This is a genomic window from Gammaproteobacteria bacterium (genome assembly GCA_029880545.1).
GTDB lineage: Bacteria > Pseudomonadota > Gammaproteobacteria > Acidiferrobacterales > SZUA-150 > JAOUOD01.
Genome location: JAOUOD010000012.1, coordinates 57,672 through 101,330 on the forward strand (window position 1 = coordinate 57,672; position 43,659 = coordinate 101,330).

Here is a 43,659-nt window from a genome sequence, read left to right on the forward strand (position 1 = left end):
ATGTGATTTCGCCAGTCATGGCGACATCCGCCTTCACCGGGATCATGGTCAACATGGACACCATGGCTGTGCACATGGCGATACCGGCGCTGGGGCCATCCTTGGGAGTCGCACCCTCCGGAACGTGGATATGGAAATCCTGTTTCTGGTAAAAATCGGATTCCAGGCCGAGCTTCGCGGCACGACTGCGAACCACGCTCATCGCCGCCTGGATGGATTCCTGCATGACATCTCCCAGCTTGCCGGTGATAGTCAGCCTGCCCTTGCCAGGCACAATAACGCCTTCGATAGTCAGCAATTCGCCGCCGACCTCGGTCCAGGCCAGACCGGTAACCTGGCCGACCTGGTTGCTTTCTTCAGCTTCGCCGTAGCGGAACCGGCGCACACCCAGGTAATCGGAGAGATTGCCGGAATTGACCTCGATATGTTTCTGGTCAGTTTCCTTGAGCACCAGTTTCTTGACCACCTTGCGACAAACTTTCGCAATCTCGCGCTCGAGATTACGAACACCGGCTTCACGCGTATAGAAGCGCACGATATCGCGAATCGCTTCTTCAGAAACAGTCAACTCACCCTCGTTGAGGCCATTGTTTTTCATCTGCTTGGGCAACAGGTAACGGATAGCGATATTGGTTTTTTCGTCCTCGGTATAACCGGACAGGCGGATCACCTCCATTCGATCAAGCAACGGGCCCGGAATATTCAACGAGTTTGATGTGGCGACAAACATTACATCCGACAAATCGTAGTCCACCTCGAGATAGTGATCACCGAATGTATGGTTCTGCTCCGGATCCAGTACTTCAAGCAAGGCTGAGGATGGATCACCACGAAAATCCATGGACATCTTGTCGACTTCGTCCAGCATCATCAACGGATTCCTGACCTTGGCCTTGCTCAGGTTCTGGATAATTTTTCCTGGCATGGAACCAATATAAGTACGACGATGCCCGCGAATCTCGGCTTCATCACGCACTCCACCCAGCGCCATGCGAATAAACTTGCGACCGGTTGCCCGGGCAATAGACTGACCCAGCGAGGTCTTGCCGACGCCCGGGGGTCCAACCAGGCAAAGAATCGGCCCCTTGAGTTTCTTCACTCGCTGCTGAACCGCGAGGTACTCGACTATGCGTTCCTTGACCTTCTCAAGACCATAGTGATCCTCTTCAAGCACTTCCTCGGCAAACTTGAGATCCTTGGTAATCTTGCTCTTCTTGCGCCACGGCACGTTCACCATGGTATCGATATAGTTACGGACCACGGTTGCTTCCGCGGACATCGGTGACATCATCTTGAGCTTGTTAAGCTCGGCTTCCGCCTTGTCACGGGCTTCCTTGGGCATACCAGCCTTGGTAATCTTTTTGCTCAGCTCTTCAATCTCGTTGGGCGCCTCATCCATCTCACCCAGCTCTTTTTGAATCGCCTTCATTTGTTCGTTGAGATAGTACTCACGCTGGCTCTTTTCCATTTGCCGCTTGACCCGGCCGCGGATACGTTTTTCCACCTGCAGCAAATCAATTTCGGATTCCATGACTGACAGGATGTGCTCCAGGCGCTGGCGAACATCCCCCATTTCGAGAATTTCCTGCTTGTCCTCGATCTTGAGGCTTAAATGCGCAGCGATGGTATCGGCCAGTCGACCCGGCTCTTCGATACCGTTTACCGAGGTCAGGATTTCCGGTGGAATCTTCATGTTGAGTTTGACGTACTGGTCGAATTCGGACAGCACTGATCGGGTCAACACTTCGAGCTCGCGTTCATCGGCGGCTTCTTCAACCACGTTCTCTACTTCAGCAGCAAATCCCGTCTCACTTTCGACAAACCGTGTAACCAGTGCGCGCGCCTCGCCTTCCACAAGCACCTTAACGGTGCCATCGGGCAATTTCAGCAGCTGCAGAATACTGGCAATGGTGCCATATCGATGGATTTGCTCGGGCTCAGGATCGTCATCAGAGGCGCTTTTTTGGGCTACCAGCATGATTTTCTTGTCAGACTCCATGGCCTGCTCGAGTGCGTCAATGGATTTGCGTCGCCCCACGAACAGGGGGATTACCATGTGCGGGAACACCACCACATCACGCAATGGCAGGACGGGCAAAAGCCCTCCGTTATCAGGTGCCTGGCCAGGTTCGTTATTTGTTTCATCTGTCATGGGTGCTGTTCTCTATTCGTTTCTAATGGACTTCGCCAGGTGGCCATTTCTGCCGCAGCATGCTGCTACCTGTGGACACCGCCAGACAAAGTCATGATCGGTAGACAAACCGTACTCTCCGGTTTGTCTTTCTTGGGGTTGAAAAACAGTCATTTCAACCTGAAATCGATAATCGCTGGCAGATCCTGTGCCCTTCTGACCCGGGTCCCGGATACCCAATCTCCAGGAATAAAAAAGCCCTGCAGAACAGGGCTTTCACTCTGATCAGGGACCAGCGCATCCCTCGCCCTCAAGGGTTATTCGCGCGCTTCTCCTCGCTTTCATCGGCATATATCAGCAATGGCTGAGCGCCGTCGGTAATAACATTGGCTTCAATGACAACTTTCTCAACGTTATCCATCGAAGGCAGATCAAACATGATGTCCAGCAGTGCGCTTTCAATAATGGAACGCAGGCCCCGAGCACCGGTTTTGCGTTCCATGGCACGGGTGGCCACAGATCGCAGGGCATCATCCCGCACTTCCAGATCCACGCCTTCAAGCTTGAACAGCTTCTCATATTGCTTGACCAGTGCATTCTTCGGCTCGGTAAGGATCCGCACCAAAGCTTCAACATCCAGTTCCTCGAGAACGGCGAGTATAGGCAGTCGGCCAACAAATTCAGGGATTAGCCCGTACTTGATCAGGTCTTCAGGCTCGATAGCCTGGAGCAGTTCTCCGACTTTCTTTGACTCGGACTTGCTCTTGATCTCGGCGCCAAAACCTATACCACTCTTCTCAGAGCGCTGCTGGATAACCTTTTCCAGGCCGGCAAATGCGCCGCCACAAATAAACAGGATTCCGCTGGTATCAACTTGCAAAAATTCCTGCTGTGGATGCTTCCGGCCTCCCTGTGGCGGAACTGACGCTACTGTACCTTCGATCAGCTTGAGCAGGGCCTGTTGCACACCCTCACCCGAGACATCACGGGTAATGGAAGGATTGTCAGATTTCCGTGAAACCTTGTCGATTTCATCAATATACACAATGCCCTTTTGAGCTTTTTCGACATCGTAATCGCACTTTTGCAGCAGTTTCTGAATAATATTTTCCACGTCCTCGCCAACGTAGCCGGCTTCGGTCAACGTGGTGGCATCGGCAATGGTGAAAGGGACATTCAGCAGTCGCGCCAGCGTCTCAGCCAGAAGCGTTTTGCCGGAGCCTGTCGGGCCAATCAGGAGAATATTGCTCTTCGCAAGCTCAACATCACCGCCCACCGCTTCCTGGTGGTCAATACGCTTGTAGTGATTGTAAACGGCAACAGCCAACACCTTCTTGGCAGCAGACTGGCCAATGACGTATTCGTCCAGAATCTTGTAAATTTCGTGTGGTTTTGGGTACTTTTTGCCGGTACCAGTTGCGCCTTGCTCTTCCTGCACTTCCTCACGAATAATGTCATTGCACAGCTCAACACATTCGTCGCAGACAAAGACGGACGGTCCTGCAATCAGCTTTCGGACTTCATGCTGGCTCTTTCCGCAGAATGAACAGTAAAGAAGCTTCTCGCCCTTGCCGTCACCCGAACCGCTGTGATGATCATTACTCATTCATCCACCTCAGATCTACCGACGCCGGCACAACCGGCGCCCTCTACAAACCAAATCGCGCTTTTTACAATGTATAGCACGGAGCCAGTCTTGTACACCCTCCAGGTTATGCGCGATTTGCAATAACATTATCAATCAGACCGAATTCCACAGCCTCGTCGCCACCCATAAAATTGTCACGATCGGTATCGCGCTCGATTCGATCCAGCGGTTGCCCCGTGTGGTATTGCATGATCTCGTTCAGGCGTTGACGTACACGCAGAATTTCCTTGGCATGGATGTCGATATCCGTGGCCTGGCCCTGGTATCCGCCGAGCGGCTGATGAATCATCATGCGCGCGTTAGGCAATGCAAATCGTTTACCCTTGGCGCCGCCGGTCAACAGCAATGCTCCCATACTCGCCGCCTGGCCAATACAGACGGTACTGACATCCGGTTTTATGAACTGCATAGTATCGTAAATTGCCAGACCGGCAGTGACTGCGCCGCCGGGAGAATTTATATAAAGATGAATATCCTTGTCCGGGTTTTCCGATTCCAGGAACAACAGTTGCGCCACAACCAGGTTAGCCATGTGGTCTTCAACGGGGCCGACAAGAAAAATCACACGCTCCTTGAGCATGCGTGAATAAATATCAAATGCACGCTCACCGCGACCGGTGGTTTCGATCACCATTGGTACGAGGCCGAGCGCTTCAGGTTGCTGCATGCCCAGACCATGTCCTGCACCAGCAAACGGTGGTTGTGTTTTAAATGTCATGCGATATCACCTTTCCCCTTGTCTGATTTCAGGATTTCCTGACCCTTGCCAAAGACTCAACTCCAGCCAGCCTAAGCGCGGCTCGTGGATTTCACAAGCTCCTGGAAACCGATTTTCGACTCCTTGACCTTGGCCGTCATCAGCACCGCATCGACCACCAGGTCTTCCAGCACAGCCTGCTCGAGACTGGCCAGGCGGCCTGGCTTTTCATAGTGCCACGCAACTACGGCTTGCGGAGACTCGTAATTGGCCGCCAGATCCTCTACACGCTGTCTTACCTGGTCAGCATCGGCTTTCAGATCCTTTTCCTTTACAATTTCGGCCATAATCAGGCCCAGCGCAACCCTGCGCTCTGCAAGCTTTTCATAGATATCATCAGTAATCATGCTGTTATCGCCAGCCAGCCCCTGGGCCATGCGCTGCTGCCGATCTGATTCCCTCATATGGCGAATTTCCTGTGAAATCAGCCCCTTGGGAACGTCAAATTCATTCACCTTTAGCAGCGTTTCCAGGACCTTGTTGCGCAGCAGGTTGCGCTCACGCTGTTTACGCTCGCGCTCAAGATTGTCGCGCACGTCAGATTTCATCTGCTCGACACCACCATCAATACCCAGCTCTTTGGCAAATTCGTCATCCAGGGGCGGTAATTCGGGCTCGGAAACGGTCTTTACAGTGATCTCAAACTGGGCTTTTTTGCCGGCAAGATTTTCGGCACGATAGTCCGCCGGGAAAGTTACATCAACGTTGACGGTTTCATCAGGCTTGGCACCCTTGATACCTGCTTCGAAGCCTTCGATCATGGAACCGGAACCCAGAACCAGTGGCACCGCTTCAGCGCTGCCTCCGGCAAATGCCTCTCCATCAATGCGGCCAACAAAATCAATGACCACTTGATCGCCATCAGCAGCTGCCCGATCTACCGGGTTCCAGCTCTTGCGCTGTTCGAGCATGGTGTTGATGGTATGATCAACATCGGCGTCGGTAACTTCAGCGACAATTTTTTCCACTTCTTCTCCGGACAGGTCCGGTTTTGGAATGGCCGGGTAAACATCAAATTCGGCGACGTATTCAAATTCCTTGCCGCGCTCAATGGTCTTCAGTTCAATGCCCGGCAAACCTGCCGGAACAAGGGATTCCTGGCTCAATGCTTCCTGGATACTGTTCTGAACCAGTTGATTACTGGCCTCGGCCAAGGCATCGCGACCGTACTGGGCTTCCACCACTTTCATCGGCACCTTGCCTTTACGAAAGCCTGGCATGCGTACGTTTCTGGACAATCGTTTAAGTTGTTCAGCAACTGCGGTCTCCAACTCCTCAGCCGGGATGGATACCGTTATGCGTCGACCAATGGATCCTGTTGTTTCAACCGAAACCTGCATTTCACTAACCTCTGATAAGTTACTGTTTCTAAATATCTTTTACTACTATCAGGTCACACCGGCTCAAATCCGGCCTGGTTTGTTCGATGTGATACCTAATATATATCGACAATATCTGGTGCGAATGGGGAGAGTCGAACTCCCACGGGATACCCCACTGGAACCTAAATCCAGCGCGTCTACCAGTTCCGCCACATTCGCAGGGCGCAATTTGGGGCGCAATTCTGCCACAAGCGCTGGCCCGATGGCATAAAAAAGTCATTCTGACTTGTAGTGAGATCACATTGGAAGGGGGTACCGGGGACAGTACCGCCCCCAGGGCCACCTGGAACTACCGCGGAGAGATTCGATTGATGACTACTGCCACGCCCGTTCGGAGGGCAGACCCAATCCACCCCGGTGATGTCTGCATCAGCACCCGGGTATTTCAGGTCTCGGGATCAGGCAATAGCCTGCAGAACCTGAATTGAGTGTGGAGTCGTTCAGGCGCTCTTGGCTACCGCATCCCGCGCCAGAAATCTTACCGCAACACCATCATCAGAGCAGCGCACCACCTGGATCTGGACGGTTTCAGATTCCTGACCGAATTCGGTATGCACGCTGATTGTCAGGTAACCCGTGTCACCAACGGCCAGCGAATGAATGGCGCCATTATCTGAAGCAAGGAATGCGCCGCCCGCACTGAAGTTCCGTGATCTCACCTCGTGGGACTCATTCTTGTCCATATCCAGCTGCGCATTAATCGCCAACGGAATACGCTCGTATTCGCGCCTATCTTCGTGCCCCATAACCCCTCTCCCGAGAATCCGCTTTAGACAGTCGTCTGATTAAGTATTGATAAAGTAATATTTATAATTGATATATTGCGTGCACACCTAAATAGTATAGACATATTTTTTCTACTGCCAACCCGGGATGCAGTGTACGCTATTGCCAGCCATGGTTGTTTCGGGCAGTCATCTGACTCGGTAATGTGAACCAGTTAGCGCCATGACGCCCTAAACCGAGTCAGCCAGAAACCGGAAAAACCAGGACTCAATCAACAAACAGGTAGCGCTCCTGCCAATGACTTGTTACAGCAGCCAGCGCCTTGGCGGCACTGGATTCGGGAAACCGCTGAAGAAAATTTTGCCCCATGCGTCGGCAACGGGTCACCGCATCGTCTTCAGGAATAGTCCCAAGCACCGTGGCGGCATTGCTCAAATGCCGCATCAGGTTCTTGTTGACACGCTCTACCTGGGCCAGGTCGCCTTCGGCGACACGATTGAGAATAACGGCTGGCTGGAATTGCCTTAGCCCTGCCCCGATCAATTGGCGCGCAACGTCTTCGCCCAGGCGATGCTTGACGACATTGAATATATCTGCGACCCGCACCGGTTCCTCGCCACAAGTCTTTATCAAACCCGGGTGTGCGTTCTCGATCAGATCTATAACATGGTGAATTAACGCTTTCTTGAGGAACGAGATTAATGCCGTCATTGCCGACAAATCTGCCGTCGCGATCGCCAGCCTGTGGTCGGCACCCAGGAAAAAATCAATGTTGTCCTGCGAACTGCCGGCACCAATATCCAGAAAAACCAGGTCCGCATCCAGCCCCGGTAATGCACCGAGCAGCCTGTGCTTTGCCTGTTCCGAGAAACCGGTAATCGAAGATTGCCTGCCTGCAGCCGGAACAATCGCCAGCTTTTGATTGTCTTCCATGGGAACAACAAGATCGTTCAAGGTGGTGACACTGCCGGACAGGAAGCTGTCCAGCGACCGGTCAACACGCCCGATGCCGGCGGAGAGATGCAAGTTGCCTACACCAAAATCGAGATCTACAACAACAACGCGATATCCTGACCGCGCCAGGTACCAGCCCAGACCGAAACTGCTAAGCGTCTTGCCAACTCCCCCCTTGCCGGAAGCAACCGCCACAATCTTTGGCGGAATTCGTTCCTTATCAACAGAAGCCGTTGTTGCAAGATGCTCCTGGTCAACAGTCATGCTCGCGGTCATACTTTCCATTCCTGATACCTGTCCCCGTTTAGCCCTTGACGCTCCTGGTTACCCAGGCTTATACCTTGCCTTCATTGAATCGTTGCCGCCAATCGTGGTCCTGGTTGCCAGGATCAGACGGTTGCATGGTCGCGCCAGTTTCCCGGGGTAAATCAGGATCAATCTCAACGTGATCCGTCGACTGGTCGCGCATCTGCGCCTCAACTTCCTCGTCAGATAACAAAAATAATGGCTCTTCGTCCGATAGCAGGAAATCCTGTTCTGTATCCTGGAATATCGCCGGGTCACTATCCACGACTTCTGTGCCAGGCAGAACCGCTGCGTCCGTCAAGCCCGATTCAATCGGTTCACCGAGATTGACTTCGTCGGCAAGCAGGCCGCCGCTTCCAACAATGCTTTCACGGTATGCTTCAAGCGAGGCCAGTGGATCGTCAATTCCAGCCATCGTCTCGGCCAGGCTTATCGGCGTCGGGAAATCATCGTCATCCATGGCTGGCACGGCATCATCAGGCAAGGCAATATCGTCAAAGGAATTGAAATTTCCACCGCGTTCCTTGTTCTGGATGGTTGTCCATGCGTCCGGCTCAACGATTTCATGTTTCGGAAAATCGTCCGTTTTCTCATTGAATCCAGGCTGTTGTTCGCGATCCCTGGCTTGACGCGCCAGCGCCTGCTCCAGGAAGCTGGTACCGCGACCGGCTGATTCGTCGGTGCCCGTTACCGGGATATTTTCGGCAGCTTCTACACTGACGGTTGCCGCCAATTCAACATCTGTAGGTGACTGTTCAACCAGCAATGCTTCCTGGTCCGGCTCGGTATGATGATCCGCGGATTCAACATTGCCTGCTTCCACCGGTTCGAAATCCGCAGGCGACTGTGCGGCCAACGATACTTCCTGGACCGGCTCGTTATTGTAATGAGCTGCAGTTTCAACACTGCCTGTTTCCGCAATTTCTACATCCGCAGGCGACTGTGCAGCAAACGATACCTCCTGGTCCGGCCTGGCATGATGATCTTTTGAGCTCACTGACAGCGCTGATGCATACAACTGCTTTAACATCGATGAAAACACATGCCTCACGTTCAATATCGGTACGACCCGTTCACCATCTTTAACACAGGCCATTGCGAGTGATTTCCATGCAACCGGTGTATTCGGTACCGGGCAGGCCATATCGCTGGATACCATGATATTTGCCGGTGCTGCGCGCAGCACTACCGCTCCATTCTGAATTGGCTCACCGGGCGCGGCCTGGTATGCCAATACCATCACGCCTGCCATGTCCACCAGGGATGTTGCCGCCGGGTTCAGCACCGACGCCAGATCGATAACCGGGATAATTCTGTCTCGCCACAAGATGACTCCCGGTGAGTACACCGGCGCCATAGGTACTGGCATGATATTGATATCGGCAGAAACCAGGAACTCCACCATGCTGTTACCACCAACAGCAGCCTTGCAGGTTCCGTCGAGTGGCAATAACCAGGCTTTAGTCTGAGCCATAACGCGCCTCCAGTTCCGCCATGTATTTGACAATGCCACCACTCTTTGCTGCCGCAACCATGTTTCCTTCCAGTAATGAAAGCCATTGCAATGGTGATTCTTCGTTAGCCATGCACTCGGGCATCGCCTGTAGCGACAAGTCATCGTCCGACGGCAACATGCGTATCTGGTCGCACAATAGTCCGACCTGCTTGTCGCCGGCATCAAACATGATGCAAAAACGCCGTGTTCTCGGCGGCATTTCCTGGAGTTCAAGATGAGCACCCAGGCTGTACGCCGGCCACATCCGGCCATTGCGATCCAGCCAGCCGGCCTCAGCCTCTCCGTCCACTGATACTTCGAGGGCGGAGGCAAGCTCTATAGTGGACGCATCTTTTTGGGGAATCGCCAACTTGAGATTGTCGATAGACAATATCAGCCAGCCCGGCACTTCCCGAACCGGCTGGATATTGTCATTCAATGGTATGGCTACCTGGTTCATGCTGCCTCACTCAAACTGGATTTCAACAGGGCCAGCAAATCTGCTTCCCTGTATGGCTTGGTTACATAGTGGTCAACACCGGCGTTCTTTGCCTGCAAGCGATGCTTGTCCGCCGTTCTCGAAGTAATCATGATTACCGGAATATCCCGGTAATCGGTTTCACCGCGGATGTGCATTGTCAGCTCCAGGCCATTCATGCGTGGCATCTCCATATCCACCAGCACGGCGGCCGGCCGGTGCTTCTTGATCTCATCAATGGCATCCATTCCGTCCTTGGCCGTTCTCACCCTGAATCCATTGCCACCAAGCATTAGACTCAAGGCGGTACGAACACTCAGCGAATCGTCAACGACCAGAATATCGTCAAGAGCGTCCGCCCTGGATGGATTGCGTCGATTGACCACGCTTACTTCGGCACCGTTGGCGGAAGTCTGTTGCACCAGGTCTGATATTTCCAGTATCGGTATCACGCGACCATCGCCGAGAATCGAGGCCCCGATAACGCCCTTTATGGCATTGATTCGCCTGCCCATGCTCTTGATTACGAGATCGCGACCACTGGTTACCTTGTCAACAACAATGGCAAACTTCTGATCCATAACCCGCATCAGGATCACCGGGCGCTGATCATGTTCCTGGCCAAACCGTTGTGACTCACCAAGTCCGACCAGGGATCCCAATGAATAAATCGTACAGTTATCCTGCGCATCCTTGTAAAACCAGCGATTGCCGATCTTCCTGATATTTGATGCGCCACCGTAAACAATGCGGTCAAGGTTATCTGTCGGAATCGCAAAGACCTGGTGTTCGGCTTCAGCCAGCAAACAGTGGGTGATACCGATGGATATCGGCAGGCGCAAGGTAAACGTGACGCCCTGGTCAACCCTGGTCTTTATGCTGATGGAACCTTTAAGCCGGGTAATACTGGTGTTGACGATATCCATGCCGACACCGCGACCTGAAAGCTCGGTGACTTTGGCGCTGGTGGAAAATCCGGGTTTCAGAATCAGTCTTGCAATATCTTCGTCAACAATATCTTCCCTGTCCGTAATCAGTCCCTGCTCGACGGCCTTGTTGTGAATTCTGAACAAATCCAGACCGGCACCGTCATCACTGCATTGAATAACCAGGTAGTTGCCGTCACGTGAAAAGCGTATTTTGATATTTCCGGTTTCGTCCTTGCCCTTGTCCACGCGACTACCGGATTTTTCCAGTCCATGATCAACGGCATTTCTAAGCATGTGCTGGATCGGGTCTATCAGAACATTCACCATCTGGTCGTCGAGCATTACGTCGCCGCCCTCAATGACCAGTTTTGCTGACTTGCCGGACTTTTCCGCTGCCTGCCTGACTGTACGCTGCAGCCTGGGCTCGAGTGTTGATACCGGCAACATTCGCGAGTTCATCAGCAGGTTATGCAGCTCGTTATTCTGCAATGTCTGCTGGTTAAGCGCCGATCCGACTTCAGACAACATGTCCAGGATACGTGATCCCAGTAACTGAAGGTCAGCGATATTTTCTACAAATCCGTGGACTTGTGTATGCAGTTCACTGTACTGATCCATTTCAAGCGGATCGAACCCCGGCGACACGACGCTGGTCCCATGTATTGCGGCCTGGGCATGACGCTGTCCCGCTGCAACACCCTGCGTATCAACCAGGCCTTCCAGGGTATTGGCTCGATCCCACAATGCACCCTCTCGTTCACGCAATTCGGATACAAGCTTCAAAGAATTTTCCAGTCGCTCCTGGATATAGCCGCGGGAAATTGCCATTTCACCGGACACGCGAAGCATGTCATCGATAGAACGGGCAGTTACACGTATTTTGGGCTCAACAACAGGCCTGGTTGCCGCCGGCTGAGGATCCAGTCTCGGCTCTTCCGGGGCGGAGACCTGTCTTGATGTTTCGTGTTTTGTCGAAGCCGGCTGTTCTTCGAGCGCTGCCGGTTCGGCCGCAGGCTCTGCAACTGCTGAAAACAGCTGTTGATCACCATCTTGCTCGCTGCCTTCACCTTCCTTTTCATCTTCAGGCTTGATCTCGCCGCGATCAATGGCATTGGCAACATCCAGAACCCGTTGCAACACATCCATTGACTGCGGTGGCTCGGCACGCTGGTCAAGCAAGGCTTCAAACTGTTCTTCAAGGCAATCAGCTACGGCGAGCAACAACCTGCCAAGCTTGCCACGCGGAGTAATGGCGTTATCGGCCAGGTACTCAAGAATATCCTCTACGTGGTGACACAATACGGCAACACCACGCACACCTACCGTGTTCGCAGCGCCCTTGACTGCGTGGACAACGCGCCTGGCTTCATCCACATCATCAGCCCAGCCTTCTCCGCTGATAATCTTCTGGATTGTTTCCGAGTACAGCGCCGCCTGCAACGGGCCTTCGGTCAGGAAAGCGTCGAGCAACAACGGGTTGATATCTTCAGCTACCTTCAGCTGAACATCTTCGGCCTCGGCGACAAGCTGCCTGGGCTCGCCAACTTCATCGCTTCCGGCCTCGCTGGAAATAGAATGCAGGCTGACCTCAAGCTGACGCGCCTCGTCATCGGTCATCGGATTTGGCCAACGATGGTCACTCATATAACAGGCAAGTTCCCTGCTGTAGACACCATCCTTGGGTGCCCGCAGATAACCCAGAGCAAGACGTGGCCAACGATCAAATATCAATCGCTGGTCTTCGCTGCCGCCCGGGTCGAGCAATCCGAGATTTTTCTCTAGATGCTCACACACCTGTTGCAACCCGGCCAGCTCAAGCACCCGGCAGGCGCCGGCAAGACGCTGAATCTGCTCTGTGTAACTTTCCACTGCGTGACCGAACTGATCCTGATTACCTGCAGCGGTAGTCATATCAGCCAAGGCCGACATGACTACCCGGTCAAGCTCGGACACTTCGTCAGCCAGAACTGCCAATACTTCGGGTGACGGCATATCACTACCCTCTTGCGTAGTTGGTTAGACGGCTTTCTTCAGCGGTTCGGCTACGGCTGCCTGGCGCACTGATTCAGGCAAGACAAACGCGCCTACAGCAGAAGCCAGTTCCGCACCCAGGGCATCCAGCTGGGCAACTGTCTGTTCTACCAGCGCCATTTGCGATGCCGCCTGTTCTGCCAATTCTCCACCCTTTACTACCTCGGCGATGGTTTTATCCATCGTTGCGATAGTATCACCGGTTTCAACCTGGATACCGCTGACAAGTTTGGATATCTGTTCTGTAGCTTCCTTGGATGATTCGGCAAGACGTTGTACTTCGTCAGCAACCACCATGAACCCGCGACCTGCTTCACCGGCCTGGGCGGCCTGCATGTTGGCGTTAAGAGCCAGTACGTTTGTACGTTCAGCGATGTCATCGATAAGCTTGATAATGCCGCCGATTTCCTGCGAACGTTCGCCAAGTCGCTTGATACGTTTTGCCGTTTCCTGGATGGTACCCCGGATGTCATTCATACCCTTGGCGGTACCCAATACCGTTTCCTTACCCTTACCGGTAATGTCACGCGCGTGGGATGATGCCTGTCGTACCTGGCCGGACGCGCGATCCACTTGCGCCAGTGTCGTGCTGATACCGTCAGCCATCTGGTTGATGGAGTCTGCCAGGGCGCCGGTGATATCCTCGTTTACCGGTGCTTTCGTGGTCAGGTCACCCTTACCCAGCCTGGATACAGAACGCAGGATGCCGATAACCGAGTTGTTCAGCATTTCGTTCATTTCTTCCGTCTGCATGAATCGGCCTCGTTCTTCGATCATTTTGTCGAACGCTTCACTCAATTCCTGCAATTCATCACCGGTCATAATCCCGGACCGCACATCAAGCTTGCCAGACGCAAACTCATGGATCGTATCCTGCAGCGTTGATACCGGGCGCGTAATATTACGCACGATCAGGAACATCAGGAATGCCATCAATGCACCGGTGCCCACCAACATACCGTAAAACACGGTCTTGGTAACAATGCCGGAACGTTCAAGTTCGTTAGCCAACTGTGCCACCTGGTCTATTTCGGTCTGCTCCATCTGGTCCAACTGTGGATCCACAGTTGCGAAACCGGCCTGGAATTCGGCAATATGTTCGGACAACTTCAGGTAACCTTCGGCCATTGCCACGAACTTTTCCGAATAGTCCCGACCCAGTTTTTCTATATTAGCCTTGGCGCCACCGGAGATTTTCGTCCGATCAAGCAGGCGCCGGAAGTCAGACCACTCTTCCTGGTGTTGCTTGATATACTTGGCATCACGACGCAGAAGAAAGTCTTTTTCATGACGACGCATCGTCAGCAAGGACGCAGTCAGCTCAGCTGAATTGGCTTTCTTCAGCGCATCTTCAATTCCGTGCGCCGCAGTTCGCAGTTCGCCCTGCAAACCTTCTTCATGGGTGTAGCCCAGGAGCTCCTGTTCCTTGAATGCTTCCTCTACCTTGGCCTGGTTGAAACGCAACTGGTCGCGCGGCCCGGTTGTCAGCGCTTTTTCTTCCGCTGTATGCGCCTCTTCAATCAGCTCGTTAAGCAATCCGTCGATCTTTTTCATCTTCGCGATACGTTCATCCCTGTCCTTGGCATTTGGTGCTGCGAAGAACCGGCCTACGTTAACACGGGCTGATTCCAGCGTCTGTTTTACCAGCGATATCTGGTTTCGAATCGTCATGGCTTCCGAGGTACGTACGGAGGCATTATCTGAAACGAGCGTGGTATAGAAGAACACACTGGCCACGATCAAAAACGTCAGACCGAGCAGTGCGCCCATGAGCGTAAACTTCTGTCCGATTGTGCGGCCCTTAAGCCGAATATTTGGGACCAACTTCATGTTACATGCCTCCTTCCGGGAACATTCAAATCAAATGCCACGTGGCTAATTAGGAAATAAAAAATCATTCTTTCGTTTTACGGTGCTCAGTTCATGCTTTCCGTCAACGAATCCAGAAAACCGTCATGATCCAGGTCAAACCACAACTGGTCCGCCTTTTCGTACACACCGGTAATATGTTCCTTGACAACATCCGGAACCGGTGGAGAGTCATTCCTGCGACTGCCAGGCTCAAGCACCATGCTTCGGGGCAGGCCGTTTATCATCATGCCGATTGCTTCATCACCGTGACCGAATACCAGCAAGTAAGGCACCTCATCAATCTGGTTGTCGAGCCCGAGGGCCAGGGCCATATCTATAACGGGTACAAGGCCGCCACGAACATTGGCCAGTCCCTTGAACCAGTTCGGCGTATTGGGAATACGACTACATCCCGGAAGTCTCAACACTTCGCGTGTTGCGTCCTGCGGAACCAGTAAATGCAGATCACCAACACGAAAACTCTGTCGGGTAACTGCACGCGCCTCCCGCCTGTCTTTCGCAACCGATGACGCGGATTCTGATGGCAAAACAAATTGCTGCTCAAGAGCGGCAATGGGATCAACCACATCATTGGCTGTGTCATCGGTGTTCAATACGGCAGAGATATCTGACGCCATAACCATATTCCTTCGGGTTGCTAAATCTGCATATCAGGCAGAAAATGTATCCAGTCCGGAGCCGAATGGATTGGCACTGAAAATGCCAATCCGATTCCGATCACTCTTTACAACGCCTTGACCTGGCTGAGTATCTGTTCCGCCGTATAGGGCTTGGTGATATACCCCTTGGCTCCCTGCTCTTCGCCCCAGATCTTGTCGGTTTTTTCTCCCTTGCTGGAAACGAGCACTACCGGAATACCGGATGTCGCGGCATCCTTGGTAATTGCCCGGCAAGCCTGGAATCCGTTCATTGGTTCCATGATGACATCCATGAATACCGCATCCGGCATTTCACTCTTGGCCATACTGACCGCTTCTTCACCGGAACTTGCAGTAATCACGGTGTAACCTCCACCGGAAAGTATCTGTTCCAGGTTTTTTCGATCGGTATCAACATCATCAACTACCAGAACTTTATTTATTGCCATAACATTCTCCTGCACCATATCTAGGGCTGATCAAATCAATTGAGACTGCTCAATTGTTCAAGAATTTGTTCTTCGGTATAAGGCTTGGTGATATACCCGGAAGCACCCTGCTCCTCCGCCCAGACGCGATCAGTCTTTTCCTTTTTGCTGCTCACCAGGACTACAGGAATTCCCTTGGTCTCCTCGCCCGTCGTCAGCGCCCGGCATACCTGGAAGCCGTTCATGTCATTCATGATGATATCCAGCAGAATGGCATCAGGTTTTTTGACCTTGGCCATTTCGATAGCATCTGTTCCATTGGAAGCACTGAATGTCGTATATCCTGCTTTGGACACAATGCCTTCAAGCTTGTGCAGATCGGTAGATGAATCATCAACCACGAGAACCTTCTTAATTGCCATGCTTATTGCTCCTGTAAATATTTCAACGATTTCAAAACAAAATACTATCCGTACCTGCGTTATCAGCCCATACCAGCCTGAATCATGCGCCTTGCTGTTGTACACGGACCATGCCATTACGCCTTTCAAGCGGCAGGTATTTATTGATCGCGTGCAGCAGGTGCGCCCGTTCCAGAGGCTTGGTCAGGTAAACATCCGTTCCAGCCATCATTCCGCGCACCTTGTCAAAGGTTGAGTCCTTGCTGGTCAGCATTATTACCGGCGTTGCCTTGGTGCGACGATCGCCCTTGATTTCCTTGCATACACGGTACCCGTCTATACCGGGCAGGATGACATCAAGAAAAACGATGTCATACTCCTTGTTTTTAACGAGTACTACGGCGTCCTCGCCGTTGTCCGTGAACTCCACATCAATTCCCAATGGTGTCAATGTCAGATCCATTAACCGGCGAAGCGTGGTGCTGTCATCCACTACCAGTGCAGTGAACGTATTCCTGTCTCCGGAGTCTTGCCCCATGTTGAACCTCTGATAATTCTCAATAAAAAGACCGTTTCAGCACTTCCGGGATACCCGGAACCTGCCCTGCATGCATCAATTCCAAAGTCCTGGTTTTTCGATTAACAGGTGGACCAACGACCCCCGTCATGCCAACCAGCCTGGTTATCCGGTTCCGATACCGGCTTGCGCGGCAACCGCGCACATTACAAATAAGTCACTGAAGTAAAGCATGCAGGCTAAAAAGCGATATGAGGAATTTTTGACAAATTGATGAGGAATTCTTGACTCGTGGATGTTCCGGCACACATTACACGTGGCAACCGGGTAAAACAGGAAGGATCCTGCCCCATCCTTAAACAGGGTCTCTGGTCTTGTTACCTCTTTCGGAGCGCTAAAAGCTGGAAGATAACGATGCGGAATATGTGGAAGCCTTATCGCCCGGCATGCATAAGGGAAATCATACTGGCGTCAATAAGGCAGGTGTGTGGCAAGAGCGCCTAAGGTTCGATAATCCCTTTTCGTATGGCGAGATGTGCCAGTCCTGCAATGTTATTGACGTTTAATTTCTGCAGTATTCGGGTCTGGTATGTGCCGACTGTTTTTGAACTCAGAAACAGGGCATCCGCCACCTCGTTAACGGATTTTCCTTCAGCCAGCATTCTGAATACTTCAAATTCTCGCTCGGACAGTTCCTTGACCGGGTCTTCTTCGCCGGCAATTCCGTGAAGGGCAATCTTTTGCGCTATATCTCGCTCAAGAAAGACCTCACCCTTTGCGACGCATCGGACCGCACTGAGCAGCGCTTCAGGTGCAGTGCGCTTTGACAGGTAGCCAATCCCTCCTGCCTGTATGACCCTGGTAGGAAAAATCACATCCTGGTGAACGCTCAGCACCAGTATCCTGGCTTTTTCATCTTTCGATCGAATTCGTCTTATGGCTTCGAGACCGCCGATACCGGGCATCGTAAGATCCATAATGGTAACGTCCGGGTGGAGCAACATGTGTTCACGGTATGCCATCTCGCCCGAATCCACCTCGGCAACCACGGTCATATCCGGAGCATCATCAAGCAATCGCCGTATACCGGCGCGGATAATCGCGTGGTCGTCAGCCAGAAGTACGGTGATGGTATTTTCTTTTTTCATTACATACTTCCTTTTGGTGCAGCCTTGGCTGATCGATCCGATGATTTGCTGACCGGGATCAGCGCCACTACCGTAGTACCCCTGTTACGCGCAGACTGTACCTGCATTTCACCACCAAGGCTCTCAACCCGTTCGCGCATACCCAGCAGACCAAAACCGCTGCCGCTGTGTCGATGCGTTCGAGTCATGCCTCGGCCATTATCTTCAACGCTGACCACAACATGGTCATCCTTTTCTGTTGTTACACGCACCAGCATGACATGAATCCGGGAGGCGGCCGCATGACGAATTACATTGGTCGTACATTCCTGGATCATTCGATATATGGATATATTGACGTCTTCTTCAAACCCATCAATCTCGCCGGAAATGGTAAGCCTGCAGGGCATTCCGGGTCGCCGCTCCCGCCAGTCCTTCATGTAGGATTCGAGTGTCGCCAGCAGTCCCAGGTCATCCAGCACCGTAGGTCTCAAGCGCCTCATCATTGAATAAACGACGTCATAGATGTGGCTGACAACTGCAATTATCGCTTCCGAACTTCGGTATATCGAATGCTCCCGATCCTTGCTTCGGCTGCTGATAAGAACCGCATCGGTTTTGATCGCGGTAAGCGATTGACCAAATTCATCGTGGATCTCGCGTGCAAGCTTGCGATACTCCTGCTCCTGTATACCGATTAACTGTCTGGACAGTTTCCTGTTTTCCTGACCAAGCTTGTCACGCTCGATCATGCGCCCGACCATTTTGGCGGCTACTCGCAACAGTCGCTCATCATCTGAACTGCATTGGTATTCACCGGGAATCTTGAGCAGCATGACGCCATAAAGTTCATCACCACCAAGATAAATCGGCAGGCAATAACAGGAGTCGGTCAGAGGTGCTGATGAACAATCTGATGAACCACCCGGAATCACAAACGCTGACCGGCCGGTCAGCACTGACTCCAGGTCTTCAGCTGTAACGGGGAATTCAGGACAGCACCCGTGCAGATCAAAATTTTCCGGGCCTGTCGTGACAGATCGCCAGTTTCCCGCATAATCCGCTTCGAGCAGCACTCCCGAGACCTTTTCCTTGGCCGGACCCCAATCCAGGGATGTCAGGGCTTCAACAATCTGCGCGATTCGATCGTGTATAAAGCTCGGTGATTCCACGGCTTCGAGTACCGCTTCCAATACAAGCAGATGCGCGTTTCCGGGAATACTGGAATCGGCTGCCAGGCTAACAACATTCCGATCCCCCTGCCGAGACTCTTCGTGGTCGCCATTCGCCGAATCATTGGGTTCCATTCCGAATCCACCAGCCAGATCATGGTCCAAATCGGTTCCTGCCATCTTCATGAGACGCTCTCCCAAAACTTCTCAACCAATAACCCGCCGCATTCCGATTTTTAGGCGCCAACACTTGCTGAAAAATCACAGAAATCTACTGAACCGCGAAATACCAAATGTTGACTTTTTATTTATCCAACACCAAAAAAAGGTAAATTTCTGCTCCTCCTAGAGCATAGCCGCCCCAGAAAGTCATTCAACCCAGTTCACAAAACGTTACATTTAATAACTAAAATACTAAGTAAATTTGCAATTTAGAAATACCTGACCCCTTTCAGGAAACCGCTTGTTACGCAGTCATAACCCGGCCCCAGCCTGTTGTCTTTATGTGTTCCCTGATATATTGCCAAACAGAGCATGAACACCCCTGCAACCCCGGGTCTTGTCTCACAATAACAACGGGAAGCGGAGAACGAGGAAAGTTATGGACGCAAAACCTCTCGGCAACGATCACGCTGCAGACGAGACTTCACCCGCCGAACAAATTCTGGGTTCCCTCAGTGACGGTGTAGTCGGTATTAATCGGGCTAGCGAAATTACATTCATCAACCCTGTGGCCTGCAGCCTCACCGGGGTGACGCGCGGGGAAATCATAGGGCAGCCGCTGTCCAGCGTTTTTGTTATCGAAGGCGGTGCGCACGCCCTGGAACCCGACTATATACAGCGGATTCTCAACCGGCAGGTTGGAATTGGCCCGATTACCAAGCAGCAACTCAAGCCTCGCTCAGGCGAATCCATCCTGATTGATTACAGCATTACCCCTTTGGACATGAATCTGGCTGTCATCATGTTCCACGACCTGAGTCATATTGAGCCGGCCAACCGCACCCTGCTTTACCAGCTCAGTTATGATCCGCTCACACATCTGCCCAATCGCGACACCCTGCAGCAAACCCTGAACCAGGCGCATAATCGCTTTATCACCCAGCAAGGCATGTACTGTGTTCTGCTGCTTGACCTCGATCGATTCAAGCTGATCAACGACTGCTACGGTCATTCCACCGGTGATGAGTTGCTGAAGCAACTGGCAAGACTCATGGCCGAATGCCTGCGCCCCCAGGATAGCCTGGGCCGCTGGGGTGGTGAAGAGTTTATCTGCATACTGCCGGACACCAATCTTGCTGACGGTTATGCCATCGCTGAACGAATTCGCAAAAAACTTGCGGATCATGTCGCCAGAATCAACAGTCGTGATGTCACTACCACAACCAGTATTGGTATCGCCAGTTACCCCGTAGATGGCGCTACCACGGAAGAAATACTCCGGGTTGCCGATTCAATGCTGTATGAAGCCAAGCGGGACGGCCGAAATACCACGTTCAGCAGCCTGACCAACAAGGTCAATATCCTGTCTATTGCCAGTCAGCTTGAAGAAGCGATTGAAAACGATACGATCGTCCCGGCCTACCAGCCTATTGTTGACCTGGCTACAGGCAATATCGTCGCTGATGAGGTCCTCGCGCGCATTGATGACAAGGAAGCCGGCCTTGTTGAGGCCGGAAAATTTATTGATGCCGCCTTGCAGCTGCAGTTAATCCACAAGATTGACCACACCATCATCAAGCAGGCCATTATGTCCTGCAGCGTGAACGTACTGAGCGGTGGTGCGCCACGGCCACATTTCATCAATATATCCGCTGATCTTTTGCGTCATCCCGAGCTGGTTCAGGACATACTCGATACCGCTATCGCCCAATGTACTGCGTGCGGTGATGCCATAGGTGACGAAAAACCACTGGTTATCGAAATCACTGAGCACCAGCTCATCAGCAACGTCACGGAAGCAAAAAGAATCCTGCAACCGTTCCTGGATTTTGGCTTGCGCCTGGCAGTCGATGATTTCGGCAGCGGCTATTCGTCGCTGCACTACCTTGCCGACCTGCCGGTATCATTCCTCAAGATTGAAGGCTCGTTGATCCAGCGCGTTACCACTGACAGGAAAGTGCGGGCTATTGTCAAAGGCATTCAGAATATTGCCGATGACCTGGATCTCACCACTATTGCCGAATATATCGAGAACGAGGTCACCTATCGTGCGCTGCAGGACCTGGGCGTATCCTGGGGCCAGGGATATTACTTTGGCGAGCCCGAGCTGAAGCAGTAACAGAAAACCCTTCCCCGGTTCCATTGACATGCTACCGACTACCGGGCGTGTCGCTGCAACCAAACCGGAACGGCAAACAAGGAGAAAGGTATGATAGGAAAGAAAAATGTTGTGTTCGGCTTCCTGTTTCTCGCGCTAAGCGCAATTCTCGGCCCCGTCATGATCGTAAAATACATTCCCGATGTGCAAGCCACAGCGACCGCAAAACAGGAGAAAATAGGATTCCTGCAACAGGCGGCAGAATCAGGATTCGAAGTTGACCTGGAGCCCATGGACGCCAAGACACTGGCCCAGGCCAACACAAAGGCGGTACTGGCACTGTCTGCCGACCTGAACAGCCAGTCGGCCATGGACATGATCAAGGGTGGACCACACGCACACGGCAATCTTGAGGCGTTGCTGAATATTGTGGTTGGAATTTTTCTTGGTTTTGTCGCTGCCAAACGACTGTTCAAGCAAATAATCAGCTGGATGTTTATCATCGGTACGCTGATGCATGCCGGCCTGCTCTACGCATCACGCGCACTAGGTCAGGGCTGGGCTGACAGCATCATGTTTTCACCTGTTGGCCCGGTCGGTCCGGCGCTGATCGTACTTGGCCTGGTTCTTTGCGGCGTCATTGCCATTACCGGTTTTCGCGGCGAGCCGGTACGCGACAAGCTGATGTAACTAAACGGCCTCGATCGGGCCGGCAAACCACCATCGGTTGCCGGCCTTGACGAGGTTAATGCAAGAACTAGAACTCCATGGCCAGCTGCACGGTAGTTGTCTTCGTGGTTTCCCCGGTACCGCCATCAGCAAGACTATAGTCGTCTTCGGTCATGCTCTCGAAAGCCAGCGTCGTCTTGTCGTAAATCGCAATGCGAACAGCGGCCAGGCTGCGCGTTTCGGGCAAGCCGAGCGCAACAGCTTCCTCGGTAGTTTGTTTGCCGGCCGCAACGGTCATCTCCATTCCGCCAACCGGAAATGAAACGGCAATTTCGGAATTGGTAGCCACCGGTTGTGCGCCTCGAGCCTGCCACGCCAGTTCTGTCACATCGAACTCGTCAGCGGCGCTTACCTGTTCAACGATAATACTTACCGGTTTATAGGCAACCTGAAGAAATGCCGAGTTGCCAGCGACATATTGAACAAGTTCAGGTGCCGCCAGGTTACCGCTAATGCCGTCTGTATCCGCTATGTTGTTGATATACCCGGCACCCACGGCAAAACTTACAGGACCTTCTTCAAGCGTATACGAAATCGCGTAGCCGTACTGGTCAGCCTCGTCATTACCCGCCAGCGCATCGCTGGCTTCAATGGTATCGCCATTAAACGTAAATCCGGACAGCGTAATACCGGCCTCTTCCATTCCTGCCTGCAACGCTGCTTCACGGATTTCGCCCAGTTCAAGCGTCAACGGATCCGAGATCATATTGCTGTCATAATGTCCAAACGGGACAAACATTCTTCCGGCAGATACGAAATAGAGGTTGTTCTTTGCATGTACCGTAATAGTTGCTTCGTCAACTTCCCATGGCTCCGTAGCCCCGTCTTCATGCAATACGAGTATATGACCATCAACAAATTCATTAAGCTTTGCATCGATGCCCAGCTCAACAGTTGCCAGCGCATAACCGCTTTCCCGCGTGCCATCATCAAACTTCACGGCACCGTATTCAGCTTCTATTACGCCGCCAATTGCTACGCTGTTCTCGGCCCACGCGTTTGATGCCGGGATTAGCCCGGCAATCATTAATATTCCTGCATACCCGTTGATAAACCTGAAATTATTCATAGCTGCTGCCTCCTGCAGGTCATCGCCGACGATGAACCCAAATTTACGCTGTTGCGACAAGATATAGTCGTTGCAAACTGAAAAAACAAGAAACCAGTCAAAATGCCACCACTCTTGTTATTGCCAGCAGCAGTAGCGCCATGATGGTCAAAGGAATCAGAAGTCGGGCAAGCAACATGGAAGGAGGAATTGGTGGGCCGTGTAGGGGTCGAACCTACGACCATCGGATTAAGAGTCCGGTGCTCTACCAACTGAGCTAACGGCCCACGGGTCTGGATTGATGTTTCAATCCACTACTGCTCCCCGCCGGGGGTGCCAAGCATAGCCGAAACTTGCTCGACAGGAAACTGGGGTGAACGATGGGACTCGAACCCACGACGACCGGAATCACAATCCGGGGCTCTACCAACTGAGCTACGCTCACCATTGTACTGCTGCTTTACTCTTGCCTCGCCCCGTTACCGGGCCGGTATAAATTATACCGGTATAGCGTATGGCGCGCCCGACAGGAATCGAACCTGTAACCTACGGCTTAGCTTACCCGCTACAGCTTTCGCTGCCGAAGCTGTTACCCGATAGTTCGGGCAGCAATTACTCCGTTTGGAGTCTGGACTATATCTTCACCATCTCAGGTGGGGCACGTATAGTCTCTACGGATCCCGGGTCGATGCTGCTGTCCCGGTTTCCTCGGTATTGCCATCGCCGTGACGCGTTAAGGTTCCACCGATACAGTGCCCTGCACTTTGCCGATTCCTGGTTCCCGGCAAAGGCTCCTAGTGGCAGTCCGTTCATTGATTTTAGCAATGACGACTTACCGCTCAAAGGCCGTTGCTCTATCCGATTGAGCTACGGGCGCATTTGGTCGGGGTGGAGGGATTCGAACCCCCGACACCCTGGTCCCAAACCAGGTGCGCTACCAGGCTGCGCTACACCCCGAATTTGCCATTATAGCCGCTCCATACTGCTGTCGCGACGCCGGCGAGGGCCGAACTATACGGATGCCGGGACAATATCACAACACCCTTGGCGCAATTATTCAGGCATGCGATTATCGCGACCCCGAGCAGGGTATTCCGGCAAAAGGTTTGGTGGTCATGACAGCAAAAATTCTCGATGGAAAACAGGTAGCAGCCGAGCTGCGCCAGGCGATCAAGCTGCGCGTGGATCAGCGACTGGCGGCAGGCAAGCGGGCACCGGGGCTCGCCGTGGTCAAGATCGGGCAGGATCCCGCATCAGAGATCTACGTGCACAACAAGCGCAACGCCTGTGCCGAGGTGGGAATCACTTCCTTCGCGCACGACCTGCCCGAAAGCACCAGCCAGGAAACGCTGCTCAACCTGATTGACGAGCTTAACGAGGACAGCCAGGTAGACGGTATCCTGATCCAGCTGCCGGCACCAAAACACATCGATCCGCAGACCATTCTTGAGCGAATTCATCCGACCAAGGATGTTGACGGGTTCCACCCCTACAATATCGGTCGCCTGGCCGTACGTATGCCCGTGCTGAGATCCTGCACACCCCGAGGCGTAATGACGCTGCTGAAACACACGGGTCAGCCCATCCGGGGGATGGATTCGGTTGTTGTCGGTGCTTCCAATATTGTGGGTCGGCCCATGTCACTGGAATTATTGCTGGCTGGCTGCACCGTCACCACCTGCCATCGCTTCACCAAGGACACGCCCAGCCATGTGCGCAATGCCGACATTGTTGTAGTTGCTGTCGGCGTTCCGGAGATGGTGAAAGGCGACTGGATCAAGCCCGGCGCGATTGTCATCGACGTCGGCATGAATCGCCTGGATGACGGCCGCCTGGTCGGTGACGTGGAATTTGAATCTGCACGCCAACACGCGTCCTGGATTACCCCGGTGCCCGGCGGTGTCGGCCCCATGACTGTCGCCACCCTCCTGGAAAATACGCTCGACGCTGCCGAGTCTCACGACCCGCTATGATCCCGCTGCACGACGACAACCCTACCGAACGGTTTCCCGTCGTCTCGGTAGCACTGATCCTGGCGTGCTCCACACTATTCCTGTACCAGGTCAGCCTCGGCGACAAGGCCGGGCACGCCCTGGTCATCGCGCTGGGATCGATCCCGGCGGTTCTGTTCGGCAAACAGATGCTGCCACCCGAGCTGGCGCTGATTCCGGTGGAAGCCACGCTGATTAGCTCGATGTTTCTGCACGGTGGCTGGATGCACTTGATCGGCAACATGCTGTACTTGTGGATTTTCGGCAACAACGTCGAAGACGCCATGTCCCGCCCGCGTTTTATCGTGTTTTACACGCTATGCGGCTTGATCGCGGCTCTCAGCCATGCCCTGCCCAATGCGAACTCGGCTATACCCATGATTGGCGCCAGCGGCGCCATTTCAGGCGTACTCGGTGGTTACCTGCTGTTGCATCCAAAAGCCCGGGTACTGGTTCTGATCCCGCTGGGTTTTGCCAGCCAATTGATTCGATTGCCGGCGATGCTGGTGCTGGCATTCTGGTTCGTTCTGCAAGTGGTCAACTCTATTCTGGCCGATTCCACCGGTGGTGGCGTAGCCTGGGGAGCGCACGTTGGCGGATTTGTCGCTGGGTTGGTTCTGCTGCCGCTCTTCAAACGGCGGTCAGTCCGGCTGTTTAATTAACAACAATCCCGCGACCACGCTCAGGCTGGCACCCCAACCAAAACCAACAAATGACTCAGGAGCTAAAGCGAGACCGGGAGCGCGGCGGGCGATTCGCAGTCGCAACTGGCTTCACAGGTAACGGACTCGGAAGCGCAGCCAGTTTCGCAGGCGGGTGGGGGCTGTGCCTGCTGGCGATCAACATTAATTCCGAAAGCATGTAACTGCCAATAATCGCCGCTAATGACAGCATCACCCCGGCAAAAATAAAGCCAATCCCGCCGAGAAAGCTCGCGTCGGTCATAATCGGGAACAAGTGTCCGAGCGGCCCAAGAATGACCGACGCCTTTTGGCCGGTAAACCAGATAAAAATAGCGCTGCCCAGGGAAATAAGTGCGACAAATGCTGCGTACGCCTCACCCACCATCCGGACCAACGTGGCGCCAAGTGGCAACATATACACGGCCCCCGGCTTATCCCTGGCAATATCCCGGGAACGAATCAGGACGACGTGGACAACCGCGTAGACGCTGACAACATAACAAAACTGATACAAAATGCCTCCGGCTATGGCCCCGGTCGCCGACAGTCCGAATATGACCTTGCCGGCGGTAAAAAATACCGCCAAAGCCGCCAGGATCAGGACGCCAATGAGGGAGCGGAGCGTATAAGCGACAGCGCGGTAAACAAAGGCACCCTCTGACAACAACCTGAGTAGCGCTGGCATGAACATAAACCGGGAAATTCGGTGCTCGGGAATCTCCGCCGCCAGGCCGGCGCTGACTTCTTTTTCAAGTTGCTGGTATCTGCTGCGGTGCATGAGTATTCCCGATATAATGCGACCCAAAAAAGTGGCCGCGTCTTGAAAAATTGTAAACCATAACCGGCGCCCAGCCACGACGTTAACAGACCACTCGTCGGGAAGTTCGTTACATGCAACAGTATCTACAACTCATGCGCCATATCCTGGCCAACGGCGCACACAAGGAGGACCGCACCGGGACCGGGACCATTAGCATTTTCGGATACCAGATGCGATATGACCTCAACAAGGGTTTCCCGGTAGTCACCACCAAAAAATTACATCTTCGCTCCATCATCCACGAATTGCTGTGGTTTCTGAGCGGCGATACCAATATTAAATACCTGAAAGACAATGGCGTCAGTATTTGGGATGAATGGGCCGATGAAAACGGGAATCTTGGCCCCGTCTACGGGTCCCAGTGGCGCAGTTGGCCGACCCCGGATGGCCGTCATATTGATCAAATCAGTCAGGTTATTGACCAACTGAAAAACAATCCCGATTCTCGACGCATTATTGTCAGCGCCTGGAACGTCGCCGAAATTGAAAACATGGCGCTGCCGCCGTGTCACGCATTTTTCCAGTTTTATGTCGCCAATGGCACCCTGTCATGCCAGCTCTACCAGCGCAGCGCCGACGTTTTCCTCGGGGTTCCGTTTAATATTGCCTCCTATGCCTTGCTAACCATGATGATGGCACAGGTATGCGGACTGAGACCGGGAGAGTTCGTTCATACGCTCGGTGATGCCCATCTCTATTCAAATCACCTTGACCAGGCTCGCCGCCAGCTGAACCGGGAGCCGCGTCAACTGCCAACCATGAAGCTGAACCCGGAAATATCAGACCTGTTCGCATTTACCTATGATGACTTTGAGCTGGTTGGCTACGACCCGCACCCGGCAATCACAGCGCCGGTCGCCGTGTAACCACGACCGGCGCGCACCATGAATAAGCCGGTTATCAGCATAATCGCGGCAATCGCGCGCAACGGTGTCATTGGCCGGGATAATGATTTGCCGTGGCATTTGCCGGCAGACCTGGCATTTTTCAAAAAGACTACCAACGGCCACCCCATTATTCTCGGGCGCAAGAATTACGAATCCATCGGTCGACCGCTGCCCAATCGCACCAATATCATTGTTACCCGTGACACCTCTTACACGGCCGACGGCTGCCTGGTGGCGCATAACCTGGACGATGCCATATCACTGGCATGCCGGAACGAACAGGACGAAATTTTTATTATTGGCGGCGCGCAGGTCTACGCACAGGCATTGCCACTGGTTAGCAGAATGTACCTGACCCGGGTCCACACGGACGCGATCGGCGATGTCTTTTTTCCCGACTTCGATTGCAACGACTGGACCGAAACCTGGAGAGATAATCACCAGGCAGACGACCGCAATGGCTTTGATTTTACGTTTGTGAAACTGGAAAGGAAATCACGCGGGCGGTCTTGAGGGTTGCCAGACTGCGAGAGCTGGCGTTGTCCGGGTACAGCAGGCCGTTGAAAACCGCGCGAAACAACTCAATTACTGGCAGGCCTAGTCTATTTGCAGCAGCAGGTCTTCTGCCTGTTGCTTCTGTGAAGCGTTGCCCTCAGCCAGCACTTCGTCAAGAATGCTGCGCGCACCATCCGCGTCGCCCATATCGATGTACGCCTTGGCCAGGTCGAGCTTGGTCGCAGTTTCATCCCATTGCTGGGAGTCTTCACTCTCGGCGGTTGCCAACGCGGTGTCCGCACCACTGTCTACATCCAGGCCATCTGCAGCATCACCAAAATCAAGGTCACCGCCACCACCGCCAGGTTCGACCGAGAAATCCAGGCCGCCGGTATCCAGGGCGGTTTCCAGGTCTTCTTCAGCGTCCAGATCACTGCTGCCGGTATCTTCAAGACTGAAATCCAGCGAACCGGAATCTTCATCCGACATATCCAGGGTCCCGGAATCGTCTGCATCCAGACCAAAGTCCAGGCCGCCATCATCCAGTGACAACCCGCCAGCTTCAGAACCCGACTGGTCCTTGAAACCAAAATCCAGTTCGGCTTCGTCAGCAGAACTGTCCTCTAAGCCGCTATCCTCAAGACTGAAATCGAGGCCTGATCCGTCAAATGACAGGCCATCGCCAGAGTTACTGTCGTCATTGCTACCGGAGTCGGTTTCAAGAGAAAAATCCAGGGCACCGTCATCAAATGACAGTTCGTTCGCGGAACTACCTGTTGTCGAATCATCCTCGAGCGAGAAATCGAGCCCACCATCATCGGCAACGACCGTTTCCGAACCGGATATGCCACCACTATCTTCGGCGGACCCCATATCAATATTGAAGTCCAGGCCACCGTCGTCACCTGACATATCCAGGTCAGTTCCGATATCCAGGTCACCGGCATCAAACAAGGTTTCTTCCACGTCACCCGCGATCATTTGCGTCGCCGGGGTTTCTGACGGCACGGCAAACAGGTCGTCGTCGCCTGACAGCAAGTCGTCAAGATCTCCCGAACCTGCCGCCGCGCCGGCAGCCATCGCACCGCCGGCTGCAGCAGCAGCGGCTGCGGCCTGAACCGGCGCACCGCCGGTAAACATCGGGTTATCCGGATTGAGCTTTTTGCCCATCTCGGCGACACGGTCCCACAACTTGCCACCACGACCTTCAAGTGCGGCATACAATTCTTCGGCTACGGTTTCAAAGGCCGAGACATCACCACGCTGGTGGTAGATGTGCAGCAGTTTTTCACGTACTTCGTGACGGCTTGGATCTTTGATCACCGCTTCCCTGAGGATTTCTTCGGCTTGCTCGTCGCGACCATAGGCCAGGTACACTTCTGCCTCGGCAATGGGATCCACTTCGTCCGTGGAGATGTTGCCCATTCCGCCCTGGCTGAAATCACTCAGGAACGAAGTATCCCCGGAATCGCTGTCCGACCCGGTATCACCCGTGGTTTCCATATCGGAATCCATGGTGGAATTCAGAATGCTCTCTTCAAACTCCAGTGAGGCGGCACGGCGTCGGCGCCATACCACACCGCCCAGGCCAAAGATAAGGAACACGACTGACCCGATGATGATGTAGGTATTGATACCACCGCCAAGGAAGCTGTTGACCAGGTCTTCAATAAAACTCGGTTGCTCAACCGGCGCTGGAGGCTGGGTCTTGGCAACACGCTTGGGCGCTGGTTTTTTTGGCTCTTCCGGCTTGACCGGCTCGGCAGGCTTTGGAGTATCGACAGGCTTTGCCGGCTTGCCGGCTTCAGTCTTCGCCAGGCTCTCGTTTTCCAGCTCCATCAACCGCTTCTGCGTCTGCAGGTTCTCTTTTACCTTACCCGCGCGCTCGGCGGCCTCACGGGTTTGCATCTGTTTGGATTCGAGACTTTCTTCAAGAGAGGCCACACGATCAGCCAGCTCATTCTTCTCGGCTTTGGCGGAACGACTTTCACTGTCCGGCGCCTGGGCCTTGCCCTTGGATTTTTCCTGATCAATATCGGAGCGAACGATGCGCAACAGGTCATCGGCAGGTATCGCTTTCTCAACCGGCTTCTCGGCGACAACAGGCTTGGCCTTCTCGGGAGCTTTCTCGGGCTCCGGCTTAGCCTTAGCCTTAGGTTGCGGCTTGGCTTTCGGAGTGACCGGGGCTGGTTTTGGCGCCTCGGCGACATCAATCGTTTGTTGGGCAGAAGCGGCCTTCAGGCGGTACTCCTGCCAGACATCGTAGTGCGCACGAAATTCCTTGCGGGCCTGCTTGACCGGTCCACCGGCCAGCGAACCCTCATCAGGAATAGACAAGATACGACCGGCGCTGAGGTTGTTAACGTTGCGATCGAAAAACGCGCCCTGGTTGGCCTGGTAAATCGCCATCACTACCTGTTCCACGCCAATATCGGAGCGGCTACCGCGAACCTTTTCTGCGATTTCCCACATGGTATCGCCACGCGCAACCCGGTAATCACTGCCGGGCGCCAGTTGACCAAACGAACCACCCGAGGTCGGCACGACCTTGCCACGATTGGCGGTACGTGCGGATTCGGACATGGCGTCAGCCAACTCGGTTTCTTCCGGATTTACCGGCCAACCGGTCTTGGGATCAATTTCGTAACGGCTGTTATCTACTCTTGTCGGGCCAAAATAGTCCGGAAAATCGGGCATGGCTTCAGCCTGGGCCAGCGGCTCGGCGCCGATCGCTTCAGCACCGCTGTCAAATTGCACAGGCTCCGGTGCCGGCGGCAAAGTTTCCTTAACCGGCTCCGCTGCGGCGACCGGCTCGGCCGGCACGCCAATAGGCTCCATGCCCGGCTTTCCTGATTTCGCAGACTCGGCCGGAACACCAATTGGCTCCATGCCTGTGTCTGCAGGTATATCAATTGCGCCACCTGCGCCCTTGGGCGCCGTTGGTTGCCACTGATCACTTACCGGTTCGGACTTTGGGGCAACAGGTTCCTCTGCAGGGACAATAATCGGGGCCGCCACACCGCTTGGCTTGCTGGCAACCAGGTAAGGCGGGTCAATCAGGGCAGAATATTCACGAATCAGGCGACCGCCCGCCCACTCTATTCTGACCAACAAATGAAGAAACGGATCACCAAACGGTGTATCGGTCTGGAGCTGCAGGAAATAGCTGCCGTCCACGCGCTTGGCGACGGAAAATTTGATATTGGCAAGATGTGCAGGACGATCAATGCCGGCATCGGCAAACTCGCCACGACTGGCCAATATAGCTTTGAGCTTGCGACGCTCTTTGCTGGTAATGGAGGTGAACGGGATTTCAGCGTTCAACGGCTCATCAAGCGCCGAGTGAACTTTCAGCTTGCCAAGACCAATCGCGCCCGCGCCCATGGAAAATGAGGCCAACGAGATTGCACAAAGCAGGCTGACTGCTGTTTTTTTAGCGTTTCTTATCACCCCGGTTTCCAGCGTTTTTCGATTTCTCACTTAAAAAACCTAGACTTACGTGATTATTGTATTAAGACTCTTTACAAATCTCAAGTAAATATAGCCCACAATTACGTTTTTACCAAACCAAAAGTTTCAAATCAGCAGAAAAATCAGGTGAATCGCGGAAAAACCGGTTTCTTGGCAACTGCCCCAGTGTGTAGTGGGTTCACATGGCTTCGTCAACCACGGGAACCCACTCGAGTACCAAGTCTATCGACCGGTAACGGCAAAAACCCAGTTATTGCTCGCGCAGGATTCCCAACATGCGACGCAAAGGCTCTGCCGCGCCCCAGAGTAACTGATCCCCTACCGTAAAGGCAGACAGGTAATCCTTGCCCATACTCAGCTTGCGCATGCGGCCAACAGGCACGGTCAAGGTTCCCGTTACTGCAGCCGGAGTCAAATCAGTCATGGTCAGCTCACGGTCATTGGGCACAACCTTGACCCAGTCATTGTGCGCAGAAATAATGTCACCGATCTCGTCCAGCGGCACATCTTTTTTCATCTTGACGGTCAGCGCCTGTGAATGACAGCGCATGGCACCGACTCGAACACACAGGCCATCGATAGGAACAGGGTTACCGGAACGGCCAAGGATCTTGTTGGTTTCCACCTGCGCTTTCCATTCCTCCTTGCTCTGACCAGACTCCAGCTGAACATCGATCCAGGGAATCAGTGAACCGGCCAATGGCACCGGCCAGTCATTGGTCGGGTAGGCGTCGGAACGCATGAACTCGGAGACCTGCTTGTCGATCTGCAAAATGGCACTGGCCGGATCATCCACCAGTGCTTTCACATCATCATGAATAGCGCCCATTTGCTTGATCAGTTCGCGCATATTGCGCGCACCGGCGCCGGATGCCGCCTGGTAGGTCATTGGAGTAATCCATTCGACCAGGTCTTTTTCAAACAAGCCGCCGATGGCCATGAGCATCAACGAAACGGTGCAATTTCCACCAACGAAGGTCTTGACGCCATTGGTCAGCCCGTCCTGGATCACGTTCCGGTTTACCGGGTCCAATATAATGATGGACTCATCCTGCATGCGCAGCGTGGACGCGGCATCAATCCAGTAGCCCTGCCAGCCGGCCTTGCGAAGTTCAGCGTAAACCGCCTTGGTGTAATCACCGCCCTGACAGGTGACGATAGCATCCATAGCCTTAAGATCATCAATGCTGTTGGCATCCTTGAGCACCGGGATGTCCTTGCCCACATCCGGTCCGGCCTGGCCTGCCTGCGACGTGGTAAAAAACACCGGCTCGATCTCGGCAAAATCATTTTCCTCGCGCATGCGCTGCATGAGCACTGAACCCACCATGCCGCGCCAGCCTACAAACCCAACTTTCATCATCACCATGACTCCCAAAATATATTGAATCCGCCAAACCGTACCGCCATAACAACGACCTCGATCAACACGTTGCTGATCCGCACCTTTCAGCGAACAAAATCTAGTTCAATGCCGCCACTACCGCGTCGCCCATTTCGCTCGTGCCCACCTGTTTCATGCCATCACTCATAATGTCAGCAGTGCGCAACCCCTGGTCGAGCACGGTATTCACCGCCGCCTCAACACGGTCTGCCATGTCTGGCTCATCCAGCGAGTAACGCAACATCATTGCCACGGACAGGATGGTTGCCAACGGGTTGGCAATATTCTTGCCGGCAATATCCGGGGCGGAACCATGAATCGGTTCATACATACCCTTGCCGTTCTCGTCCAGCGATGCCGAAGGCAGCATGCCGATGGAGCCGGTCAACATGGCAGCGGCATCTGAAAGAATATCGCCGAACATGTTGGTCGTCACCATGACATCAAACTGCTTAGGCGCCCGCACCAGCTGCATGGCCGCGTTGTCCACGTACATGTGCGACACCTGGATATCCGGGTGCGCCTTGGCTTCGGCCGTTACCACATCACGCCACAATTCCGTGCACTCCAGAACGTTGGCCTTGTCCACCGAGCACACCCTGCCATCCCGTTTCCGCGCAATATCAAAGGCGACATTGGCTATGCGCCTGATCTCTGACTCGCTGTATACCAGCGTGTTATAGCCCTGGCGCTCACCATTCTCCAGTGTTTTTACGCCACGGGGCTGGCCAAAATAGATGCCCCCGGTCAGCTCGCGCACAATCATGATATTGAGGCCTGATACCACTTCCGGTTTCAGCGTAGATGCGCCGGCCAGTTGCGGATACAGGATCGCCGGTCGCAGGTTGGCAAACAACTTCAGTTCGGCACGCAAACCGAGCAAACCTTTTTCAGGACGCACGGAGATGTCCAATGATTCCCATTTGTATCCACCGACAGCACCGAGCAATACCGAGTCAGCAGCCCTGGCCTTGACCAGGGTCTCTTCCGGCAGCGGCGAACCGGTTTCATCATAGGCTGCGCCGCCAACCAGGCCGTATTCCAGCTCAACATCCAGGCCGTCACGCTTGAGCGCGTCCAGCAGCTTTACCGCCTCGGCCATGATTTCCTGGCCGATACCGTCGCCAGGGAGAACGAGAATCTTTTTCGTCATGTGTCTCTACCTCGAATATGAATAGTATTCAGAACAACCACGGCGCTTCCTGCTTGCGCCGTTGTTCATAAGCCTTGATATCGTCGACATGCTGCAAGGTCAGGCCAATATCATCAAGCCCGTTAACCAGGCAATGCTTGCGGAACGGGTCCACGTCAAAGCTGATGGTCTCACCCGTCGGCCGGGCAATGGTTTGTGACTCGAGATTGACCTCAAGCTGATAGCCTTCGGTCAACTCCACGTCATTAAACAACTGGCCAACAACGGCTTCGTCCAGCACGATGGGCAATACGCCATTCTTGAAGCAGTTATTGAAAAAGATATCGGCAAAGCTCGGTGCAATAATCACGCGGAAGCCGTAATCCTCCAGCGCCCACGGCGCATGTTCCCGCGATGAACCGCAACCGAAGTTCTCGCGCGCAACAAGTATGCTGGCACCCTGGTAGCGTGGCTGGTTCAATACAAAATCCGGGTTCAACGGACGCGTGCTGTTATCCATGCCCGGCTCGCCGTGATCGTGATAGCGCCATTCGTCAAACAGGTTAGGGCCAAAGCCGCTGCGCTTGATGGATTTCAGGAACTGCTTCGGAATAATGGCATCGGTATCGACATTGGGACGATCCATGGGCGCAACAATGCCGCTGAAGGTTGCAAATTTTTTCATGACGCGCCTCCCTGTACTTTCCTGACATCGACAAAATGACCGGCAACAGCGGCCGCGGCGGCCATGGCAGGACTAACCAGGTGTGTACGGCCACCCTGCCCCTGTCGCCCCTCAAAGTTACGGTTGGATGTTGAGGCGCAACGCTCGCCCGGCTCCAGCCGGTCGGCGTTCATGGCAAGACACATGGAACAACCCGGCTCACGCCACTCAAACCCGGCTTCAACAAAAATCTTGTCGAGCCCCTCCTGTTCAGCCTGCTGCTTCACCAGCCCGGAACCAGGCACCACCAGCGCCTGGCTGACATTGGCGGCAACCTTCTTGCCCTTGGCCACCGCGGCTGCAGCACGCAGATCTTCAATACGCGAATTGGTACAGGAACCAATGAACACCTTGTCCACCCTGATATCACTGATGGCGGTTCCGGCTTCAAGGCCCATATAGGCCAGCGCCTTTTTCATGCCATTGGCCTTGACGCTGTCCTGCTCATCAGCCGGGTTCGGAACCTTGTCGTTTACCGCAACCACCATTTCCGGCGATGTACCCCAGGTCACTTGCGGTTCAATACCGGCGGCATCAATCACCACCTCTTTATCGAATACAGCATCGGCATCACTGACCAGGTTGCGCCACTGGCTTACCGCCATATCCCAGTGTTCCGCCTTGGGCGAATACGGGCGATCCCTGAAGTAATCGATGGTCTTGTCATCCACTGCCACCATACCGGCACGGGCGCCGGCCTCAATGGCCATGTTGCAAACAGTCATGCGTCCTTCAACAGAAAGATCCATAATGCCCTGGCCGGCAAACTCAATGGCATAACCGGTGCCACCGGCAGTACCGATCTCGCCGATAATGGCGAGCACGATATCCTTGGCCGTCACGCCATCACCAACCGCACCTTCTACGGTTACGCGCATGGCCTTGGACTTTTTCTGCACCAGGCATTGCGTGGCCAACACGTGTTCCACTTCGGATGTGCCGATACCATGAGCCAGAGCGCCAAACGCGCCATGGGTGGACGTGTGCGAGTCGCCGCAGACAACAGTCATGCCCGGCAAGGTCGCGCCTTCCTCGGGACCGATAACATGCACAATACCCTGGCGCACATCATTCATCGGGAAGTACGGCAGGCTGAAATCCTTCGCGTTGGCATCCAGGGTTTCCACCTGGGTGCGTGACACCGGGTCGGTAATGCCGCTGATACCGGCGCTGCGGTCCGTGGTCGGCACGTTATGATCCGGTGTCGCCAGAACCGTGTCGGTACGCCACGGCTTGCGCCCGGCCAGACGCAGCCCCTCAAACGCCTGCGGCGAGGTCACCTCGTGCACAAGGTGACGATCTATATAGATAAGGCAAGTGCCGTCATCATCGCAGCGCACCACGTGCGCATCCCATAATTTGTCGTACAAGGTCTTTCCAGGCATGTCAGGCCCTCCTTCCGGTTGCAGCCAGTATAGGGTTGACGTATAAATAACTCCAATTCATTTAATTCATCTATATTATTCTTTTTGGTTATGGATATAGCAGATCTGAAAGCACTGGTGGCGGTAGCCGAAACCGGCTCATTTTCCGAGGCGGCAGAGCGCCTGTTTATCACCCAACCGGCGGTGAGTAAACGCATCGCCGCGCTGGAAGCAGAGCTGGGCACGCCGTTGTTCGATCGCATTGGCCGGCACATCGAGCTCACTGAAACCGGCGCCGCGCTGCTGCCACGCAGCCGGGACATCCTGGCGCAAGTGGGTGATCTCAGGCGCCAGGCCGGCAACCTGGCCGTCACGGTATCAGGAAAGCTCAACATGGCCACCAGCCACCATATTGGCCTGCACAGGCTACCGCCGGCTTTGCGCCAGTACACGCAGGATTTTCCTCAAGTGGATTTGAACCTGGAGTTTCTTGCTTCCGAGGTGGCCTGCGAAGCGGTGTTGGCCGGGCGCCTGGAACTGGCCGTCGTCACCTTGCCCGCCAAACCCATCGCCCGCCTCGCCATGGCCCCGGTGTGGCCGGACCCGTTGGCACTGGTCGTCGGCCAGGGTCACCCGTTAACCGGCGTAGCCAATCCCGGTGTCGCCGAGCTGGTCCAATTCCCGGCCATCCTGCCCGGGCCGGACACGGTCACACGCTCGGAAGTGGTACGCGCCCTGGGTAGCCAGGCGAAAAAACTTACCGTGCGCATGACCAGTAACTACCTGGAAGTATTGAAAACTCTTACCTCGATCGGTCTCGGCTGGAGCGCCCTGCCCGAAACCATGATTGACGACAGCCTGCGCGTGGTCCATGTTAATAAGATCACAATCAAACGGCGGCTTGGCATCGTCACCCACGCGGATCGCACGCTGAGCAATGCCGCCCGAAGCATGATCGAGACCATACGGAACGCGACGTGACTTTTATCGAGTTGATGCAAAAGCTGGAGCAGGAGCTGGGCTATCACCAATGGCCGGTCAACCCCGTCGCCCGCGAGCTGCGCGATATTTTTGACAACAGCCCGGTCAATGGCGAGCTGGCGATCAAGGTCATGCGCGGCCTGTACAAATCCAATGGCTGCCAGAAACCGGCAGATGATGTCAGTCTCGATCGCTGCAACGACGCGCTGGTACCGATCCGGCTTGAGCTGATTCGATCAAAACAAACCGATATCGATGCCGTGCACTTCATCAACAGCCTGTGTCATGCCGTTGACGGCGCCTGGCGCGGCGGCGATGTGGCAGCACCCGTTGTTACCGCCGATCGCCCCGCACAAGGTGACATTGTTTCACTGCAGGACTGGCAACACCGTCGCAAGTACCGCGCCTGACAAAACTGCTTTACTGCGGCAGCGTCTCACTGGTCAATGATTTCATGAACTCGACCAGGTCCTTTTGCTCGGTACGACTCAAATTCAGATCCTTGATACTTGGATGCTGGAGCATATTACGCACACCGTCCTTCAACGAACCGCCACGACCATAGAATTCCACCACCTCGTCCAGTGTCTTCAGGCTGCCGTCATGCATATACGGCGCGGTTAACGCAACATTGCGCAGGTCCGGCGTACGAAAATTGCCAAAATCGGCCGGGTTCAGTGTGACTGCAAACCGGCCAAGATGCGATGCTTCCTTGTCACTCAATACCTTGTTGTCCACTGTCGTGCCTGCCAGCCTGGCCTCGAGAAAAACCGAAATGATTTCCGATGCCCGGGATTCAATCTCGCTCAGACCAACGCCAATGTTATGAAACTGGTTATCGGTAAAGGTGGCGTTTTTCGGCCCGATCAGGTGACAGGTAACACACAAACCCTTGCCCCGGAATAACTCAAGACCGCGCCTGGCTGATGCTGATAACGCAGCCGTATCGCCGCCATACTGGTACCGATCAAATGCCGAGTTACCCGCGATCAAGGTGCGCTCATAGGCGGCAATGGCCTTGCCGACATGGTCTGGCGTAATTCCGTCATTGTCGACGGCAAAGACTCTGCTGAAGTCATTGACATAACTCTCGGATGACTTGATCACCGCGATCGCATCCACCAGCTTGCCAAGCCCATGCTCAACCGGGTTGGTTAGCGGATCCAGTGCCTGTTGCTCCAGCGAATCACGGCGCCCGTCCCAGAATGATTTCTGATAATAAACCGCGTTGATCACCGTTGGCGTGTTACGCGTTCCTTTTAACCCCTTGACGCCCACACCCACGGGATTCCCGTCGGTAAACGCTTTTTGCGGAATATGACAGCTGGCGCAGCTAATCGAACCGTCCTTGCTGAAACGGGTATCGAAAAACAGTTTTTTGCCCAGCGCGGCCTTCTCCGCCGACTGTGGGTTTGCGGGAGAAACGGGAACTGGCGGCAGTCCCAGCGCTGCTGAAGCCGCCATGGCCAAGCCAAAAGGAAATACTACGGACAACGCAAAAAGCGTCCGGAACACACGGATACGACTCATGAACACCCCAAGGAAGTCTATTAGAATTTGCTTATGGAGGTTAGACGTGGATCCAGCATTGGTCAAGACAAGATCGAAAATCCGGATGTGATACAGGCCGGCCTTTACTCGCGGACGCGGTCCATGATCATTCGGAACGAATCCGGGTTTTGCTCAAGCTTTCGACACTCGAAGGTAACCGGGTATTCGCGGCCACGATAAAACCAGCCACTCAGTACCGATCGCGCCAGTGGCGCACCATGTTGCGGATACAGTCCGAACCCGAGTTCATGGTAATAGCGATCCGGGCCGGTATACACCACGGTATAGCGCCGTGATATTTCGTCTACTTCAATCCGGGACTGTGTTGTGAACAGCTTGCGCGCCTGCATCAAGGCCCGGTGATCCCGGGTCATGTCCGGCTCATCCACAGGTGTATGCCCCGGGTTGGCCCACACATGGGTCGACGGCATTGATAACATCAACAGCACGAATATCGCCGTCACCTTTGGATCAAGGCGCGCGAAATAATATCGACTGGCCGTTAGCTGCATTGACGCCATTCTCCGGCTGGGGTGGACCATACAAAGCCCGGTTGCCGTTCATTCTGGGCCGGGATTGCCCTGAACCACAGGGTCTTCTGTATTATCGGCCGCCAATCGCCGATAATGAGCGTATCGCAACGGCAACGGGCCGACCAATAACCGGGATGACCAGGCAGGACATCAGTGCCACCGCGCTTTATCCTCGCTTGCTATTTCCTTGCTTCCTGACTACAAAGTGACCGACAACAAACGGACTGACCATCACATAACTTTCCATGATTGAATTTATTACATCCAATGAAAATATTATCCGGCCGAGCGTCTTTGTCGGCATGCTGGTGATCATGGGGCTCTGGGAAGTCATCGCACCGCGCCGGGCACTGACGGTGTCGAAACTGCTGCGCTGGAGCAACAACCTGGGCCTGGTGTTCTTTAACAGCTTTATCTCAAAACTGGTGTTCCCGCTCGCGGCCACCGGCGTGGCCGCCTTCGCCGCTGAACATGGCTGGGGCTTATTGAATCTCTACAGCTTGCCGACGGTGGCCGCCATTGTGCTTGCCATCATTGCGCTGGACTTTATTATTTACCTGCAGCATGTGCTGGTGCACGCGGTACCGGCTTTGTGGCGACTGCACCGGGTACATCACGCCGACCTGGACTATGACGTCACCACCGGCTCACGTTTTCACACCATCGAAATCATTTTGTCCATGCTGATCAAGTTCGCCGCCATTGTTGTGCTTGGTGCGCCCGTTGTTGCTGTCATTATCTTTGAAGTGTTGCTCAATGGCATGGCCATGTTTAACCACGCCAACGTCAAGCTGCCACTGTCGCTGGACAAGGTCTTGCGCTGGCTAATCGTGACACCGGACATGCACCGCGTACACCACTCCATTGAAGACGATGAAACCAACAGCAACTTTGGCTTTAACCTGTCGTGCTGGGATCGCCTGTTCGGCACCTATCGCCAGCAACCGCGCAAGGGTCATGAGGCCATGATGCTTGGTATCCGCACGTTCCGCGAACCGAAACAGGCCAGCTGGATCACCGGCATGTTACTCATGCCTTTTGTCGGTACTGTCAGCGACTACGCCATCAACCGCCGCCAATGGACTGCCAACGAGGAACAGCAAAACCATGAACAGTAAATGGCTGCGCGCCGCATTGTTGCTCGGCGTAGTTGCCGGCATTGCCTCGGTCATCGTCTTTCGTGATCAACTTGATACCACGTCACTGAAAGCATGGCTTGAACATGCCGGTGCCGCGGCGCCGCTCGTGTTCATGCTGGTTTATATTGTCGGTACGGTATTCTTTTTCCCGGGATCCGTGTTGACCCTGATCGGTGGCGCCTTGTTCGGACCGGTGCTGGGCACCTTTTATAACCTCACCGCGGCCACGCTCGGCGCCATGCTGTCTTTCCTGGTGGCACGATTTCTAGCGGCTGACTGGGTCACCCGCAAAACCGGTGGCCGATTGAAACAGCTGATCAATGGCGTGGAACAGGAAGGTTGGCGCTTCGTGGCTTTTGTGCGACTGGTGCCGTTGTTTCCGTTCAACCTGCTCAACTATGCACTGGGCCTGACCCGCATCAGTTTCGGCCAGTACAGCATTGCAACGTATATCTGCATGTTACCAGGTGCCATTGCCTACACCTATCTCGGTTATATTGGCCGTGAAGCCGCCACCGGCGGCGAAGACCTGATCAAAAAAGCCATGCTGGCCCTGGCCTTGCTGGCTATTGTGTCATTTCTCCCAAGACTGATCGGCAACCTGCGTCGTGGCAGCATGATTGATGCCGTCACACTCAAACAAAAACTCGACGCCGGTGAAGACTTTTTATTGCTGGATGTGCGTACTGAAGCCGACTACAACGGCGAGCAAGGTCACATCGCCCAGTCACGGCTGATTCCGGTGGAAGAACTAACGCAACGCGTTGGTGAACTGAACGCCTACACGAATAAACCGGTCATCACCATTTGTCGCACCGATCGCAAATCCGCCAAGGCCGCGCAAATCCTTGCGCAACACGGCTTCACCGATGTGCATGTAGCCAGGATGGGTATGACGCACTGGATTAAAAACGGTTACGAGGTGGAGTAATCCGTCGCCCGGGCCATAACTCACCGGTCAATTTACCCAAGCCTGCCTGGCAGAACCGGCCGTTCACAATACACGTAGCGACAAAACTATAGCCATCTCCCGCAACGGGTACAAATGCTCCGGGCTTTTTGTCGCCACCCTGGAACAGATCCAGCATTGACAAGAATGGCGCAGCAAACCATCAGTACAGGTTGACAATTTTTTACTTGAATTGAGTTGCTTGCGGCAAATATCCATTCATACTCTCATAAAAGAACACTGCACGATTCACACTGAAAAAAATAGATTCCCATGATGTATTAATGGAGACATCACAAATTCAGCAGCCATGGATGATGCATTTGAGGCTGAGAGTAACGTGCCCGAAAAAGCAGTAAAAAAGTTCAGATCGCTCGAGTGGATTGCCGCACTGTATGCCGTAATCGTAATTGCGATCCTGGGAACCGGAATTTCAATCGCGCTGGTCCAGCTCGATCGCGCAGACCGGAATCTCTCGATTAACAGCGAACTCACCCTGACCACACTTGAAGAAGCCGCCCGGGCAAAGCCGGGGCGCACAAACGCGTCCAGCGAATTTGTGCGGAATGTCGAGCAACGGCGTGCATTGGCCATTGAAAACCTGAAAACCTGGGAAGACATACGAAGCACAATCAAGACTATTATCAAAATCGTACCCTTTACCATGCTGGTATTACCGGTAATATTTTCATTCATATTCCTGCATCATTTCTACCGCCGCGCCAAGTTGCTGGAGAGTTATGCACGAAAACTTTCCCAGGAACAATACGAAGATCAACCGTTTCAATCTAACGACTGCACAGGTAACCTGTCCGCCATGTTGTTCGAACTGGGACACCAGACCAGAAACCTTCTGACCCAGACCAGGCGACATGCAACCGCGATCAAGAAAGAAAAAGAACGCGCTGAGCACCTGGCAAATCATGATCACCTGACCAATCTTCTGAATCGCCGGGCTTTTTACGATGCAGTAAAAAGCTACCTTGACCAGGAAAAACGACGGGGGCAGGCATTCCTGTTGTTTTTCGATCTTGATCATTTCAAGGAAATCAACGACTACTTTGGGCACAGTGCCGGCGATATACTGTTGCAGGCGGTGTCCAGCCGAATCAAGAACCTGCTGAGGTCAGACGACATTGTCGCCAGGATGGGAGGCGATGAATTCGCCGCCCTGGTCTATTGTAATGATGAAAATATCCACAACCTTGCCGCGAGACTAATCAGCAGTATTTCGCGGTCAGTGCAGACCGGGTCCAATGTCGTTCACGTGTCATCCAGTATCGGTATCCGGAAAATCACCCCGATAGACACGGACTTCAACACACTGATCGAGCATGCCGATGTCGCCATGTACCGGGCCAAACAGCTCGGTCGCAACAATTTCCAGTTCTACTCCGAAGGACTGGAAGATAACGTGGCCGAACGACAAAATATGGTCAACCTGCTGCGAATCGCTATTGAAAACCGGCAACTCGAAGTAGTACTGCAGCCCAAGGTTGATCTCTTCAATGAAAAAATCATCGGCTGTGAAGCCCTGTTACGGTGGCATCACCCGCATAAAGGTGAACTTCACCCTGTCGACTTTTTACAGGACGCCGAACATAGCGGTCTGATATCAAGCATCGGCAGCTGGTCCATCAAGGAGTCCTGCCGACTGGCGGCACAGCTGAATCAATATGGACAGGAAATACGCATATCCATCAACATATGCAGTACACAGCTTCACAACCCCTATTTCGTCGAGTTCCTTGAGTCGTCGATGAACCTGTACCAGCTTCCCGCAAGACTGGTTGATCTGGAAATTTCCGAATCGTCATTAATGGAAAATATGGCAAACAGCATAGATGTACTGAAGTCCCTGAAAACCCTGGGCGTTAACCTGGTCATTGATGATTTCGGTACGGGATTCTCGTCCTTGACATACATAAACAAGCTTCCCGTCGACGCCATCAAGGTCGACGAAAATGTAATCAAGCTGATTGACCATGCGGGTGACGGCAATTCCCTGATCAAAACCATTATCCTGATTGGCAAGGAAATGGGTATCCGCGTTATCGCTGAAGGGGTGGAGAACATACACCAGGCAGAACTGCTGCGCGATTTTGGCTGTGATGAAGCCCAGGGATATTATTTCTCGCGACCACTATCATTTCCCGAGGCACTTCGCTTCATCTTCGGCAAAGGTGACAACAATATTATTCAGTTCCAGAACAAGAACAATGTCTGATAATTTCGCCAGACGGGTTGATAGCCGGAATCATGCCAGCTGTCGAGCGCAAGAAGATTACCCGGCACGGCGATAACGCGTGCAAAATAGAGCGGTTGCGAGGAAGAGTGACGCGGTCTCTATTAAAGCATCTTGAGTAATGATCATTTAATCACTCCGATCCTTTTGCTATTCGATGATGTGCCACGGAATATCCGGCACACAAAGACGCGCTCTTCTTGGCATACAGAACCTTCTTGTCCAGTGATACAGGTGCTATAAATGCAAATAGGCTAGCGTGATGATGAGATGGAAGCAAC

General features: G+C 53.7%; 35 protein-coding genes, 4 tRNA genes and 2 pseudogenes (1 of these 41 cut by a window edge). 11 read left to right on the top strand and 30 right to left on the bottom strand.

Annotated features, from left to right (window positions below; genetic code table 11):
• The 17 genes from lon to OEZ10_12935 all read right to left on the bottom strand — a co-directional run.
• Positions 1-2,152 carry the 5' portion of an endopeptidase La gene (gene lon / locus OEZ10_12855; GenBank protein ID MDH5633866.1) on the bottom strand. It extends 284 nt beyond the left edge of the window, so 2,152 of the gene's 2,436 nt are visible here — the first part of the coding sequence; its start codon is at positions 2,150-2,152; its stop codon lies off the left edge, out of view.
• A gap of 289 nt (positions 2,153-2,441) precedes the next feature.
• Positions 2,442-3,737, bottom strand: coding sequence for an ATP-dependent Clp protease ATP-binding subunit ClpX (clpX, locus tag OEZ10_12860; protein MDH5633867.1), 1,296 nt, complete (start codon positions 3,735-3,737; stop codon positions 2,442-2,444).
• Positions 3,738-3,843: 106 nt separating this feature from the next.
• The gene (clpP, locus tag OEZ10_12865; protein ID MDH5633868.1) at positions 3,844-4,446 is read right to left on the bottom strand and encodes an ATP-dependent Clp endopeptidase proteolytic subunit ClpP; all 603 of its coding nucleotides are present in this window, start codon (positions 4,444-4,446) and stop codon (positions 3,844-3,846) included.
• 122 nt (positions 4,447-4,568) lie between these two features.
• The gene (gene tig / locus OEZ10_12870; protein ID MDH5633869.1) at positions 4,569-5,876 is read right to left on the bottom strand and encodes a trigger factor; all 1,308 of its coding nucleotides are present in this window, start codon (positions 5,874-5,876) and stop codon (positions 4,569-4,571) included.
• Positions 5,877-5,992: 116 nt separating this feature from the next.
• Positions 5,993-6,077, bottom strand: a tRNA-Leu gene (locus OEZ10_12875).
• Positions 6,078-6,358: 281 nt separating this feature from the next.
• Positions 6,359-6,664: a PilZ domain-containing protein gene (locus OEZ10_12880; protein MDH5633870.1), complete on the bottom strand. Its 306-nt coding sequence runs from the start codon at positions 6,662-6,664 to the stop codon at positions 6,359-6,361.
• A 247-nt stretch (positions 6,665-6,911) separates the two neighbouring features.
• Positions 6,912-7,883, bottom strand: a complete 972-nt coding sequence (locus tag OEZ10_12885; protein ID MDH5633871.1) for an AAA family ATPase — start codon at positions 7,881-7,883, stop codon at positions 6,912-6,914.
• Positions 7,884-7,932: 49 nt separating this feature from the next.
• Positions 7,933-9,378: a chemotaxis protein CheW gene (locus OEZ10_12890; protein MDH5633872.1), complete on the bottom strand. Its 1,446-nt coding sequence runs from the start codon at positions 9,376-9,378 to the stop codon at positions 7,933-7,935.
• The gene (locus tag OEZ10_12895) at positions 9,365-9,859 is read right to left on the bottom strand and encodes a hypothetical protein (GenBank protein ID MDH5633873.1); all 495 of its coding nucleotides are present in this window, start codon (positions 9,857-9,859) and stop codon (positions 9,365-9,367) included. Before OEZ10_12895 ends, OEZ10_12890 begins: the two co-directional genes overlap by 14 nt.
• Positions 9,856-12,798 (bottom strand): response regulator, encoded by a 2,943-nt coding sequence (locus OEZ10_12900; protein MDH5633874.1) that lies wholly within the window; start codon positions 12,796-12,798, stop codon positions 9,856-9,858. The genes OEZ10_12895 and OEZ10_12900 overlap by 4 nt, the downstream gene beginning before the upstream one ends.
• Before the next feature lie 24 nt (positions 12,799-12,822).
• Entirely contained in the window at positions 12,823-14,667 is a 1,845-nt protein-coding gene (locus tag OEZ10_12905; protein MDH5633875.1) for a methyl-accepting chemotaxis protein, read from the bottom strand.
• An 86-nt stretch (positions 14,668-14,753) separates the two neighbouring features.
• On the bottom strand, positions 14,754-15,326 hold the full coding sequence (locus OEZ10_12910; protein ID MDH5633876.1) for a chemotaxis protein CheW: 573 nt from the start codon (positions 15,324-15,326) through the stop codon (positions 14,754-14,756).
• A gap of 107 nt (positions 15,327-15,433) precedes the next feature.
• A complete protein-coding gene (locus OEZ10_12915) occupies positions 15,434-15,796 on the bottom strand; it encodes a response regulator (GenBank protein ID MDH5633877.1) in 363 nt (120 codons plus the stop codon).
• A gap of 35 nt (positions 15,797-15,831) precedes the next feature.
• On the bottom strand, positions 15,832-16,197 hold the full coding sequence (locus OEZ10_12920; GenBank protein MDH5633878.1) for a response regulator: 366 nt from the start codon (positions 16,195-16,197) through the stop codon (positions 15,832-15,834).
• An 82-nt stretch (positions 16,198-16,279) separates the two neighbouring features.
• Positions 16,280-16,714 carry a response regulator gene (locus tag OEZ10_12925; protein MDH5633879.1) on the bottom strand — a complete coding sequence of 145 codons (435 nt, stop codon included), beginning with the start codon at positions 16,712-16,714 and terminating at the stop codon, positions 16,280-16,282.
• A gap of 479 nt (positions 16,715-17,193) precedes the next feature.
• Positions 17,194-17,841: a response regulator gene (locus OEZ10_12930; protein MDH5633880.1), complete on the bottom strand. Its 648-nt coding sequence runs from the start codon at positions 17,839-17,841 to the stop codon at positions 17,194-17,196.
• Entirely contained in the window at positions 17,841-19,178 is a 1,338-nt protein-coding gene (locus OEZ10_12935; protein MDH5633881.1) for a sensor histidine kinase, read from the bottom strand. Before OEZ10_12935 ends, OEZ10_12930 begins: the two co-directional genes overlap by 1 nt.
• A gap of 415 nt (positions 19,179-19,593) precedes the next feature.
• On the opposite strand from OEZ10_12935, the gene OEZ10_12940 reads away from it, so the two are divergent.
• Together OEZ10_12940 and OEZ10_12945 are read left to right on the top strand one after the other, a co-directional pair.
• Positions 19,594-21,273 (top strand): EAL domain-containing protein, encoded by a 1,680-nt coding sequence (locus OEZ10_12940; protein MDH5633882.1) that lies wholly within the window; start codon positions 19,594-19,596, stop codon positions 21,271-21,273.
• A 90-nt stretch (positions 21,274-21,363) separates the two neighbouring features.
• Complete coding sequence (locus OEZ10_12945; protein MDH5633883.1) at positions 21,364-21,942, top strand: hypothetical protein; 579 nt, start codon at positions 21,364-21,366, stop codon at positions 21,940-21,942.
• A 67-nt stretch (positions 21,943-22,009) separates the two neighbouring features.
• Here the strand turns inward: OEZ10_12945 and OEZ10_12950 are convergent, their stop codons facing one another.
• The 4 genes from OEZ10_12950 to OEZ10_12965 all read right to left on the bottom strand — a co-directional run bounded on the left by OEZ10_12950 (position 22,010) and on the right by OEZ10_12965 (position 23,986).
• Positions 22,010-23,050 carry an LbtU family siderophore porin gene (locus OEZ10_12950; protein ID MDH5633884.1) on the bottom strand — a complete coding sequence of 347 codons (1,041 nt, stop codon included), beginning with the start codon at positions 23,048-23,050 and terminating at the stop codon, positions 22,010-22,012.
• Positions 23,051-23,240: 190 nt separating this feature from the next.
• Positions 23,241-23,316, bottom strand: a tRNA-Lys gene (locus tag OEZ10_12955).
• A gap of 82 nt (positions 23,317-23,398) precedes the next feature.
• Positions 23,399-23,474: transfer RNA gene (locus OEZ10_12960), tRNA-His, on the bottom strand.
• 435 nt (positions 23,475-23,909) lie between these two features.
• A tRNA-Pro gene (locus OEZ10_12965) sits at positions 23,910-23,986 on the bottom strand.
• A gap of 158 nt (positions 23,987-24,144) precedes the next feature.
• Here OEZ10_12965 and folD point away from each other — a divergent pair.
• Both folD and OEZ10_12975 read left to right on the top strand, forming a co-directional pair.
• Positions 24,145-25,002 (top strand): bifunctional methylenetetrahydrofolate dehydrogenase/methenyltetrahydrofolate cyclohydrolase FolD, encoded by an 858-nt coding sequence (gene folD / locus OEZ10_12970; protein MDH5633885.1) that lies wholly within the window; start codon positions 24,145-24,147, stop codon positions 25,000-25,002.
• The gene (locus tag OEZ10_12975) at positions 24,999-25,682 is read left to right on the top strand and encodes a rhomboid family intramembrane serine protease (protein ID MDH5633886.1); all 684 of its coding nucleotides are present in this window, start codon (positions 24,999-25,001) and stop codon (positions 25,680-25,682) included. The genes folD and OEZ10_12975 overlap by 4 nt, the downstream gene beginning before the upstream one ends.
• Before the next feature lie 55 nt (positions 25,683-25,737).
• Here OEZ10_12975 and OEZ10_12980 read toward each other — a convergent pair whose 3' ends face one another.
• A complete protein-coding gene (locus tag OEZ10_12980) occupies positions 25,738-26,481 on the bottom strand; it encodes a hypothetical protein (protein MDH5633887.1) in 744 nt (247 codons plus the stop codon).
• A 113-nt stretch (positions 26,482-26,594) separates the two neighbouring features.
• Here OEZ10_12980 and OEZ10_12985 point away from each other — a divergent pair, with 113 nt between their 5' ends.
• Together OEZ10_12985 and OEZ10_12990 are read left to right on the top strand one after the other, a co-directional pair.
• On the top strand, positions 26,595-27,389 hold the full coding sequence (locus tag OEZ10_12985; GenBank protein ID MDH5633888.1) for a thymidylate synthase: 795 nt from the start codon (positions 26,595-26,597) through the stop codon (positions 27,387-27,389).
• A gap of 18 nt (positions 27,390-27,407) precedes the next feature.
• A complete protein-coding gene (locus OEZ10_12990) occupies positions 27,408-27,923 on the top strand; it encodes a dihydrofolate reductase (GenBank protein ID MDH5633889.1) in 516 nt (171 codons plus the stop codon).
• An 84-nt stretch (positions 27,924-28,007) separates the two neighbouring features.
• Here the strand turns inward: OEZ10_12990 and OEZ10_12995 are convergent, their stop codons facing one another.
• From OEZ10_12995 to leuC, 5 genes are all read right to left on the bottom strand, one after another.
• A complete protein-coding gene (locus OEZ10_12995; protein ID MDH5633890.1) occupies positions 28,008-31,385 on the bottom strand; it encodes a hypothetical protein in 3,378 nt (1,125 codons plus the stop codon).
• A 241-nt stretch (positions 31,386-31,626) separates the two neighbouring features.
• Positions 31,627-32,739: an aspartate-semialdehyde dehydrogenase gene (asd, locus tag OEZ10_13000; GenBank protein ID MDH5633891.1), complete on the bottom strand. Its 1,113-nt coding sequence runs from the start codon at positions 32,737-32,739 to the stop codon at positions 31,627-31,629.
• A 100-nt stretch (positions 32,740-32,839) separates the two neighbouring features.
• Positions 32,840-33,913 carry a 3-isopropylmalate dehydrogenase gene (gene leuB / locus OEZ10_13005; protein ID MDH5633892.1) on the bottom strand — a complete coding sequence of 358 codons (1,074 nt, stop codon included), beginning with the start codon at positions 33,911-33,913 and terminating at the stop codon, positions 32,840-32,842.
• A gap of 28 nt (positions 33,914-33,941) precedes the next feature.
• Positions 33,942-34,577 carry a 3-isopropylmalate dehydratase small subunit gene (gene leuD / locus OEZ10_13010; GenBank protein MDH5633893.1) on the bottom strand — a complete coding sequence of 212 codons (636 nt, stop codon included), beginning with the start codon at positions 34,575-34,577 and terminating at the stop codon, positions 33,942-33,944.
• On the bottom strand, positions 34,574-36,001 hold the full coding sequence (leuC, locus tag OEZ10_13015; protein ID MDH5633894.1) for a 3-isopropylmalate dehydratase large subunit: 1,428 nt from the start codon (positions 35,999-36,001) through the stop codon (positions 34,574-34,576). Before leuC ends, leuD begins: the two co-directional genes overlap by 4 nt.
• A gap of 90 nt (positions 36,002-36,091) precedes the next feature.
• Here leuC and OEZ10_13020 point away from each other — a divergent pair, with 90 nt between their 5' ends.
• Both OEZ10_13020 and OEZ10_13025 read left to right on the top strand, forming a co-directional pair.
• Positions 36,092-36,961 (top strand): LysR family transcriptional regulator, encoded by an 870-nt coding sequence (locus OEZ10_13020; GenBank protein ID MDH5633895.1) that lies wholly within the window; start codon positions 36,092-36,094, stop codon positions 36,959-36,961.
• Positions 36,958-37,371: a hypothetical protein gene (locus OEZ10_13025; protein ID MDH5633896.1), complete on the top strand. Its 414-nt coding sequence runs from the start codon at positions 36,958-36,960 to the stop codon at positions 37,369-37,371. Before OEZ10_13020 ends, OEZ10_13025 begins: the two co-directional genes overlap by 4 nt.
• 181 nt (positions 37,372-37,552) lie before the next feature.
• Here the strand turns inward: OEZ10_13025 and OEZ10_13030 are convergent.
• The 3 genes and pseudogenes from OEZ10_13030 to OEZ10_13040 all read right to left on the bottom strand — a co-directional run bounded on the left by OEZ10_13030 (position 37,553) and on the right by OEZ10_13040 (position 39,024).
• Positions 37,553-37,657: pseudogene (locus OEZ10_13030) on the bottom strand (cytochrome-c peroxidase).
• Positions 37,658-37,924: 267 nt separating this feature from the next.
• Positions 37,925-38,425, bottom strand: a pseudogene (locus tag OEZ10_13035) (cytochrome-c peroxidase).
• 170 nt (positions 38,426-38,595) lie between these two features.
• Positions 38,596-39,024 carry a hypothetical protein gene (locus tag OEZ10_13040; GenBank protein ID MDH5633897.1) on the bottom strand — a complete coding sequence of 143 codons (429 nt, stop codon included), beginning with the start codon at positions 39,022-39,024 and terminating at the stop codon, positions 38,596-38,598.
• Positions 39,025-39,290: 266 nt separating this feature from the next.
• On the opposite strand from OEZ10_13040, the gene OEZ10_13045 reads away from it, so the two are divergent.
• The 3 genes from OEZ10_13045 to OEZ10_13055 all read left to right on the top strand — a co-directional run bounded on the left by OEZ10_13045 (position 39,291) and on the right by OEZ10_13055 (position 43,360).
• Entirely contained in the window at positions 39,291-40,163 is an 873-nt protein-coding gene (locus OEZ10_13045) for a sterol desaturase family protein (GenBank protein MDH5633898.1), read from the top strand.
• Positions 40,153-41,115, top strand: coding sequence for a VTT domain-containing protein (locus OEZ10_13050; GenBank protein MDH5633899.1), 963 nt, complete (start codon positions 40,153-40,155; stop codon positions 41,113-41,115). Before OEZ10_13045 ends, OEZ10_13050 begins: the two co-directional genes overlap by 11 nt.
• 328 nt (positions 41,116-41,443) lie before the next feature.
• Positions 41,444-43,360 carry an EAL domain-containing protein gene (locus OEZ10_13055; GenBank protein MDH5633900.1) on the top strand — a complete coding sequence of 639 codons (1,917 nt, stop codon included), beginning with the start codon at positions 41,444-41,446 and terminating at the stop codon, positions 43,358-43,360.
• Positions 43,361-43,659 lie beyond the last annotated feature (299 nt).

Coding starts and splice junctions, on each gene's coding strand:
- clpX (MDH5633867.1), bottom strand. CDS start 3,737: ATGAGTAATGATCATCACAGCGGTTCGGGTGACGGCAAGGGCGAGAAG.
- clpP (MDH5633868.1), bottom strand. CDS start 4,446: ATGCAGCAACCTGAAGCGCTCGGCCTCGTACCAATGGTGATCGAAACC.
- tig (MDH5633869.1), bottom strand. CDS start 5,876: ATGCAGGTTTCGGTTGAAACAACAGGATCCATTGGTCGACGCATAACG.
- OEZ10_12880 (MDH5633870.1), bottom strand. CDS start 6,664: ATGGGGCACGAAGATAGGCGCGAATACGAGCGTATTCCGTTGGCGATT.
- OEZ10_12885 (MDH5633871.1), bottom strand. CDS start 7,883: ATGGAAAGTATGACCGCGAGCATGACTGTTGACCAGGAGCATCTTGCA.
- OEZ10_12890 (MDH5633872.1), bottom strand. CDS start 9,378: ATGGCTCAGACTAAAGCCTGGTTATTGCCACTCGACGGAACCTGCAAG.
- OEZ10_12895 (MDH5633873.1), bottom strand. CDS start 9,859: ATGAACCAGGTAGCCATACCATTGAATGACAATATCCAGCCGGTTCGG.
- OEZ10_12900 (MDH5633874.1), bottom strand. CDS start 12,798: ATGCCGTCACCCGAAGTATTGGCAGTTCTGGCTGACGAAGTGTCCGAG.
- OEZ10_12905 (MDH5633875.1), bottom strand. CDS start 14,667: ATGAAGTTGGTCCCAAATATTCGGCTTAAGGGCCGCACAATCGGACAG.
- OEZ10_12910 (MDH5633876.1), bottom strand. CDS start 15,326: ATGGCGTCAGATATCTCTGCCGTATTGAACACCGATGACACAGCCAAT.
- OEZ10_12915 (MDH5633877.1), bottom strand. CDS start 15,796: ATGGCAATAAATAAAGTTCTGGTAGTTGATGATGTTGATACCGATCGA.
- OEZ10_12920 (MDH5633878.1), bottom strand. CDS start 16,197: ATGGCAATTAAGAAGGTTCTCGTGGTTGATGATTCATCTACCGATCTG.
- OEZ10_12925 (MDH5633879.1), bottom strand. CDS start 16,714: ATGGGGCAAGACTCCGGAGACAGGAATACGTTCACTGCACTGGTAGTG.
- OEZ10_12930 (MDH5633880.1), bottom strand. CDS start 17,841: ATGAAAAAAGAAAATACCATCACCGTACTTCTGGCTGACGACCACGCG.
- OEZ10_12935 (MDH5633881.1), bottom strand. CDS start 19,178: ATGAAGATGGCAGGAACCGATTTGGACCATGATCTGGCTGGTGGATTC.
- OEZ10_12940 (MDH5633882.1), top strand. CDS start 19,594: ATGGACGCAAAACCTCTCGGCAACGATCACGCTGCAGACGAGACTTCA.
- OEZ10_12945 (MDH5633883.1), top strand. CDS start 21,364: ATGATAGGAAAGAAAAATGTTGTGTTCGGCTTCCTGTTTCTCGCGCTA.
- OEZ10_12950 (MDH5633884.1), bottom strand. CDS start 23,050: ATGAATAATTTCAGGTTTATCAACGGGTATGCAGGAATATTAATGATT.
- folD (MDH5633885.1), top strand. CDS start 24,145: ATGACAGCAAAAATTCTCGATGGAAAACAGGTAGCAGCCGAGCTGCGC.
- OEZ10_12975 (MDH5633886.1), top strand. CDS start 24,999: ATGATCCCGCTGCACGACGACAACCCTACCGAACGGTTTCCCGTCGTC.
- OEZ10_12980 (MDH5633887.1), bottom strand. CDS start 26,481: ATGCACCGCAGCAGATACCAGCAACTTGAAAAAGAAGTCAGCGCCGGC.
- OEZ10_12985 (MDH5633888.1), top strand. CDS start 26,595: ATGCAACAGTATCTACAACTCATGCGCCATATCCTGGCCAACGGCGCA.
- OEZ10_12990 (MDH5633889.1), top strand. CDS start 27,408: ATGAATAAGCCGGTTATCAGCATAATCGCGGCAATCGCGCGCAACGGT.
- asd (MDH5633891.1), bottom strand. CDS start 32,739: ATGATGAAAGTTGGGTTTGTAGGCTGGCGCGGCATGGTGGGTTCAGTG.
- leuB (MDH5633892.1), bottom strand. CDS start 33,913: ATGACGAAAAAGATTCTCGTTCTCCCTGGCGACGGTATCGGCCAGGAA.
- leuD (MDH5633893.1), bottom strand. CDS start 34,577: ATGAAAAAATTTGCAACCTTCAGCGGCATTGTTGCGCCCATGGATCGT.
- leuC (MDH5633894.1), bottom strand. CDS start 36,001: ATGCCTGGAAAGACCTTGTACGACAAATTATGGGATGCGCACGTGGTG.
- OEZ10_13020 (MDH5633895.1), top strand. CDS start 36,092: ATGGATATAGCAGATCTGAAAGCACTGGTGGCGGTAGCCGAAACCGGC.
- OEZ10_13040 (MDH5633897.1), bottom strand. CDS start 39,024: ATGCAGCTAACGGCCAGTCGATATTATTTCGCGCGCCTTGATCCAAAG.
- OEZ10_13045 (MDH5633898.1), top strand. CDS start 39,291: ATGATTGAATTTATTACATCCAATGAAAATATTATCCGGCCGAGCGTC.
- OEZ10_13050 (MDH5633899.1), top strand. CDS start 40,153: ATGAACAGTAAATGGCTGCGCGCCGCATTGTTGCTCGGCGTAGTTGCC.
- OEZ10_13055 (MDH5633900.1), top strand. CDS start 41,444: ATGGATGATGCATTTGAGGCTGAGAGTAACGTGCCCGAAAAAGCAGTA.